The following is a 57,671-nucleotide window of genomic DNA, read 5'->3' as shown; positions in this document are numbered from 1 at the left end:
ATATCAGCAGGTTGATAACCGTCCATCAGCACAGTGCGATCCAGATATAGAAAACGGTCACTGTTTTAAAGCGTATTTACATTTAACCGCCAACTCGGCGATTAACGTTGACCAATGGAAAATTTACTTTAGTCAAATTACACCTATTCAAACCGCGGTTAGCGATGAATTTACTATTAAACGCGTTAATGGCGATATTCATGTCATTGAGCTTAAAGACGGGTTTACTGGCTTTAAAGCGGGTGAGACTAAAACGATTACTTTTTATGCGCACTTTTGGTCATTATCGCAAAGCGACGCAATTCCTAATTATATAGTTGTTAATAATAATGACACCGCTAAAGTGATTGAAAGCACAAAACCTAAAATTGACCCAGAGACAGGGTTAGAGGTGTTGCCACATGTTATGCCTTACACCGATTATGAACGTCAGTTTAAACGTACCGCGAATGATAAAACGAAGTGGCTTAGCGCTGAACGCTTGTTTGAGCGCAATGAAAAATATGACTTTTCTGCTTATTTAACGTCGCAAAATCAAGTGAGCAATGTGATTGCTCAACAAATTATTCCGACCCCACGTTTTAGCGAATTTAGCCAAATTCAAACGCTAGATATAAGCCAAGGGCTTAATATTAACTACTCAGGAATAGATAAAACACACTTATCTGCCGCAACACAAAGGTTAGCACTACTAGGTATTAATATAAGCGATGATGCAGCGGCCATTAAGGTCACACTTAATACAGTAACTAAAAATGATGAATTTGAAGGCAGCTATAAGTTAGCGATTAAAGCTGATGAAATTGTGATTAATGCCGCTGATGAAGCGGGCATTTTTTATGCTTTGCAAAGCTTAGCGAGTTTATATCAGGTTAACAGTAATATGTTACCAGTGGGAGAAGTAATTGATGCACCGCATTATCAGTTTAGAGGTGTGTTGGTGGATGTTGCGCGTAACTTTCGCGACAAAGGCTTTATTTTAAAGCTGCTTGATCAAATGGCGGCTTATAAACTTAATAAGCTGCATTTACATTTAGGTGATGATGAAGGTTGGCGTATAGAAATCCCATCACTTCCTGAACTTACAGATATAGGTGCAAAGCGCTGTTTTGATCAAAGCGAGCAACAATGTTTAATGCCACAGTTGGGTGCAGGGCTTGATACTTCTAGTGCAGCAAACGGCTATTATTCGGTGGCTGATTATCAAGAAATACTTAAAGCGGCGAGTGCGCGTCATATTCAAGTGATCCCATCACTTGATATGCCAGGGCATTCTCGCGCTGCAATTAAAGCCATGCAAGCGCGTTATAATAAATACATAAAACAAGGCGATAAACAAAAAGCCGAGCAGTTTTTACTCTATGATCCGCTTGATACAACCGTGTATTCGTCGGTACAGCACTATAACGACAATACAATTAATGTGTGTTTAGACTCATCGTATGCGTTTATTCGTGAAATAATGGAACAGGTAAAAGGCATACACAGTGATGCACAGCATCCGTTAACCCGTTATCACATAGGCGCCGATGAAACCGCCGGAGCGTGGGTTGACTCACCAGCTTGTGCTGATTTTATTAAACAAAATAAGTTAGAAATTACTGAAGCGAGTCAGCTGGGCAGCTATTTTATTGAACGTATTGCGAATATGTTGGCTGATATGAATATTGAAACCGCTGCATGGAGCGATGGTTTATCGCATACTAACCCAGAGAATATGCCAGAGGTTGTACAAGGTAATAGCTGGGATTTATTAATGTGGAACGGCCATCAACGTGCCCATGAATTTGCTAATAGAAATTGGCAAGTGGTACTCTCGTCGCCAGATGTGCTGTATTTTGACTTTCCTTATGAAGCAGACCCACAAGAGCATGGTTATTACTGGGCTTCAAGGCACATAAATACCGAAAAAATATTTCAGTTTATGCCAGACAATTTACCTATTCATGCTGAATTTTGGCTCGATAGAGAAGATAATCCCTATGTCGCTGATGACACGTTACAGCGTGATGAGCAAGGCAAGGTAGTATCAGCGCCTTTGGCAAAAGATAAACGCTTTATTGGTATTCAAGGGCAGTTATGGAGTGAAAATACGCGCACCAATAATATGGCCGAATATAAGCTCTTCCCACGGTTATTATCGTTGGCACAAAGAGCATGGCATAAGGCAGATTGGGCGGTTCCGTATGATCACAATGGCTTTGTTTATAGCCAACAAACAAATCGCTTTAGCTCAGCATTAAAACAGCAGCGCGATCAGCAATGGCAGACTTTTGCAGCCACAATGGGATTAAAAGAATTTCCTAAGCTAGAAATGGCTGATGTGCATTATCGTCTTGCAAATGCGGGCGCAAAAATTGAGAACGGCATGTTGTACGCCAATATTGCCTACCCTGGTTTGGTAATTGAATACAAACAAGGAAGCGGCCAATGGCAAACCTATAAACAACCCGTCAAAGTAACACAAGATGTATGGATTCGCTCTAAGACTCCATCAGCAAGTCGTGTAAGCAGAAAGCTCAAAGTAACGCACCGATAAGGTGCGTTTTCCTTTAAATTATTGAAGATGAAAGAAGTTATTTATTTGTAAATAAAAATAATGACAACGCTGTCATTTGTGCTAGTATAAGATTCATACAGTATGACAGTCCGGTTTTATTTTCAGTGTTTTGCAAAACGGTCGAACAAATTAAGAGGCAAAAATGATCACCAACAATATTAATAACAATGAACTCTTTGTGGGGATCGATGGCGGTGGCACTAAATGTAAAGCAATTATCGTCAATAGCTGTAATGAAATAGTAGGCACCGGTGTGGCAGGCCCTGGTAACCCGTTACATGGATTTAGCCAAGCAACGCATTCCATTGAGCAATCAGCGCGTTTAGCCTTGCAAGATGCAGGACTCAAAGAGACGCCTTTATCTGCATTAATCGCAGGGGTTGGCCTGGCGGGAGTTAACTTACCAAGTTTGCATAATCAAATGACCCAGTGGCAACACCCATTTAAAACTATGCATTTAACGACTGATTTACTCATTGCTTGTATGGGCGCTCATCAAGGTAGTGATGGCGCAGTGATGATTGCAGGTACTGGCTCGTGTGGATTTTCATACGTTAATGGTCAATCGTTTATGATTGGTGGTCATGGTTTCCCACACGGTGATAAAGGCAGCGGTGCATGGATAGGCTTTACTGCTTGTCAGCAGGTGTTGTTAAGCCTAGACAAGTTAATCCCAAGTGGTGCGCTTACTAATTTGATTATGAAGTATTTAGAAGTGCGTGATGCAATGCAACTAGTTGAAGTGATTGCGAATAAACCAGCCGCCTTTTTTGCGCAACTTGCAGGTTGTGTTTTTCAATCAGCACAAGCAAACGATGCCATTGCGATTGCCATTTTAAAAGAAGGTGGCGCGTACTTAAGCGATATTGCACGTCAACTATTAGATAAAAACCCACCAAGGCTTTCGTTTATTGGTGGCTTATCAGCCGTGATGACAACATGGTTAGATCCAGACATTCAAGCTATTTTATCAGCCCCATTATCGTCACCAGAAATGGGGTCTGTACTTTACGCTAAACAACAGCACGTTAATTACAGCAGCCAGGAGTTATGATGTTTAACACCCTAATGGAAAAAGAAGCGGCGCAAACGCCAAATGTTATTGAAAAGCAAATTATTGCCAACCAACCTTTAGTGGAAAAAATTGGTCATAAGCTTCGCGATATGGCCCCTAAGGTGGTGATGATGATTGGTCGCGGTTCATCAGATCATGCTGGCGTTTTTGGTAAGTACTTAATTGAAATTGAAGCCGGTGTACCGGTCAGTTCAGCAGCGCCATCAGTGGCGAGTGTATATGGTAAAACATTAAAGCTTGAAGGCGCTGTGGTGATTGTAATTTCTCAATCAGGACGCAGCCCAGATATTCTCGCTCAAGCAAAAATGGCGAAAGAAGCGGGCGCTTATTGTATTGCACTGGTTAACGATGAAGCGTCACCATTGCAAGACATAGTGGATGATTTTGTACCCCTTAAAGCCGGTGATGAAATTTCGGTGGCGGCAACAAAAAGTTACCTAGCAACGTTATCAGCCCTGGTGCATATTGTTGCTAATTGGACGCAAAATGAGTCATTATTACAAGGACTTAAAGAGCTGCCTAGCGCGCTTGATGCAATGATAGACTCGCCAACTCAGTTACAACCTACTGAGTTTGCAAACATTAAGAATATGGTGGTATTAGCCCGTGGTTTAGGGTTTTCTATCTCAAAAGAAATGGCACTTAAGCTTAAAGAAGTGTGTGCTATTCATGCTGAGTCATTCAGTAGTGCAGAATTTTTACATGGTCCGGTAACCTTAGTTGAGCAAGGGTTAGTGATTTTAGATTGCTCGGTTGATGATGAAACTAAAGAGTCACATCAGCAGCAAATTGTTGAGGTTAAAAAACGCGGTGCACACGTGATTAGCCTTAATCAAAACGGTATTAACGTACACCCTCGATTAGCGCCATTTTTAGTATTGCAGCGTTTTTATCTTGATGTGGCAAAAGTAGCGTTAAGTCGTGGTTTTAATCCTGATGAGCCTAAGGGGCTTAAAAAAGTAACAAGGACATTATAAATGTCAGTAAAACGTATTCATGTAGCAGAGTTTTTTGATGGCGAGCAATTTGTTAACGACAAAGTGTTAAGCATTGATGCGGGTATTATTACGGCAATAGATGATAACGTGCAACAGGCAGATGAGCATCTAACGGGGTTAGTTGCGCCAGGCTTTATTGACGTGCAAGTAAATGGTGGCGGTGGTGTATTGTTTAATCGTACTAGCAGTGTTGCTGGGGTTAAACAAATGCTGCTGGCACATGCCAAGTATGGCACAACTGCCATGTTGCCGACTTTAATTACTGACACGGTTGAAGTGATGCACCAAGCAGCCGATGTCATCGCTGACGCTATTGCTTTGCAGACTCCCGGTATTATTGGCATTCACTTTGAAGGCCCGCACTTATCTGTTGCAAAAAAAGGCGCTCATAGCGCTGATTATATTCGCCCTATTTCTGAACAAGAATGGCAGGTATTATCTCGCCAAGATTTAGGTAAAGTGGTGGTAACGGTTGCACCTGAAAATGTTCTGCCAAGTGATATCGCTAAAATGCGTGAGGTAGGCATACACGTTTGTTTAGGTCATACCAATGCAAGCTTTGCTCAAGCTCAGCGCGCAGTAGATGCCGGCGCAACCGGGTTTACGCATTTATATAATGCTATGTCGCCATTACAGGGGCGTGAGCCAGGTGTTGTAGGCTGTGCATTATTAAACGATGACACCTATTGCGGCCTAATTGTTGATGGGCATCATGTTGATTACGCTGCATGTCAGCTTGCGTTAAAAGCAAAGCCAATGGGTCGTGTTTTTTTAGTCACTGATGCGATGCCACCAGTGGGTACGAATGACACCGAATTTGCTTTTTTTGACCGTACCGTCACCTTAGATAATGGTAAGCTCACCTCTACCACGGGTGAACTGGCAGGATCTGCGCTTGATATGGCAACCGCAGTAAGAAATACAGTAACCCATTTAAAGCAGCCATTAGCGCAAGCGCTTAATATGGCAAGTTTATATCCTGCTCAGTATTTACAGTTGCCCGCCACACACGGGCGATTAATACCGGGCAGTCCAGCAGATTTTGTACAATTAAACACACAACAACAAGTCATTAGCACGTGGATTGGCGGCGCTCAGGTTTGTTAACAACATAATAAATATAAATAAAGGAAAATAACATGACAACCAATGTTATGGATACGTCCAAAAATAGTAGCGTGGTTCCAATGGCCATTGTTGCGGTATTATTTTTTATACTGGGCTTTGCTACTTGGCTAAATGGCTCATTAATGCCGTATTTAAGTCAAATTTTACAGTTAACTCCGTTTCAAGGGTCGTTAATTTTATTTTCCTTTTATATTGCCGTCACCTTTACTGCGCTTCCCTCGGCCGTGTTAATTAAAAAAGTTGGCTATAAGAACGGGATGGCGCTTGGCATGGGGTGTATGATGTTAGCGGGTTTACTGTTTATTCCTGCTGCTATGTCACAGTTTTTTCCTCTGTTTTTATTAGCCCAGTTGGTGATGGGGGCAGGTCAAACTCTATTACAAACTGCGGTTAACCCGTACGTAGTGCGTTTAGGGCCAGAAGAGTCGGCTGCTGTGCGTATTAGTATTATGGGTATTTTAAATAAAGGCGCAGGGGTTATTTCTCCGATGGTATTTACGGCCTTAATTTTAAGCAACTTTACCGGTACGGTAGGCACAGAGCTTAGCCAAGAGCAAGTTGATGATATGGCCAACGGCCTTATTTTACCTTACTTAGGCATGGCCATATTTATTGGTTTATTAGCTTTTGCGGTTAAAAAGTCGCCGCTACCTGAACTTATTAATGATGAAGTTGAAGCAATAAACGATAAGGGTGAAATTCGTGAAACACTATCTCATCCAAACTTAGTGTTAGGCGCTATTGCGATATTTTTGTACGTGGCGGTTGAGGTTATTGCAGGCGATACCATAGGTACTTTTGCACTATCGCTGGGAGTCGAAAAATATGGGGTAATGACCTCATACACTATGATGTTTATGGTGTTTGGTTATATTTTAGGTATTTTACTTATCCCTAAATTTATTTCTCAGCAGAGCGCTTTAACCGCATCGGCTGTATTAGGGATTGTTATTACATTATGTATTTTACTGCTTGATGCACAGTCGTTTGTTATCGCCAATGCGCTATTGGTGCCTTTAGGCGGCGCTAATTTGCCTGATGTTTTACTGCTGATTGCCTTTTTAGGCTTAGCAAACGCGATTGTTTGGCCTGCGGTGTTCCCACTAGCATTATCAGGATTGGGTAAACTTACTAGTACTGGTTCTGCGCTTTTAATCATGGGGATTGCCGGAGGTGCATTTGGTCCCGTTTTATGGGGGCTACTGAGTGGCTTTACCTCGTTACAAACAGGCTACTCGGTGTTGTTACCTTGTTATCTATTCATATTATTTTATGCCGTGAAAGGCCATAAAATGAAAAAGCAATAACCTCCACCAGCTATCCCTAGCTCAGTGCACTTTGCAGTATAAAGTGCACTGATTATCAGCTTAATCGCGTTACTTTAAGTTTTATCCTACCGGCATTCGCACCATAAAAACGACTTAAATCATTAGCGAATGGGCAAAATTCTCCTGATTTTTTAATGGTTATTTCAACGCCTTCGGCAATTTCAAAGGCATGTTCATCGCTTTGACCAATCGTGCCGATTAAACTAAACCACTGCGCTGTAGCTAAACGTCTAAATGGCTCAAGTAATGCCATGGGGATTTCTTTAACGCCGAGTTGCACGTTATCGCGATGCCACCCAGAAGGAGAGCACTTTATACCATCGTCATACCAATATTGATTAGGATAAGGTGTAAAACGGTAGGTCGCACCTTGGGCAAGCATTAAGCCGGTGGCGTTGTAGGCTTCACTGGCATATACCATCACATCTTGGCTTTGGTTTATGCTAAGTAAACTCATATTTTGGTTGGCTAGCATTATATGGGCACTGAGTCCCATAAAGTTTAACGTGCTGTCGTCGCTGTAAATCATTTTATAATGTAAGTTTTTTAACGATTCGGGGCGATAGCTGGTTAGTTTATTAATTCGCTGTGCAACACTGTGATGTATTAATGGGGCGACGTGGCTGATTTCATCGTCAATTAATACACAGCACTGCCTATCAACAAGTTTAAAAAATGGGTTTAGCCAAAAGTAATTTTGCTGATGACTTAACGCCAGTGGATCGGGAATAACAGTCACATCGTCTTGGGCAACCAAGTTACTCTCAGGTAAAAGGTTTTCGTAATCGATGTCATGACTGGTTAGCAATGAAACTGACAGCGGCTGAGCAATAAGCCACTCAAGTGCATAACGCAAGCAAATATCGGCAAGTCCATCGCGATAGTAGCCGCCTCCCACATCGGAATGGGCTCCTGCAAACCACAGCTCGGTAATGTTAGCTTGCTGGTTCATTAACGTCGGTTCAAAGGCGCGACGTTTTTCATCAAGCGCTACACAATGCAGCGCCTCAGAGACATTACTGGCAATGGTGTGATTTTCAAAAATAACATGCTCTGCACCCCAAGTGGCTTTACTCACCTTTGACATGCCAATCGAGGCCACTGTATCAAACACACATAAATACACCTTTTCATGTATGAGAGGCTCTAAGCACTTTGCAAATCGCCGCGCTAATGCAGCGCCTCTGCTAAAGCCGGTAAGTAGTAGGGTATCGCCGCTTTGGTAATGCTGTTTAAAATCATTAATAGCTTGATTTAAAATGCTGGCTACATCGTCTGAACGTGGGGCGAGTGCTTGATTTAAAATTCGTTTTAAACGACTGCCTTTAGTGCCTATGCCTTGGTAATAAAAACTTAACTGTTTGGAAAATGGGGTGGTGGGAGAATCATCAAGTTTACCACCGAGCAATAAGTGTAGTTTTAAAATATTAGAAATACTGGCGTCTTCTTTAAAATGCTCTGTACTAAATTGATCTGCGTCTCGGGGTTCACTGCCGGTACCATCAAAATTAAAAATAAGCGTTTTATCCGACATAGCCTGTTTCCTTAAAATTTTTGTGTACTTTATATAGCTAATATTAAAAATTAAAGACAGTGGTAATTTAAATTACCACTGTCTTTAATTTTGGCTAGTGCAGCTTCATTTTAGGACGCACAACACGCAGCACTTTTTCGCTGATCCACAAAGCAAAGGTTTTGGCACTGCCATGAATAGCGCGCTGATGCATTCTATATAATGAAATATACATAAAGCGGGCAATTTTACCTTCAATAAAAAAGCTATTACTGGTTAGGTTACCCATTAAGCTGCCTACTGTGCTGTAGCGCGATAAATTAACCAGTGAGCCATGGTCATTATACTCGAATTTTTTAAGGGGCTGCTCACGTAATGTGGCGATTAAGTTTTTTTCAACGCATTGTGCCATTTGATGTGCCGATTGTGCGCGTGGCGGCACTTGCGTACCATCATCTTGCGTAAACGCGCAGCAATCACCGAGCACATATATTTGTGGGACAAGGTTGCTTTGTAAGTACTCGTTTACTTTTATTTGGTTATTACGAGTCAGCTCAAAAATACCCAGCTCTTTAATAAAGTCAGGTGCTTTTACGCCCGCCGCCCACACCATAATATCCGCATTTATTTGCTCATCATCATTGGTGATAAAGCCATGTTCGGTTGCTTGTTTAACTTGGGTATTTTCCCGAACGGTGACGCCTAATCTTAATAACTCACGCTTGGCTGAACTGGCAATTCGCTCAGACAGCGCCGGAAGAATCCTGGGGCCCGCTTCAATCAGATGAATATGTAAACGCTTAGCCGACATATTGGTTAAACCGTATATTTTTAGTAAATCAGAAACATGATACAGCTCAGCCGAGAGCTCAACCCCAGTTGCTCCACCGCCAACAATGGCGATGTTTAATGAGTGTAATGGGTCATCGTCTTGATGAAGGCGAGTAAAGTTATCCAGCAGCGCGTGTTGAAAGCGCTCTGCTTGTTGATTTGAATCTAGGTAAAAACAATGCTCTTTAATGCCTGGCGTATTAAAGTCGTTACTCACACTGCCAATAGCAATAACTAAATGATCATAGTGAACGGTGCGTTTAGGTAAAATTTGATGCCCTAACTCGTCATATAGAGGGCTTAAGGTGATGGTTTTATTGTTGTTATCGAGGTTGCAAAAGGTACCAAGTTGAAAGTTATAGTGATGTTTGGCAGCATGCGCGGAGTAAACAACCCCATCTAAATCGGCATCAATAGAGCCAGTTGCAACCTCGTGCAATAACGGTTTCCATATATGAGTGCGATTTTTATCGATGAGTAATATATTTGCGTGTTGTTTCTTTCCTAGTTTGTGACCTAACTGAGTTGCTAGCTCCAGCCCACCAGCGCCACCGCCGATGATGACGATTTTTGGTATGGTTATATCCATGACTATGCCCTTAAAAATAATATACCGAAGCAATTTCTGTACGTTGATTTTTAAAATGACTTGGGTATCAAAAAATTATTTTGGCAAAGCACGTTTTTATGGGGCTATAGTGTGCGCCTAATTAAAGGATATGTCAGCAATAAATCACGTCATTTGATGTATACTGATATGCAAATATTTCATCTACTGCGCATTTACAGCATTTATGGGCACCGACATAAAAAGGACGCTTTTATGAGTACCTCGCTAGTTCAGTCTCTTGAGCAACATTTTGGTTTTAATCAGTTTAGAGCAGGGCAACAACAAACCATAGAGCAGCTGCTAAATGGCCAATCATCACTGGCAATATTTCCTACAGGATCGGGTAAGTCGTTGTGCTATCAACTCACCGCGTTACATTTACCGCATTTAACGCTGGTGGTATCGCCGTTATTGGCCTTGATGAAAGATCAAATTAGCTTTTTAAATAGCAAAGGCATCTATGCCGCCAGCCTCGACTCAAGCCAAGACCAAATGCAAAGTAGCACTGTAATGAACGACGTACGAAGTGGTAAAGTTAAAGTGTTAATGGTGTCGGTTGAGCGCTTTAAAAACGAACGCTTTAGGGAGTTTATAAGCCAAGTGGCGCTTTCTATGTTGGTTGTTGACGAAGCGCATTGTATATCTGAATGGGGGCATAACTTTAGACCCGATTACTTAAAACTACCTCGTTACCGTGAAGAGCTAAATATTCCGTTAGTGCTACTATTAACCGCTACCGCCACTAAAAAAGTAAAACGCGATATGGCCGAGCGCTTTGCTATTGAGCCACAATGTATTGTGCAAACGGGGTTTTATCGCGCTAATTTAGATTTAAATGTGCTGAGTGTTAAAACGGCGGATAAAAACAATGAGCTTACTAAAATTGTCCGTGCGCAAACCGGCCCCGGTATTGTGTATGTCACGCTGCAGCAAAGTGCTGAGCAAGTGGCCAATATGTTAAGCGCGCAGGGCCTGCACGCGGTGGCGTATCATGCAGGGCTTGAAGACACCCTACGCGGGCAAATTCAAGACGATTTTATGGCAGGCAAAATAAATGTAGTGGTTGCTACCATTGCCTTTGGTATGGGGGTTGATAAATCAGACATACGCTTTGTAATTCACTACGATTTACCTAAATCAATAGAAAACTACAGCCAAGAAATTGGCCGCGCAGGGCGTGACGGCAACCCATCAAATTGTAATACCCTGGCTAATTTAGATGGCTTAAATACAGTAGAAAACTTTATTTACGGCGATACTCCAGAGCTCAGCGGTATTGAATATGTTATTAACGATATTCGCCAAGCTCAACAGCAATGGGAAATGCAAGAATATAGCCTTTCAAGCGAGAGTAATATTCGCCAACTTGCCCTTAAAACCTTGCTGGTACAGCTTGAAATGCAAGGCGCAATAACCCCGCAGTATGCTTATTATGCCGATTTTAAGTATAAATTTTTGGTTGATAAAAATGAGTTACTTAGCCAGTTTGATGAGCAGCGCCAAGCTTTTTTAACACAAATATTTAGTCATACCGACTTTAAAAAAATATGGGGCACACTTAATTTTGACTCCCTAACGCAAGCCGCGCAGGTTGACCGTAAACGTGTGGTAGCCGCGCTTGACTATTTGGCTGAAAAAAACCTTATCACCCTTGAAACCAAACGTATTACTCACGTGTACAAAGTGCATAGCGAGGTGATTAATAATCCTGCACTTGCCCAGCAGTTAAACGATTATTTTACCGATAAAGAGCAAGCGGAAATAAAACGGATTGCTGCTTTAGTGCGCTTTTTTGAGCTGCAATCTTGCTTAAGCTATAACTTAGCCCGTTACTTTGATGATGCGAATGCGCCACAGCAGTGTGGACATTGCTCGGTGTGTCGTGGGCATTCAGTTAAGCTTGAATATTCAATTCCCCCTGCAACGATTGATACAGCGCTTATTTATCAAAAGGTCGATGAGTTTTTAGCGCACATGGCAACTAAAGGTGTGCACAATGTGGGTATTGAAACCCAATGCCGGTTTTTAGCGGGAATGAGCGTGCCACTGTTTGCGCGTAATAAAGTACGTCAACTAAGTGGTTTTGCACTGTGCGAGCAACAGCGCTACAGCGAAATTAAAGGGACATTGCTATCAAGGTCGATGGCTAAATAATATTAGAAATCAGTATAAAAATAAAAGAGTGTTAATTTTTTGTTTCTTTTTATTGCTTTACTATACTCAATTTGGCTATGACAGCCATTATAATAATGAGGTGATCAATGAAACTGCAAAAAATTATACTATTGGGAGCATTTATATCAGCAAGTAGTTATGCTGAAATTAATATTTCGGGTTTTGCAAGTATTAATGCAGGTAAGGTACTGAGCGGTACAGGTGTCCCGCAATATGGCGTTGAACCAACATTTCTTGCGGACTATCCAAATGTTAGTGCATACACTGAAGATTTATCCTTTTCGCCAGAGTCTTTGATTGGATTACAGGTATCAGGCGATTTGGGTGAAGGTCTTTCTGTCACAGGTCAGCTAGTTGCCAGAGGAGTCAACGACTTTGAGGCAAATTTTGAATGGGCTTATATTTCTTACGATATTAATGATAATTGGACTATTCAAGCAGGTAAGAAGCGTTTACCACTATTTTACTACTCAGACTTTTTCGATGTAGGTTATGCATATGTATGGATGCGAGCCCCTGCAGATAACTATACATGGCAAGTATTTAACTACGAGGGCGTTAATTTACTCTACTCAGGTTCTATAGGTGACTGGGGAGTGTCTGCGAATATTTATACCGGTAAAGAGGACGATGACGATAACAAGCTATTATCAGACTTCTTCTTTCAAGAGCCAACAAGAGAAATTTGGGAAGATATGTTAGGCGGCGTACTGTTACTAAATCGTGACTGGCTCGAACTAAGAGTGACCCACATGCAATACACCAACAAGCGTTTTCGTGCGGGTGAACCGGTTTTGTGGGACGGCAAAGATAGCAGAGATGGTAAATTTTATGGTTTAGCTGCAAATCTTGATTTTGGTGATTTTTTCGTTTTAAGTGAGCTTAACCGCTTAGACTTAGATGGTAATCTCGACACTTATATGATCAGTGCGGGCTATCGTTTTGACTCTATTACACCTTATGTCATGTTTTCAGACTTCGAACAAGAAGGTGAAGGTGATACAGAGCAGCATAATACATTTGCTGTTGGTGTGAGGTGGGACTTTCATCCGTCAGCTGCATTTAAAGTGCAATACGATAGAGTCAAAGATGACTCGTTTGATTTAGCTGTGGCCGGTGATAGTAAAGCTATCACGCTTGGTGTCGATGTTGTATTTTAAGGAGAGGTAAAATGAAAAAATTAATATTAAGTGTAATATTCCTGTTTACGAACTTCGCCTATGCAGATTTTGCTATTATCGTGCATCCTTCAAATGAAAGTAGCTTTGATGAGTCTGTTATCAGCCGAATTTATACAGGAAAAGAAAAGTCATTTAGCAATGGCAATAAGATCATTCCAATATCTCAAGAACCAAGTAGTGCTGCAACCGAGCAATTTAATAGTAAATTACTTAATAAAACGTCTTCTCAGTTAAAAGCATATTGGTCAAAACTAATTTTTACAGGAAAGGGCACACCACCTAAAGAGTTAGAAAATGACAGTGAAGTAATCAAAATGGTCGCAGCTAACCCTGACACCATTGGCTTTGTCTCTTCATCAGCTGTATCGGATAACGTTAAAGTGGTTTTCAATTTTTAATCTTAAATAAGCGTGCTGGTTAATCAGCACGCTTTTTTAGTGATTAGTTAATTACAATATAACGATGTTTAATATCTGACGTTATTTTACTGTCACCCTTGCCTCGCTCGTGTATCCTATAGCTTGTATATCATTTATCAAAAGTCTGTATGCCAAACTCAATCATTGCTGTTGAAAATATCAATACCCAACCAGTCACTTGCGCTAACTGCCAAGCGTGTTGCTGCCAATTAGAAGTGCGTATTGTCACTGATACCGGTGTTCCTTTTCGATATATTGATTACGACAAATGGGGCAGTGAGGTCATGAAGCGCGGCGACGATGGCTGGTGCGAAGCACTTGATAGAAATACCCTCATGTGTACTATTTACGAAAATCGCCCATTAACGTGTCGAGAATTTGAAATGGCATCGGGTGAGTGTATTACTGAGCGGGAGCTAGCGGGTATTTAAAACGCGGGCTGATTAACCCGCGTGAATGTTTGTTAGCCAATAGAGAGTTGCGCGCTTGGGTATCTTAGCTTTTTAGTGCGTGGACTTGCTAAAAAATAGGCGATAGTGAGCGGACCTATTCTGCCCATGAACATTAAAAACATAATAATAAACTCTCCCAGTGGTGATAGCGAGGATGTTAAACCACGTGAAAGCCCTACCGTCCCCAGTGCAGATACCGCTTCAAAAGCAACATCTAAAAAAGGCGCATCTTCGACGACCAGTAAGGTAAAAATAGCTAACCAAGTGACTCCTGCTGAAATAATGGTTAAAGCTAATGCTTTATACACAGATTCTTTGTCTATTTCTCGGCGTAACACAGTGACGCCTTTGTCACGTCTTAGGTAGCTATAGGTTGCTAAAATTAAAACGATAAACGTAACGACTTTAATGCCACTTGCGGTACTTAAAGAGCCGCCACCAATAAACATAAGCATCATAGTTAAAGCGGTGCTGGCATTTTTTAATTCTTCAATAGCAATGGTATTGAATCCCGCAGTACGGGGAGTGACAGCTTGAAACCAAGCAGCTAACCATTTACCTACTTCAGACAGTGGTTGCAGTGTTTTTGGATTATCGTATTCAATCGCGTAAATAAGCAATAATGCAATAACGTTAATAATAACTGTGCTGATCAACATTAATTTACTGTAGGGACTGAGCTTTGCCCAACGCTTTGATTTATATAAATCCATTAATACGGTAAAGCCAAGCCCACCAATAATAAACAAACCGGTAATAGTTAAATTCACAACGGGGTCTTCAACATACTGCATTAAGCTGTTAGGACTCAATGCAAACCCTGCATTGTTGAAAGCGCTAATGGTATAAAAAAGAGCATGAAAAAAGCTTTTCTGTAAACCCATTTCAGGTAGCCAATACAGCGTTAAAATAACAACGCCTATAGATTCTACGATTAGTGCAAACAGTAAAACAGACTTAGCGGTATTGACCAACGTAGATGTATCTGTTTGATTAAAAGCAGCTTTGGTGACTGTTTTTTGAATAAAGCCAACTTTATTACCCAGTGCCATTAAAGTTACAACCGCAAAGGTCATTAACCCCAGACCACCCAGTTGAATTAATAACGCAATAACGCCTTGTCCAAAAGGGGTAAACACTGAACCGGTATCCACTACAACCAGTCCAGTTACAGTCACCGCAGAGGTTGCCGTAAACGCACTTTGTATCCATGAAATAGGCTCATAGGTTGCAAAAGGCAGTTTTAATGCTAATGCTCCTAGCGTTATTAATATTAAAAAACTGCAACATAAAATAAGAGGCGGAGCCGCATTGATTTTTTTATGCCCACTGACTTTGCGCTCAATAGGCGTTTTGAGAGGGTGCCATAAAACCATGATTATAAGAGCCTTGGAGCTAGATAGTTTAATTCGACTCGGCTACCTGATAGCAGTAAGGTGTCGTGGGTATGTAACTCAAAGTCGTCATCAAGTTTGACAAACGTTTGCTTGGCGCGCTTTACCAATAGAGGGTCTACAGTGCCTTTTATTTCTCTGAGTAGGTGCCCTAGTTTTGTTTTATGTAGGTGAGCTTTTATACTTACTTCAACAACGTATAAGCCATTGCCTAATGAAATATAGTCGTTCACTATCGGGTAATTAAGCGCTTGTGCAACGCGCACCCCCATTTCTTCCTCAGGGTGAATAATGCGTGTTACACCTAATTTAGAGATAATAGTGTGATGGGCTTTAGTACTCGCTTTTACCCATATTTGCTCAACAGCTAAGTTTTTTAATGCAAGCGTGCACAGAATGCTCGATTGCATATCTTCCCCAATCGCCACTAAAACAGCCTGACTACTCGCTAAATCAAGCTCTTTAAGTGCGGCTTCATCGGTGGAGTCGCAAACGACGGTTTCAGATAAATGCTCAACATACTTTTCGGCGAGTTTTGGGTTACTATCTACGCCAGTCACTGTGTGTCCTAAATGAATTAACTCAAGACTTGCTGCAATGCCGAAGCGACCTAAACCAATCACTGTAAAATGTGCCATATTATTCCTCGTTATTTTTTCCAAAAGCTATGAGTAAAAAGTGCAAAAACAGTAAAATATTCTAACCGGCCCACGATCATAGCGACCGAGAGTATCCAAATACCGGTATCTGAAACGGGTTGAAAGTTAGCGCCAACTTCACCAAACCCAGGGCCAAGTACATTGACGCAAGCAGCTACCGCAGTAAATGCACTCCAAAAATCAAGACCCGTTGCCATAAGTAACATTGTAAACAGTAAGCTTGTACCAACAGCAAAGGTCATAAATGCCATAATTGCATGGCGTACATCTTCTTTAACGGGCGAACCTTGATATTTAAGTGTAAATATCGCTCTTGGATGAAGTAGCTGTTTAATATTGTTATTAATCATTCTGCCAACAATAATGTTACGAATTATTTTATTTCCGCCAGCGGTTGAACCTGCGCAACCACCAAGATAGCCAGCAATTACCAGTAAAAACCCAGCCTCAGCTGGCCAGTCAGTAAAGCCTGCTGCGCCATAACCGGTGCTGGTAATAAAAGAAATAATATGGAATGTGGAGAAACTAAATGCTTCAAGTACATTTGAGTAGCTGTCTTTAAGCAGCAACATAGTGGTTAAAAGAACTGATAAAAACACGACGATATAAATAAAATAACGTGTTTCTTCATCGTGATAATAACTAGTAATGGCTCTTTTGTGCGCCACTTTGAAGTGCAAGGCAAAGTTAATCGCACCTGCAAGCATAAAGACATTAGCTATCCACAGCAGTAAATGGCTGCGGTAATACCACATACTGGCATCATGCGTTGAAAACCCCCCAGTTGAAACTGTGGTAAAGGCATGTGCAATCGCATCGTATAAACTCATTCCACCAGCATAATAGGCTAAAATACAAAGTACCGTGATTGCAAAATAAACACCCCATAAATAATGCGCGGTACTGGCAACGCGCGGAGTTAATTTTTCGTCTTTAATGGGGCCTGGGGTTTCTGCTTTTAATAATTTCATGCCACCAATATTCAGCATAGGTAAAATAGCCACTACAAAAATTACTATGCCTAAACCGCCCATCCATTGTAAAAATTGTCGATACAATAAAAAGCTAGCAGGCATGTTATCGAGCCCTGATAGCACGGTTGCACCAGTGGTAGTTAAGGCGCTAATTGACTCAAATACTGCATCGCTAAAGTTAACGCCAGTGACAACCAAAATGGGAATAGCGCCTAACACACCGGCTATAATCCACGTTACTGTGGCGTAAATGAGTGCATCTCTGAATGTTGCGCCGGTATAATCTGTTTTACGTAAATTGATAAGTAGCACTAAAGCGACTGAGATCATCGTTGCGCCAGAAATAAGAAACGCACTAATAACGCGATCTTTAAAAATAAATAATGAAAGCGCTGCGAATACTAGTTGCACCACTCCCATCCAAATAATAGGAAAGGCGAGTAGTCTTAAGGTGATTTTCCAATTTATCATCAATACGCCTTATCAAATACCTATTGCAGGTAACACGCAATCACTAAAGTTGAGTTGAATATACGGGATCAAATACTAAAGTCAGCGCTGCACTGCAAAGCTTTATAAAGATTTAACGAACGAGATAAAAAACTTTATAAAAACTTTATAGAGGCAATATCGAAAAGGCAGTAACCTAAGTGCTCAAATGTTAGAGGAATAATTAATGAATCAGGTCGAGGCCAAATCAAGGTGGTATAAAGCATTTTTTTTGGCGGTAATAATGCCATTAATTGTGGTTATGGCCATTTTCCCTGTACGTAACTGGTTTACTACAACCGATATTGTAATGCTTCAGTTATTGTGGGTGACTTGGGTTGCTGTACGTAGTAACCGTCGCCTTGCGATACTGACCACCTTAGTAAGTGTCGCATGTACAGATTGGTTTTTTGTTGCCCCTAATTTTACTTTTCATATTGAAAACATAGAATATTTAGTAACTTTTATTGTTATGCTAATTGTTGGTTTTGTGATCAGTCAATTGGCGGGGGAGCTCAGTACTAAAGTCAGAGATGTGCAATTACACGCAAGTAATAGCCGCACTTTGTATGAACTGGCCAAAGACCTAAATAGCCTAGATACGCTGGACGAACAAAAAAAGTACTTTGTACAGCGGATCGGTAAGCATTTAAATGCATCTTGCACATTTATGCCTGCAGCACCGCGAGGCAACAGTGAATTTATATTACTTAGTGAGGCTAACCCGAGCTGGGGCGGGTTTAATTTTACTAAACGGTTAACGCAAGGGCAAAAAGCCTTTGCTGATACCGCTATTTCGCTACTTTATCAAGTACATGAAAAAACGTTATTACGCCAGCAGTCGGCTGCTATTTCGGTGCAAGCGGAATTAGAACGCGCTAAAAATGCACTTTTACGTAGTTTGTCACATGATTTACGCACACCATTGGCAACTATTATGGGCGCATCCAGCATGCTTGCAGATGATGAAATTACCCTCAGCGACAGCGTGATAAAAGAGCAAGCGAGTAATATTTATGAGCAAAGTAAAATACTTAATCAGCACTTTGATAAAGTCATGGAGTTAAGCCGAGTTAATAAAATGGGTGAAAACCTATGTTGGCAAACAATAAACTTACAAGCATTACTCAGTGAAGCCAAAGCTCGCAGACAGCAGCAACTCACTCATTTTGTTATAGATACCAATATAGACGCTCAGTCAAAATGCGCAGGGGATGTGACTTTATTAGAAATTGCGCTAGCTAATATGCTCGAAAATGCATGGCGTTATGGTGATGGGAAGGTGAGCGTTGAATTTACTCAAAGTAGCAATCAGCAAAAGGTATGTTATCAGTTACTTCTCACTAATAACGTGATCACTAAAGCGCAAACAAGTAGCGATGAAGGCGTTGGGCTGGGCAGTATTATTTGTGATGTGGTGGCTAAATTTCACCAAGGTACATTTACATTAACAATTAACAACGAGACACAGATGGCGTACGCAAAATTGATCTGGGAAAAAGACAATGACTAAAATCTTAATATTGGAAGACTCTCCCCCTTTACAAAGCTTTTTAAAAACCTTGTTGCAAGCCAGTGGTTACGAGCTAAGTATTTGTGATAAAGGCTTAGATGGTTTTGCACGTTTAAGTGAGCAAAGTTATGATCTTGTGTTATTAGACTTAGGCTTGTTAGATATGGACGGTCAAGACTGGCTGATTGAGTTTCGACAATGGAGTGCCTTACCTGTTTTAGTGCTGTCAGCGCGAGATGGCGAAGTTGAAAAGGTAACCGCGCTTGATAATGGAGCAAATGACTATATTACCAAACCGTTTAGCGCGAATGAGTTACTCGCCAGAATTCGGGTGTTATTGCGCACCCAAAGTCAGCCGAGTGTGGCGTTTACCTGTGGGAATATAAAAATAGATCCACAAAAGCACATAGTAACCACCTCGGGGAATGAGATAAAACTGACTAAAAAAGAGTACGCAATATTATTATTGCTGTTTCAAAATAAAGATAAAGTACTCACTCATAATGCAATTTTAAGCCATATTTGGGGAGCGCAGTACATAGACCGTCCTGAATATGTGCGGGTACATGTAGCGCAGCTCAGACAAAAACTAGAAGCTAACCCTGCTAGTCCAAAATACATATTAACTGAACCCGCTGTGGGTTATCGGTTGGTCGATTAAACAATAAGAACTTTACAGTCTGCTCTACAACTCAGCGAGTCTGATAAATTATATAAATAACGCTTTTGTTTCCAAGCGATACTCTATTTAACAACCTTGTCCGTTATATAGCGGGTATTTTAATACCCCGCTTCTGCATTAATTTCTACACAATTGATTTGCCTAGAAAGTTTTTATAGTCTAATTTTTAAGCTTAATACTTCAGATCTCAGGATGTTGGCTTGCTTGTTTAAGCCTAAAATTATGCGACTACCACTTATACACTCTTTGCAAGGAAAGATGCTGCTGTATTTGGCATTGCCCGTCATGCTCATTATTGCCAGTATCTTGAGTTATTGGTATTCAACTAGCCTTAATCAGGCTGTTATACAAGCAAAACTAAATTTAAGCCAGACGGCAGATACGATTGCCGCGAAGGTAAATGAAGAAACGCAATTAGCGGTACGCACTACAGAGATTATGGCCTTAGCACAGCAAAATGGGTTGTTTGGTGATAGAGAGGCAAGTATTAATTTTGTTCGTACAGTGCTTAAAATGAACCCTTCATTTGTGGGGGCTTCGTTTGGTTATGAGCCTAATGCCGATAATCAAGATCAAGCCTATATTAATGCTCCACCGTTAAAAGAGGGCGTTTATGTAGACCAAACTGGCCGTTTTTTACCTTATTGGCATCGTGATTTTAATGACTCTGAACGTTTGTTACTTGAGCCCTTGGTCGATATGGAATCAAGTCTTTATTATGAGGGAGTACGTCAACAGTTTTTACGTGATGGTAATACCGAGACGATGATCACTGAGCCCTATGTTTACGAGGGAAGAATGCTGGTTGAACAAAGTTCGCCAATTATTATTAATGGCGAATTTGTCGGTATGGCAAGTGTAGATAGAGCACTTGCTGATATAACGGAATTCTTACAAACCATAAAGCAGCAACTAAAAATTGATGTTTTGTTACTCAGCCAACGTGACAACGTGATTGCCACGACATTAAATCATTCAGGACTAAAAACGAAAGCCATTTTAGACACAGATTATGCAAGTATAGCCAAACAGCTAAAATCACAGGGGCAAGCAAGAGAAATATTATCTGCTAACGATCCTTTTGATTCTGGAATATTCTATTTTGATAAAGCCAAGGTTGCCACTGGGCATTGGACAGTGATAGTGCGTCGCTCTGAAACCGATATTATTGGGCCTATTCAAGCGCAATTTAGCCCATTATTGGCAGCGGCTTTTGCAAGTGTATTACTGGTGTTTTTACTCTTTTGGTATTTTATTAACCGAACAACCAAGCGTATTAATATTGCGATTAAATCTGTTGAACAGCTAGCTAATGGAGATTTATCTATTCATGTTCAAAAGTATATGACTCAAAAGGATGAGCTTGGCACCATGTTTAGAAGCTTTGAGCGTTTAATTAAAGCCAGTAAAGATATTGATCAGGTTTGCTCTGCGATTGCGGCTGGGGATTTTTCTCAAACAGTTTCTAAGCGCAGCCCTTATGACAGTTTAAGTGATTCTATTAATTTAATGTCGAGTAAACGCCATGAGGCAGAGCAGGCTCTACTTGAGCAAACCATAGAGCTTCGTCGCACTCAGCAGGAACTTGTTGAAGCAGAGAAAATGTCTTCACTTGGAAGTTTAGTCAGTGGTGTGGCACATGAGGTGAATACACCGTTAGGTGTTTGTGTGACAGCGACATCTCATTTGCGAGAAATGTTAATCGAAACTAAAAACAAAGTGGCTTCTGGCACCTTAAGTAAAACAGAGTTTAGTGAGTTTATTAGTGAAGTTGATTTAAGCTGTGACATTTTGCTAAAAAACATGCAACGTGCCGCTGATTTAATAAGCAGTTTTAAACGTGTAGCGGTTGATCAAACAACCGAAGAATTACGTAATTTGTATGTAAGTAGTTATTTTAATGAGGTGCTAAAAAGCCTCTATCATACCCTTAAAGCAACACCGGTTGATATTACCATTAGTGCAACGGAGCCTGAGCCAGAAGTGTATTCTGATCCTGGTGCCTTAGCGCAAATTTTCACTAATTTAGTAATGAATTCAATTATTCACGGTTTTCAAAATGGTAGAAAAAAAGGGCAGATAAGTGTTCATATTGAGTACTCAGACTCTGTCTGTATTCATTATCAAGACAGTGGTCAAGGCATGACAGATGAAGTTCAGAAAAAAGTGTTTGACCCGTTTTACACTACAAATAGAGCGGGTGGCGGCAGTGGCTTGGGGATGAATATTGTTTATAACCTCGTAGTTCACCGCCTGAAAGGGCAAATTGCAGTAAAGCAAAAAGAATCCACAGGCGTTTATTTTTTCATTCAATTTCCGGTAACGCCACCGAATTAATTAATAGCAGGGTGTGTTTATGGAGTGGTTACAAGATGATGTAGTGTCAGATAAAGCGGTTGCCAACAGCAATGCTAAGCCATGGAAAATCTTAATTGTTGATGACGATGACTCGGTGCATCAGGTAACTCAGCTTGCAATGAAGCGCTTTGAATTTGAGCAACGCCCTGTTGAACTACACAGTGTTTACAGTGCATCTGAGGCGAAAGAGAAACTACAAAGCTCAGAACGTTACGCATTAATTTTACTAGATGTCGTAATGGAAACAGAACATGCAGGATTAGATCTTGCGCGATTTATTCGCCAAGACTTACAAAATGGTTATAGTCGAATTATTTTGCGAACAGGCCAGCCTGGGGTTGCGCCTGAGCGCAGTGTTATTCGCGATTATGATATTGATGGCTATAAAGCGAAGAGCCAACTGCAAAGCCAAGATCTTGAATTGATTTTTTATACCTCTTTACGAGCCTACCGCGATATTTGTATGCTACAAACTCACCGCTATAATTTAAAAAGACTAATAAAAGCTATCTCTACCATTACCCAAATTGGTGACTTGGTAGAGTTTACCTCTGTTGTCATGGAAGAGTTAAAACTTGTACTGAATATGAGCTCGGCCAATTTATATATTGATGCGCCTAAAGTATTTGGTATTTGTCAGTTAGATGAAAAGTTGCAAATGATTGAAGGGGAAGTCTCAGGTATACATCTGTTCACGGGAAGTGGTATTGATAGTATTCCGAAAAAGCATCAAGAGTACTTTTTAAGGGCGAAACAAACCAAGCAGAATTTTATTGCAGAAGATCATTATGTTTATTTTCATCATTCACAAAAAGGTCTAGATTCAATACTCGCATTTCAATCATTGCAACCGGTTAAAAAAGAAGCGCAACAGCTTGTTGACTTGTTTTTGGGCAATGTTGTTCTCACATTTGAAAGTTTATTATTAGCTAATTCAATTGAAGAAACCCAGCAGCTGGCTATTTCACTGATGGGAGGTGCCATGGAGTCGCGCTCCAAGGAAACGGGATCTCACGTAATTAGGGTTGGCTTATATGCAAAATTACTCGCGCAGCTGCATAATCAAAATCAAGCGTACTGCGATAAAATTAGCCTAGCTGCGCAATTACATGATGTAGGAAAGGTAGGTGTACCAGATCTCATTTTAAACAAGCCGGCAAAATTAGATGCTGACGAGTGGGAAATTATGAAACAGCATACCACTAAGGGCTGGGAAATTCTCAAAGGGACAGCTAATCCTGTTATTGATATGGCTGCAAACATTGCGATTGATCATCACGAGCGTTGGGATGGAGCCGGTTATCCGCACGCAAAAAAACAGCAAGAAATCAGTTTAGAGGGACGAATTACTGCGATTGCTGATGTGTTTGATGCGTTATGTTGTCGCCGTTGTTATAAAGAGCCTTGGAGTATGGATGACGCAAAAGCGGAAATAATTAAAGGTGCAGGTAATCATTTTGATCCAAACTTAGTTGCACTTTTTGAAGCACATTTTAATGATTTTAAACAAATTTATCTTGATAGACCTGAGTAGAAAAGCGGGTATCGCTTTGACTGTGAAACCACAATCAAAGCGAAAGGTAAGTTAGTCGTACTTGGCTTCTAACTCGTTAGCGGTATGAAATTTTTCATGAGATTGTAATTGCTCATCGTATTTAACCAGGTTTTTAAAGTGCTCTAACTGGCCTGCATTTTTAACGATTTCAACAATAAACGACATCATAAAATCGGCACCGGTTAGGGTCTCGCCCACTAAATAACGCTTGCCTTCAAGACGGCTGTTAAAATAGCTAATCACTTTAGCGGTTTCTGCATCAGCATAGCCCTCTAAAAACTGGGTTTTAGCACCATCTTTTTGCACAAACATTTTGAGTAAAAGCGGTAAAATTGCTGAGCTTTCTGCAAAATGTAGCCATTGCTGGTAGTCAACGTAATCAGGGGTGCCTGCTTTTGGGGCAAATTTACCTTTGCCATATTTAGTGATCAGGTAATCTGTGATAGCGCCAGACTCGGCAATCACTAAGCCATCATCTTCTATAACTGGCGATTTACCCAGCGGATGCACATTTTTAAGCTCATCAGGGGCTAAAAAAGTCTCAGTGTTACGCTGGTAAGCAACAATTTCGTAATCGACCTCAAGCTCTTCTAGTAACCAAATAATACGTTTAGAGCGAGATTTATTTAAATGGTGTAGTTTAATCATTTTCTTCCTTATTGAGCTGTGTTGAATTACAACACAGCCTGAATGTTATTATAGTGGGCTGTTAATCTTTACTACGGTTTTACCAAAGTTCTTCCCACTGATCATATCGTTAAATGCACTGATGGTGTTTTCAATGCCTTCTACTAGATGTTCGCGGTATTGAATTTTTCCGTCTTGTAGCCATTTTTGCATGTCGTTTGCAAATTCGTCATAGCGGTGGCCATAATCATCAAAAATAATAAAGCCTTGCATTTTGATGCGCTTAGTTAGTAATTGCCCCATTAGCATGCCCATGCGGTCTGGGCCCTCAGGCAAGCTGGTCGCATTATATTGCGATACCAAACCACAGATAGGCACGCGCGCTGAGGTATTAAGCAAAGGTAATACGGCGTCAAACACTTTTCCGCCCACATTTTCATAATAAACATCAATACCTTGGTCACATGCTTTTTCTAATTGTTCGGCAAAGTCATCGGCTTTGTGATCAATACAGGCATCAAAGCCTAGCTTTTCAACGGCATGAGCACATTTTTCGCTGCCACCGGCAACTCCAACCACTTTACAGCCTTTAATTTTAGCAATTTGGCCAACCGTTGCACCGACAGGCCCCGTTGCAGCAGCAACGACTACGGTTTCACCTGCTTTAGGGGCGCCAATATCGAGTAAACCCATGTAGGCGGTAAAGCCAGGCATACCCATAATACCCAATGCGTATGAAGGGTTTGTTGGTTCTTTACCTAATGACATTAAGCCTTCGCCATTTGAGATGGCGTAAGTTTGCCAACCTGTGTACGCTAATACCCATTCGCCTTCGCTAAATTTATCGTTTTTAGATGTTTCTACTTGGCACACCGTTGCACCAACCATTACATCACCAATTTCGACAGGATCGGCGTACGATTTAGCATCGCTCATACGGCCACGCATGTAGGGGTCTAGTGATAAGTAAATTGTACGCAGCAGTACTTCGCCCTCTTTTAACGATGGAAGCTCTTTGCTTTTAAATTCAAAGTTGTCATTGGTAGGGGCGCCATGTGGGCGCGAGGCTAAAGTAAATTGACGGCTAGTTGTAGACATAAAAATCTCCAAAATAAAGTGAAAAAACCACCTATTACCGAATGTTTAAGCTTTAAAACAATACACGGCTCAACAATAATGCGCGGATAGGCAGATAAAATTTGTACCTTGATACACGAGCTTTGGGCGAGAGGGGGTTAATTCAACCTTTGCAAACATTTAATTAGAATAATTACTCTGTTTTTAGCATGCTAAATATATGGCTATCAAAATAGTGACCATTTTTATAAATTGCTTGTTTTAAAATAGCCTCGGTATTAAAGCCACTTTTAAGCAGCGCCTTTATTGAGCCCGCATTACCAGCAAATACAGCCGCATAAATACGGTTTAAATTAGTACTTTTAAACACTTCTTTAGGGTCTGTTGACCTTTGCGGATTACAATTTGTTCAAACTAGGGGCGGTTTAATCGCGGCGCGAGGTTTGTAACCTAGTGGGCTAAGTCAAAACCGAGCAACAAAGAGTAAATAGCCCCTAGGCAGAACCCGAAGGGCAGCGCCTGTTTAGCATTAATGCTGCGTTATCGCCTATTTATGTGGAATAACCACACCTCATAGGCTCTGCCTTGCCTAAATACCAAACAGACTGTTGCAAATTTAACCTTGAAAGGTCAACAGACCCTAATAATCAACCCAATGGCTTGGGTGATAATACCTTGCCCCCAATATTGCTGACTAAGCCAATAGCCTATTTCGCCACTGCGGCTATACTCAAATTCACCAGGAGTAATACCAATACACCCAACGCACAGGCCATCAACTTCGATGGCTTTAATGATGCCACATTTTGCTCCCTCGTTTACCCACCAATTCGCATCTGCCTGCGTATACGGAAATGGAATTTTAGAGGATAAATAGCGTGCTACTTGCTTATCGTTCAAAATGGTTACTATTTGAAAGGTATCGTGTTGCTTGAACTCACGTAAAATCATCATATGGTAAATAAGTTTATTATTATCAACCAATAACCTAGCAAGCTTTAGGCGTTTAAACAATGAAACTATCTTTTTAAAATTAAAGTGTATACAGCTATAACTTTGCTTTAAACTCTTTTAAAATATAATAAAAAGTACCTACACAGAGTCACTATGCACCCACACATTGCCGCCCTTTATAATAGCGCTAAAAAGCCCAGTCGTTTAATTATTGGCCTAATGAGTGGCACCTCTTTAGATGGTTTAGATGTGGCGCTATGTAAAATAACCGGAGCGGGTTTGCATACCCAAATAGAGGTATTAAAATTCACCACGGTTGAGTACAACGACGAGTATAAAACTAAAATAAAACAGGTGTTTGCTAAGCGCGAATGCGATTTAGAAGTGCTGACTTTGTTACATCCGTGGGTAGGTAAACTCCATGGTGCTATGGTTAATCAGTGTTTAGCACTGTGGCAAGTAAATCCAGCCGATATTGATGTAATAGCCAGTCACGGGCAAACTATTTATCACTGCCCGCAATCCCAACATAACCACCACGATTTTAAAAATGGCACGCTACAAATTGGCGACAGCGATCAAATAGCGGTTACTACAGGCATTACCACGATAGGTGACTTTAGGCAAAAGCATATTGCTGCTGGTGGTGAAGGCGCACCATTAGCTGTGTATGGAGATTATTTGTTTTTTGCCAGCCCAAATGAAAATCGTATTTTACTCAACATGGGGGGCATTGCTAATTTAACATTTTTACCTAAAAACGGCGATACTGGAGCGGTCTTTAGCTCTGACATTGGCCCTGGCAATACTATTATGGATGCTTATGTACAGCATTATTTTAAAGGGCTCCATTATGATGAGGGAGCTAAACTTGCCAAAGCTGGTAAAGTGAATACAAAGCTTCTTGCTGCGCTTACAGATAACGCGTTTTTTAAATTACCTCTGCCTAAAACAACCGGACCTGAGGTGTTTAATTTAGCTTATTTACGGGCGGCACAAATGCATTCAACGACACAAAGACTAAACCACGAAGATGTTTTAGCGACTTTAAATGCCCTTTCTGCCACTACGATTGCCAAGGCGTTAAATGACTGTGCTCAACATACTCAAGACTGTGTAGTATATGCCAGTGGTGGAGGTATTCATAATCCATTATTAATGGAGCAATTACTGATGCACTGCCCAAACATTAAGGCGTTTAAAAACACCGAGAATTTAGGCGTAAATCCTGATGCCAAAGAGGCCGTGCTGTTTGCTATTTTGGCAAATGAATGTTTGGCAGGGCAACGTCAAGGCTTAAATAATAACAACCAAGGTATTTTAGATATCACTATGGGTAAAGTGAGCTTTGCTGATTGAGTAATAAAAAACCAGTGGAAAAGTGTGCGCCAATAACTAAAAAAGCGAAAGTAAAGCTGTTCCCATATTAGCGAAATACTGACGTACCCGATGCGGCCTAGGCGGCGCTATATAAGTTGCAGGTGGAGTATAACCACTACCAAATTGGTTAATATGCATATCAAACTGCAAACTATTTTTTAACGTGCCGTGCTTACCATGCAAAATCATTTGCATCACAAAATCATGACTATGTGCTATTTGACTCAAAGTCAGGTTGACTCGCCCTTGTTCTAAATCAGATAAATTGAGTGTTTTTTCTGTGTAGTATTGAGCCGCTCGTGCATTTGGCTCAGTTGCGCTGAGTGAAATAATATCACTTTCATGAGCAGCCTCAGGTAAAACGCATTGCAGTGTGATTTGATGCTGACTGTTAGCATCCTGCGATAGCGTTTCAAATTCCATGCTGTGGCTCATTGCCGCAGACATAGGATCTTCAAATGACGGAAGTGCAAAAGTAAGTTGCACTATAGATTCGCTCATGAGGGGCTTCAAATGCTATTTTTGATTAATAATACAGCTATTATTACCGATCATTATTGCAAAATTATGACTAAACAAAGCGACTTCATACATGGGCTGGTTTAAATTACATTTTACAACTAAAGCTATTGTTTTAAATCAATATTATATTTAATAAATAAACTACAATGGTCGCTTAATAATATCGTTTATTAAATGCAAGGATACAACGAGGCCTTAGCTTAGCAATAACAATAATGCTTTTATCGAGCTTGCCGGTTGTTAATTAATGTTACTTTTATTGTTAATTAAAGGTGTTTATTTGTGTGTGTTTTCTTAATTTTGCAATAAAATTGCTTGAAAAAAAACCAAGCTAGCCATAAAGTGCATTTAAGAGCCCAAATACATAACACACTACCAAACAGGTTGTGGCGGGGTTGTGAGAATTAGATGGCACTAATAAAAAATAATTTATGGAAACTCTTCTGTTTTTTGCTGTTGGGTGGCTTAATTTTATTAAGCGTGCTTTTGGTTTACGAGTGGAAAAACATCAAAAAAGATTACCGCACGAGCTCCCAAAATCGTGTGGAATTTTCTGCGCAAGCACTTAAAAGCACCCTTAGAAATAAAGAGCTGATGCTAGATTTAATTGGTAGAGATATTCTCTCTAATAATAATTTACATGAAAAAACGTCGACAATTAAACTTCTTGATAATATTTTGCTAGAAAATCCCGTGTTATTAGGCTTTGGACTGTTTAATCCGCAAGGCGAGATTATTTATTACAGCTCAAACTTAAACGCTTCAACCATGATCAACCTGAAAGAAAATAAAAATACACGCCAAAGCTTTGCGCAAACCCTCGTATCAGACAAAATGGTATTAGGACAGACTTACTTTAATGAATCTTTACAAGAGTGGGTGATCCCAATAAGAAAAGCATTACGCGATAAGAGCGGCACAGTAATCGCGGTTATGACGGCAGGTATGGCGGTGTCGAGAGGGACTAAGTACTTAAATATTTTGCAAAGTAATCGTGATGATTACATCATGCTAGCAAGAGAAATAGATGGCTTTATTCAATACAGCTCGGTTAGAGATGCAGATATAGCAAGTTATATAAAAACCCAGACTAAAGAGGCATTGGGGTTATCGGGTAATGCTTTGATAGAGCAAACAGGTAAAACAAAGCAAACACTTAAATCTTCCGAGGAAGTGTTTAGCATAGAAACGACGGTAAAAGGCAAACCGTATATCACCTCAGCAAAATTTGATAACCGTTATCAGTTGTGGACTCTGTCACAAATGGCGATGCAACCAATAAAAAATCTGTATTATTGGAAAGTTGGCTTGTATGTCCTAGTTTATGTGTTTATTTGTATGGTGCTATTTTTTGGTTTTAGGCTTATTGCACGTGCTGAAAAAAAGCGTATTGATGAGCTATTCCATCTTTCAAGACATGATGATTTGACCAAACTCCCAAATCGAAAAGCGTTACGAGATAGCTTTGAAGAGAAAAAAGAAACATCGTTTAGCTTAGCAATCATTAACATTACCAACTTGCGTTCTATGAATAATCGCTTTGGCATGGAGTTTGGCGATAAAGCGATAAAAACCTTTGCTGGCTTTTTAAAAACAACATTTTTATCACCCTATTTAGTATTTAGAAATAGTGGGAATGAATTTTGTATTATTGCACCTCACACTTTTGATGAGCAAAACAGACGTGCATTCGAGCATATTTTAGAGTCAGCAATCCAGCAATATGAAACCAACAATAGTGAACGATTACTTAATATAAGTGTGGGCATAGCCTGTTATCCAGAGCATGGTATAACAAAGAGCAAGCTCGTACGAAGTGCGCATTTAGCGAATCAATGGGCAAAAGATACCGGCCAATGGCTGTGTCATTATCATGCTGATATTAAACAAGCTTACTTACGTCGTTTAAAAGTAGAAGAGCGGCTTAATATGGCGTTAAACGAGCAGTCATTGTCTATGGCGTATCAGTGCCAAGTAAATGAACAGGGTAAAATCCATGCTATGGAGGCACTCATTCGTTGGCAAGATGGTGAGCTTGGTATGGTATCACCCGCTGAGTTTATTGCTATTGCAGAGCAAAGTGATTTAATTTTTAAAATTGGTGACTTTGTTTTAGCGCGATCTATTGGTGAGTTTGCAAAAATGCAGCAACACAGCGATACCCCTCTTGAATTGGCAATAAACATTTCAGTAATGCAATTTCAAAGTAGTGTATTTATTCCTACATTATTACACAGTTTAGAGACGCACAATGTTACTGCGCAAAGTATCATTTTAGAAATAACAGAATCCCTCTTTATGGATAATCTTGAACATGTGATTGATACGATTAAGAGCTTAAAGTCACGTGGAATACGCTTTTCAATGGATGATTTTGGCACAGGCTATTCATCACTGAGTCTTTTGAGACGCTTACCGATAGATGAACTGAAAATAGATAAGAGCTTTGTTGATGATATTTTGGTGGACTCTAAATCAAATAGTATGGTGCAAAGTATTATTGCCATTGCCAACAGCCATAACTTAAGTGTTATAGCTGAGGGCGTGGAAGAACAGGCACAGTTTGATATGTTAGTTGATATTGGCTGTAAACGTTTTCAGGGGTATTACTTTTATAAACCAGTGGCAGCAGCAACGGTTATTGAATACCTAACGGTTAATTAACTTATCCTGCAAATACTGTGGTGGCACGGCTAAGGCGGTCATTCACAGCCCCCCACTTACTGCTTACTGGCGGCTTTTCGATATAAATATTCATCGGTGTTGTCTCATCGATATGATGCAGCGTTTTATACATGTTTTTAGCATACTCAACAGGGCAAGCACTAAGCTTAGTAATATACTGAGGCGAAATGTGATTAGCTAATAACTGTTGCTCTGCCTTGGTTGAATAGATTAAATAATGTGTTTGCAAATGGGGAGTGTTACCCAAAACACTTGGAAAGTCTGCGCTATTAATAAGTGTTGCAGGAGCATGTGGCTGATAATGCGCCTTTACATTACCAGGCACTGCCTCATTGTGTGAAAGCGGTGTAGTGACATTCAGTCCGGTTTTTTGCAAAATATCTGCAGCGGATATAGGTCCTGGGCGTAAAATGCGAAGCTGCTCAGTGGTGGCATCAACAATCGTTGATTCAATACCCACATCACATTGACCGCCCTCTAATACTGCGCTAATTCGGCCATTTAAATCGCGCATAACATGGGCTGTGTTTATTGGGCTTAGTTGTTTGTAGCGATTAGCTGAGGGAGCTGCAAGCCCAGTATTTAATTGTTTTAAAACGGCTAAAAATTGCGGATGTGCTGGTACGCGTAAACCAATGCTATTCAAGCCACCTGTTACAGGGCTATTTAAATTATCTTTTGCATTTAAAATAAGTGTGAGCGGGCCTGGCCAAAAGGCTTCAGCAAGTGTAATCGCTGCCTTATTTACATTTTTTGCCCAGTAGTGCACATGTGATAGTTCAGGAATATGCACAATTAATGGGTGGTTTGTTGGGCGCCCTTTAGCGGCAAATATTTTTGCTACAGCATCACTATTGCTCGCATCGGCAGCAAGGCCATATACAGTTTCTGTGGGTAAGGCAACGCATTCGCCCGCTTTTAATAGTGCCACGGCTTGGTTAATACGCTCTTCAGTATTCAATAATTGAGTAGGTTGTAATGATGTCATAATAACTCTTAAGGATTACAAAACTGGCAATATGTTGCATCAGCAACGCGTTTTTTATTCGTTTCAATGTGGCTAAAGCCGCAACTATCACACACTGAAGTAGTTGATTTCATTTGTTCTGTTGGCATATTACATAGCTCACAGGGCAAGCCTTTTGTGACCTGTTTAGCAACAAAGTTAGGATTTTGGCACTGTGGGCATGTTGATGATAATCGCCTTGCAAGATCTTCTGCAGCTCGGCTAATAATTACTTGGCGTTGCGGGCTATACATGGCCCTCAGATCAGGCGTGATTGTACCTGTGCTTGGCGTTTTTTCTGTATACAAAGCAATAAGCGCTTCTATGCTAAGCCCTTTATGAAGCGTTTGGGTGTCGTCAAGTATCCAATGCTGGTTTTCATAGCGCTGACATGCAGTAGCGATTGATTCAGCACTGGTTCCACTGCTAATGCTTAAGCTGCTGGGCGAAAATGGCCCGCCAGCATATCCATAAATAGCATTGTTATTGTGTTTATCGTAAAAACAAATAACTTCTTCGTCCCAGTTCATTAAACCCGGGTATGGCCCACCCCCAAAACTGCCTTCACTGCCAAGCCCAAATTGCTCGCCTGTGAGTTCACATGCGCGCTGAGCTTTTGTCAGTGCCGCTGTGTTGGCACTACCATGACGTTGTACTTCGTGACTAAACATCCCAAGTGTATCGGTATCAAATAAATCAGTAGTGAATACCTCAAAACCAAGTGGCTCTAGAGCAGGGGCCACTAAAGGTGCCTTTTTATGTTTAGTAGCAATGACTATCTTTGGCATAGCTTATATTGGCTCATTAGAGGCTGAAATAGTTGAGAAATGTCCATTTTCGAACTGCTCTAGGGTATTATCATCGCCCCAGCGAATGAGAGTGAGCCAATGGTTATCAATCAGCTCCTTCACCATGACATGTTTGTTATAAATTGCCGCGATTGCCGATTGCGGCGCAGCAATATATACATTAAGGCGAATTGGTTCGTGCATCCATTTTTCCCCATTGTGCAGTGACTGCATGGCTAAGCCAATACGAAGGTCACCGCCATTTCCTTCAAATAATCCAATATTACCGCCGACTGCATTGTGGAGTATTTTATTACCACTGCCGTATTTATGGTTGTCGGTAACCGAGGCATTATATTGACTATTGATCCAATGGGTTACTATCATGGGGGCGGTCATAATCAGTTCTAATACCGCAAATTCGTTATCGTTTTCCCATTCATAATCATGTAAAAAACAGCGTCCTTGTAAGTTAACACTGCGAGTCCATGCTCGTGGTGCAACAATAAAGGCGGCGTTATTAGCAAGCCCCCATTCTGGGCGTACTTGCGACCAATCGCGGGCACGCTGATGATAAGCATGGTTAATTTCATCCGCGGTTTTATTAACTAACTGTGGGTCGATATTTACTAAGCGTTCTTGCTGAGCGGTTTGCGTGGCAACGGTTAGCCATTTTTTTAGATTGTCATTAAGCTCGGTATCGTAAGCGGTGATGACATCCGTGGTTGTGTTATGAATAGCGGCAATAAATTGCGTGCTCTGTGCCAGTGTTAGCCCTCGCTCTTTAAGCGCTTGGCGCACTTGGGTATCGTTTAGTAAGTTAGCCAGCACGCGTACATTAACTTCGCCACTTTGCCCGCCACAGGCTCCACATTCTAGGCCAGCGCTGTGCAAGTTATTAGTTGTATGACTGGCGTGACCTACCAACATAACATGCGGCGCAAACTCTTTTATTCCTAAGGTGTTAAGCACTTTTTGAGCTAAGTCGGTTTTGTCTTTTAGGGTCAGTTGTTGCTGGTTTTGTGTTAATTGCCAGTCGGTGGTTGCGCACTTTTTAGCTTTACCTTTAGATAAAAAGGTATTTTTTATTAATTTAAATGCATACAGCCAGCCTGCTGATTCAACCATAGAAAACGATGAGGGGGCTGATTTTGACCAACTTTGCCATGTAGCACTATTTTGACGAGATGCTTCAAGCGCCGCGTCTTTGTGTGTTTGTGTGGCATGTATGGCTGGTTTGAGTAGCCCTGGTAGTTGAGGACGAGTAATTGCACTACCATTTTCTTGATATTCTAGTGGCAAGCCAAAAAAACCGGCAAAGCCGAAGGTTTCTATATTTTTACTTTGCGATTCAAGCGCGCGGCGAATAACCTCTGAGCGTACATCAATACAAAACACTGCTTGTAATTGAGCGTTGTTCACTGGCGTTTTAGTGGCGTTTTGTAGCGCATGATTAAGCGGGTATTGATAGCTCAGCTCCAGTGCTTTTGCCCACACCCATAATGGCTTTTGTGCCAATTTGTGTGCATGCAGGCGCTCAATTACGAGTGACTTTTCTTGCTGCCACTGACTTTGTAGTTGTTTAAATGAAGCACTATCATGATCTGCCAGATACTGCCAAATAACCAAGTCCCATGCCATTCGCATGGCCAGTAGCTGTTTCATATCATCTTTGGGTTTAGCGTAAAGTTGGCCTTGGAATCGTAAATACGCCAACCACGATGCCCAACCATTAATATCTAAAAGCAGCGAATGAGCATATAACTCTAACGAGTCGTTATCTATATTAAGGGTTGAGAGTGTTAGTGCAATCAGTTCATCAGCGCAAGTGGGCAGTCGCTTAAAGTAGCCATTTAAATGCTTTTCATCCATTACAATACTAATGCCTTTATCCGCTTGAATAACGGTTAACCAATGGCGATATAAAGGTGATTGTGATGATGTGTCATCACCATGAAGCATAGGGCCAAGCTGCTGATAATGCGCGGCACAAAACTGGCTCAATTGATGGGTGATTTCATCATGCCAAGCCATTTTATGTTTATTGCGCTGCTGGTCGAGTAAATCTGCAATGTTGTGCCAATCCACTAAAGGAACATCAATGTGAAGGGTTTTTATGAGTTGCTCATGCGTAAAGTCACTGTTAAGTAACTTGGCTGCATCGGCTAAGTGGTTATCAGTAATAATGCCGTTGTCGTACTTGTGCTGATAAAAGTCTTTAGGCATGAGCATATTGGCATTACATAAGGTATCAATGCGTGCGCTTACATCTTCAATAGGAAGGTGGCGCATTTCCCAAAATGGGTTAACGGCAATCATCTGATCTAAAGGCCAGTTTGGTGCTATGTAACCGCATACTTTATTAAGTATGTTGTTTTCAGTGTCACTTAACGATAATGCCGTGTGATTTGAATGCGTTTGATTGCTCATTTTGATTCCTCAACGGTGATTCCAGCTGCATGATTTTTTAAATCGGTGTGGCCATTATTAGGTAAATTTATCGGCCATATTTTTAGGGTTAACCGCGTAAACCACTCATCTAAATACAAACCTGCAAATAATAGGGTGGAAAGTGATTTAACCTGTGGTCGCCAAGACTGGTAGCGTAAAAAGTAGCTGGCAATCATTAACGTTAAAATAAGGGCTATTACCCAGCTATCGGCGAGGCTAAATGCAGCTTCGCGCCACTGCTCAAGCTCTAGTGCTAAAGTAAATATATTTTTAGCAACCACATAACTAATAACAACTAATAGTGCGACTAGCAGTTTTTTACTGTGAGTTTGCACGCTAGAAGCGCCATGTTGGTTGGCCAGTAAAATAGTTAAAGCCGATGCTAAAAGTAGCCACACACTGACCGCGCCTTGATAGCCACTAATGGTCCATGCAGCGCTAACTAGGGTAATCGACACCAATGCCCCCGTTAACCAAGCAAAGCACGTGGGTGATTGTTTTGGAATGTGGCGGCGAATCAGATCTTCGTTTACACCGTTGCCTGAGTTTAAAAATGCAAAGGCTTTATAGGTTGAATGAGTAACAAGGTGAAGCAGAGCCAGTTCAAATAATCCCAGCGCACATTCTATGAGCATTAATCCCATTTGCGCACTGGTAGACCAAGCAAGCCTTACTTTAACGCTTATTCGGGTAGTCATTATCAAAGCGCTGATCACCGTAGTTAAACCAGCAATAATTAAAATTAACCACTGTGCAGCCGCAGCTTGAATAAACAAAGGCGCAAATAAAATTAATAAAAAGCCACCTAAATTTATCACCCCAGCATGCAATAAGGCACTGACGGGTGTAGGCACCTCAACCACTTTGATTAGCCAGCCATGCATAGGCAACTGAGCACATTTGATTAAAGCTGCAAAAGCGATTAAAAAGGCCGCGAGTTGTTCAGCCAAAGATAGCGGTAGTGTGGTGATGTGATAAAAAGTAGTGATATCGCTAATGTATAGGCTATTGTGAGTAACCGATAATATAATAAATGCGACGAGTAATAAGGATTCAGCTACGCGTGCCACAATAAACTTTTTATGAGCGGCGAGTACCGCACGAGGGCGCTCAGGATAAAACATTAATAGTTTATGCAGTGCTAAACTAATTGCCACCCAGCCTAGCCAAAATAGCGCTAAGTGATTGCTCATAACTACAATCATCACTGCGGTTACGGTTAATAGCAGCCAGCGCCAAAAGTAGTTTACACGTGGCTCACCTTGCATATAGTGTTTGCAAAACCGAATTAATATTAGCGTTATGAACAGGATTAGTCCTAGCATAATAGCGCGGGTCACTGAGAGCGATAAGAAACTCAGTAAATCAAAGGCATAAATACGATAAAGTGCAACGGCACTGATAAATGCAACACTATTAAATAGCATCACTTTAAACAGTACATTGCCATTTGAGGCACAAGGTTGTCGGCCAATTAGCCACGCCGCTAAAAATGTGCTTAATGGCATCATTAGTAATAATAACGAAATAATATACTCGCTCATTCAGTGCTCCTTATTTAGTTATTGGAGTATGACAAACTAGATAACTAAATAAAAATAGATATAATGCATATAAACGTTCTATAAAAGAGAACTATAATGAGCCGTTTGAACTACCATCACTTGTATTATTTTTGGTCTGTTGCCCGAATTGGTAACTTGACCCAAGCCGCTAAAGAGCTGCATTTATCGCAGTCAGCACTCTCCACTCAAATTAAACAGCTAGAGCACACCATTAATATTGAGTTATTTGAACGCAAAGGACGTACTTTGGCGTTAACCGATATGGGAAAGCGGGTGCAAATGTACGCCAACGATATATTCACTAAGGGCGAAGAACTGTCGTCTTTTATTCATAAAGGGGTGATTTCCCAAACTCAGCATTTATCAATAGGGGTGCTTAATACGCTCTCTCGTAACTTTATCGAGGAATTTATTAACCCTTTAATGAGTAACGACGAAGTACGCTTTTCGCTTACTGCAGGGCGTATGGATGGGCTGTTAAATGGCTTGGCAGAACACGAACTGGATTTAGTTTTAACTAATAAACCCATCGGGCTTGAGCATTACGATCAGCTTTGGCAGAGTCAGTTGGTATCTCGCCAGCCATTAGCCATAGTGGGTCCAGCTGATAAAAAAATACGTGGCCAATTTCCTACCGGTTACACAGTTGCACAATGGGTGCTACCCAGTAAAACCTCCGCGATTAGAGACTCATTTAATGCTTTGTGTGCCCGCTGGCAGTATCAGCCAAAAATAAAAGCAGAGGCTGATGATATGGCTATGCTGCGATTACTTGCCCGTGATAGTGGTGCACTATCGGTATTGCCCTCAGTCGTCGTAAAAGATGAAATAGAACAAGGCCTATTAGTTGAATACCAACGTTTACCTGATGCATTTGAGCACTTTTATGCCATTACCGCACAGCGCAAATTTGTACCTGATATATTAAAGTCGTTGCTTGCCAAAACCTGTTAATTACTTTTAAACTAACGTTTTTATTAAAATATTTTATGCTTGAATAATAAAAAAAAGAATTAAAGGTTTTAATTAGATGGCCGACAAAGTACTTAATTGTACTGAAGATTAAGGATAATCATGGTTAATAAACTACAAGGAAATTATGCTAACCTAAATGCGTTGCTTGCCCAATCAGTCAATAATTCAAACCACAGCAATGTGTCCACAGGCTTACAATCGCGTGCTCACTTAGCGCCAAGCACGGCAACAATCACTGATGAAATGCTCAGTCAGTTTAGTGACGAACAAGTCGATGAAATACTTAATCAGCAATTATCCTCGTTACTCACGATTTCCAGCGCACCCAGTGGCTCAAATTATAAACTCTCCAGTGAAGAGGTTGCGCTGCGAACGGTTATCAGCTCTCAGCAAGAGGGCTTATTAAAAAACGAACGTAGTGATCAGTTAATTGAGCGTTTAAACAGCTCGGTAAAAAATATTCAAGGCGCTTATGCTAACACTAGCGATATTTTATCAAACTTGGGGCAACTGGGATTTAATCAAAAAACATTTTTAGCATCTAGCCAACAGCGTGTTGAACGCTCACTTAACCCTTTCATGGAAAGTTTTAACCGCGAGCGATATGAGGATGATGATAACTATGGATTTGAGCTGTCGGTAAAAACCAAAGAAGGTGATGTTATTAAAATCACTTTTCATTCTGCGCAAGGTTACGATGAAGAAACCGGCGAAACCACTGACGAATTTAGCGTAAGTTATGAAGTAGATGGCGACTTATCTGAGGCTGAACATCAAGCATTAACGCAAGTACTTTCTGGTGTTGGTGAAATGGCGGATGAATTTTTTAAGGCCAAACAAAGCGCTTACAGTCGTTACGTACCCGCAAACCAAGCTGATTTAGATTTAAGCTTTCTAAGCAATTTTGATAACAAAGAACTTTCGGGTTTTGATTTGTATTTTTCAACGTCAGAGGGAAATACTGTCGATGCTGATGGAGCGATGCTCGGAACAGATAATGAGCTTAATTTAAGCTATACCCTTGATGAAGATTCTGAGCAGCAAATACTGGAGTTCGAATCGGTAAACGGACAAAACAATATTGATTTTTCGCTCGATATGTCAACCATTGGCGCTCAAGATAAAAGCCAAATGCAGCAATACATAAAAGCGCTTGATAAAAGTTTAGAAGATAGCCAGCTCAATAGCTCAGAGAAAAGTACGCGTTCGGCGTTTGGTCACAAAAGTGATGAAGTGATGAAACAAGGGCTCGCTGTTTTTAAAAGTGCGTTTAGTAGTATGTCATCAGCCGCTGAGCGCTATAGTCAAATAGAGTCAGTTGCTACACAGCAGTTTACTAACGGACGCGAGCTGGTAGCTGATTTAGTTGACAATATGATCACCCGTGATCCACGCTATCAAGGACTAGGAAGTAGTGATAAAAACTCCCTAGGCGACGGGATTTCTAAGTTAGCTGATTTTGATGCAAAATTCTCTTTTGCAATGGATCAAGGTGATTACATAGCAACAAGCACCACAAAGCTGAGTCAAAATACAGAACACCAAAAATCAGCAGGGTTAACTGGAGTTACTCAAGATAAAACGGCGAGCACGCGTTTTAATTATGAAGAAGGTAACCGCTCTGATATCCCCCCTGATTATTATGACAAACAAGAAAATTACACTATTGGTACCGCTGTAAAAAATAACGAATTGGTTGCCCTTGATCAGGCTCATGAGGTGGATGTAGATAAAAAAGTGTATCAGTTTAATCCCGAAATATCTCAATACGAGCTAAAAAAAGAATTGAAAGAAACCACCACCAGTGAGAGTAATATTCGTCTTATTAATGATATTTGGCTCGAGAAAAATGAAGATAGTCATCGTATGGATGAAAGAAAACGACTCAGTGGTGTGGGGGCGTCGAACGAGTTTAGAACAACATCGAGTTATTCACATACGCAATTAGTAACGTTAATCGGTGACTTAGATAAATTAGAACAAAACAAAGAAGCCAAACGTGAGTACTTAGCCGTTTTATCACAAGTGGATGATTTTATGGATAAAAGCAAGTAACTGTTATTTACTTAAGCTCGATTGTGGGTATAGTAGCTAAAACACTATTTAAGTATAAGGTTATGTTTAAACAATTAATTTTACTCTTTATTTTGACTCTACCACTGGCAGCGAATGCAACGTTCAAACCACACTCGGACGCTATGACTGCTAAGCGTTTATTAAGCGAGCACGATAAATTTGCTAAGCAATACCAAACATTCTCGCCTACACCGCAAGACGTTGCATTGATGCAAAAATTAGCAGGTAAAGAGTTGTTAGTGCTTTTAGGTAGCTGGTGTCATGACAGTGCTCGCGAAGTACCTCGATTAATAAAGTTACTTGATGAGTCTAAGGTTGAACTTTCGAAAATAACCTTTGTTACTGTAGGTTATGACAAACGTGATGAGGCAGGTATTGCGCTAGCGCATGACTTACAATATACCCCCACTTTTATTATTAAGCATAACGGGGTTGAAGTTAACCGCGTAGTAGAAAAACCCAGCGGCACTCTCGCCCAAGATCTAACCTTGGGCTTATAACGAGAGTCAGCTAGCCAGTATTATGTTCGAGGTTTTATTTTTACACTGGCCAATCAGCGGCGTCTAAGTCATCTAATTGTGCATCGCAGTGCTCATTCCCTTGCCATTTGGCAATATATTCACCGTGTGGGTCGTATTGCTGGGTTTGTTTTGCCAAATTAAAGTGTCGCCCACCGCGCGGATCGACCCCAACCCCAGCAATATATTGCCAGTTGCCCCAATTAGCGGCTACATCGTAATCAATAAGTTGTTGTTCAAAGTAAGCAGCGCCATAGCGCCAGTCTAGTTGTAGTTCGTTGACCAAACAGCTGGCTGCAATTTGTCGTGAACGGTTAGTGATAAAGCCCGTTGCGTTAAGCTCTTTCATAATAGCGTTAACTAGCGGAAATGGGGTACTGCCTTGGCACCATTTTGCAAAACGGTTCGGGCTAAAAGTGGTAAGTGGCGAGCTTTGTTTTTTACCTTTAAAAGTAAATAACTGATGCTTCACATTAATTGCATGCCACTTAAAATACTCACGCCAGAGCAATTCAAACTTGATCCAGTATGTTGATTCATTTTCCCCATGCTGCGCTTCATAAGCATCTACTGCACAAAAAATTTGCTTGGCACTAATACAACCAAAAGCCAGCCAGCTACTAAATTTAGTCGAGTTATCAAAGCCATCCAGCTCATTACGGGTGATTTTATAGCTGCTTGGTAAAGCTGATGAAAAGTACTGTAGACAATGCGCAAGGCCGGCTTTGTGTCCACCTTGGAGTAAAGGGTTTCCTGTTGGCGGCTCTGATATAGGCTGTTTAGCACATAAAATAATAGGCGGTGGAAGTCTTTTTGCTGAGAATGGCACTGCGGATAAACTGATACCAGTGGCTTCGATTTTTTTTCTAAAAGGGGTAAAGCCGGTTGGTAAATCAGTAAGTTCAAAGGGCAGTTGTTGCTGTTGATATAAGGTATCTTGCATCACAGATTTAAATACCACAGTAGCGCATTTCGATTTAAGCGCGGTAATTTGGCGTTGCTCATAAACGCCTATTTGCTCGCTATAAACAACTTCATCAATGCCAAGCTCATTAATACGCTGTGTTAATACCCTTACCGGATCGCCTTCTAAAATATGCAAGGTTTGGCCAAGCCCTAAAACAGACTCCTGTAGCTCGTATAGGCTTTGCATTAGAAAGCGTTGTTTATGTACACCATAGGGTTTTTGTTGATAGTTATTGCTTTTAAACCAAGCAGGATTGATCACAAATACGAGATCAAGTTCACATTGTTGTTGTGATAAATCATTGAGTATGGGGTTGTCATCAATGCGCAAATCATTTTGCAGCCAATACAGAATACGTTTTTTCATACTTAAGCTCTGGTTTTTAAAATCATTAACTTTACGAAGCAAAAGCGGGTAGGGATTAGTTTTGAGGTGTTTAATAGGGCTTTAAAAAGAGGCGGTAACAATACCGCCTCTCAATTTGTTTCCGTTGTATTTTAGATAGCTGATTTTTGCTGTGCTATCCAGTCATTAATTACATCTTCTAGTACCGCCATAGGGAGTGAACCTTGACCAATAACGGTATCGTGGAAGCTGCGAATATCAAATTTTGCGCCTAGCTGTTTTTCTGCTTTGGCACGTAGTTCGCGTATTTTAATTTCGCCCATTTTGTATGAAAGCGCTTGGCCTGGCCAAGAAATATAGCGGTCTATTTGATCTTCCACTGCGCTTTGTGGCAAAGCGGTATGATCAGCCAAATAATCAATCGCCTTTTGGCGGCTCCAGCCAAAGGCATGAATACCGGTATCAACCACTAAGCGCACAGCGCGCCACATTTCGTAGCCTAAACGGCCAAAGTCACTGTATGGGCTTTGGTAAAAGCCCGCTTCTTTACCTAAACGCTCTGTATAAAGTGCCCAGCCTTCGCCAAAAGCAGAGTGGCTCAGTGTGCGTCTAAACTCAGGAACGTCTAACTCCATCGCAATGGCGTTTTGTAAATGATGCCCAGGTATGGCTTCGTGTAGGCTAAGTGCTTCTAAATTATATAAAGGCTGCAGTTTTGGAGTTGAGGCTAAAAAGTAAGTCCCCGGTGAACGATTATCTGGCGGTGGCATATAAAATGCGCCACGACTCGCTGAGCCTTTAATAGTAAAAGTATTGCGCGGTAAGTGGCCAAAGTAAGTAGGGAGTTTGCCATACATTTTTTGGGTTATAAAGGCGGTTTTTTCGAGCAAGTCTTGGGGATCGGTTGCGTAAAATTGCTCATCGGTTGCCAAAAGTTCTAAAAACTCGCTATAGCTGCCATCAAAGCCAACTTTATCAATAATACTTTGCATTTGCGCTTTGATGCGTGCCACTTCTTTAAGGCCAAGCTCATGGATTTGCTTGGGGGTCGCATTTGTTGTGGTGTAATAATTTACTGTATATTTGTAATAATCAAGGCCCCCTTTGATGCTTGCAATACCGGGCTGCGCTCTACAATGTGGCATATATTCGTTTTCAAAAAAGTCATAAAAGTGCTCGTAAGCAGGCACGACTTTTGAGGCAATTAACGCTTTAGCTTTATTTTGGTAAGTTTCTTTTTGCGCTGCGCTAAATGTATTAGGGATACGGGTAAATGGCTCATATAAGGCGCTATTCTCAGGTTGTATAACTATATGGGCGCTAATACTTTGGCCATAATTTTTAAACGTTTCGCAGTAGTGGGTAAAACCAGTTTGAATGCCTTGCTTCATTAAATTAATGTTTTGCTGATTAAAGCGCGGGTAATCACTAAGGCTGATTAAAAATGCATCGTAATCCTCGGTGGTTAAAAAGGCCATGTTAGCCGGCGCTTCTGCAAAGTAAGTATGCCAGCCACTTAAAAAATTAACCGGAAAGTATTTATCTTGGTAAAGGTAGCTTTGCTGCTCGGTTTCTCGCTCATATTTAAACAAGCGGTAGTTCATTAACTGCTCGCTGTTGAGCGTTTTAGGATCAATGCTGGCTAAGTTTTTTAGTACGCTGTTGTTGTAAGCTTGGCGCTTCGCAATGGCTTGCTCGCTCCAATCGGGTAGGGTGCCGTTGGGCTTCCAACCATCAGGATCGGTTCTAAAAAATATTTTCTCAGCTTTGGCATTTTGCCAATGGTTATCAATAATGGTTGTTAAGTCGCTGTTACTGTCGGCTAAGCTTGGCAGCGAGGTGGCTGCTAAGGTAATAGCTAAGATTGTTTTTTTTAGCATGTTGAATTTCACTTTTTAAAATTTTAATTATTACTTATGCGCGCTGATTTTATGATAATAACAAGTTCACTCAATTAATGCGTTGTTTTATAACATTAAGGCGTGTGTTTAATTGCTCTCCTTACTTATTTTATTTATATAAACAATGGAGAAATAATTTTTTAAGAATAATGATTTAAACAGTACATAGACAGCTTACCAAGGGTATGTGGGGCAACCATACGCTTTGCACTTTGACGTCAAATAACCCTTTTACGAGTACTATTACTTTATTTTAGATAAAAAAATAGCGTACTTTTATTGTACGCTATTTAATTTTGACCTAGCATCTAGCATCTAGCATCTAGCATCTAGCATCTAGCATCTAGCATCTAGCATCTAGCTTTTATTGCGGTTTTCTTTACTAAACGCGCGAATTTTACGTTTTTGCGACAAGGTTACTTTATTAGTACGCCCTGCAAATGGATTATCGCCCTCTCTAAATTCAATTTTGATTGGCGTTCCCATAATTTTAAGTGCTTTACGGTAGTAGTTCATTAGGTAGCGTTTGTAGCTATCAGGTAAATCATGAACTTGGTTACCATGAATGACGATACGCGGCGGATTATAACCCCCAGCATGCGCATATTTAAGCTTAACACGACGACCGCGAACAAGTGGCGGCTGGTGATCCGCTTGTGCCATATCCATAATACGACGTAACATAGCGGTGCTAATTCGTTTAGTTGCCGACTCATACGCTTCGTCAACTGATTCAAATAAATGACCAACACCCGTACCATGTAGCGCAGAGATAAAGTGCAAGCGGGCAAAATCAATAAAGCCCAAACGACGATCAAGCTCAGTTTTAATACGATCTTTAACGTAGTTGTCTAGGCCATCCCACTTGTTCACGGCAATTACCAATGAGCGCCCTGAGTTAAGGGCAAAGCCTAATAAGCTTAAATCTTGATCTGAAATACCATCGCGGGCATCAACCACTAATAGCACCACGTTACAATCTTCGATTGCTTGTAGTGTTTTAATGACTGAGAACTTCTCAACCACGTCACTTACTTTTTTGCGTTTACGCACACCGGCTGTATCGATAAGAATATATTCTTTATCATTACGGGTCATCGGAATATAGATAGAGTCGCGCGTTGTACCTGGCATATCGTATACAATAACGCGATCTTCACCCAGTATACGGTTAGTAAGGGTTGACTTACCAACGTTAGGACGACCAATAATAGCCAGCTTTACCGGCTTGTCGGCAAACGCTTGGTGATCTGTGTCATCTTCTTCACCTTCTTGATATAAGTCGATAAGTTCTTCATCGTCATCGGCTACATCTTCATCAAGTGCGGCAAGTTCAGCAATAACTGGCTGAAGTGTTTGCTCAAGCAGTAAAGTAATACCACGACCATGAGCGGCTGCAATATGATGAACTTCACCGAGTGAAAGTTGATAAAACTCAGCACAGTTCGAGTCAGCATCAATGCCGTCTGTTTTATTGGCTACCACAAAGCACTTTTTCTCTTGCTTACGTAAGTGGTTAGCAATAGCTTGGTCAGCCACTGTCATACCTACGCGAGCATCAACTAAAAATAAAACAATATCCGCTTCTTCAATGGCTAGTAATGACTGATCAGCCATTTCGGTTTCGATACCTTCTTCTGAGCCATCAATACCGCCCGTATCTACCACGATAAATTCAAAGCCATCGTAATTTGCTTGGCCATATTTTCTATCACGCGTTAAGCCAGGAAAGTCGGCAACGAGTGCATCACGAGTACGTGTTAAACGGTTAAATAATGTGGATTTGCCCACATTGGGTCGCCCTACAAGAGCGATCACGGGAAGCATAAACTACCTCTTTAAAAAACAACAAAAGGCTTCGCAGTGCGAAGCCTTACAAAAAATAATTAACTATTAGTGCCTTACACTAATAGTAGACAGTTAGTTCGGTATTTTTACCGCGCTAACTTCACCATCACGGGTGTATAAAATCAACTTATCGTCAGCAACAACAGGCTCAACAAAAAAACCTGAGCTGTCAAAGTCTTCACGAGATACTAGCTCGCCAGTGTCTTTATTTAACCAATGCAAATTGCCTTCTTGGTCACCTAACGCTAAATAATTACCGGCAACCGCTGGGCCTGTTAAGTACCAGCCACGAAGAGCGGGTTGGCTCCAACGCTCAATGCCTGAATCTTTATCAAGTGCATAAACAACGCCGTTACTATCAACAACGTAAATTGTTTGCAAATCCATGGCAATTTCACGGTAGCTGCTGTATTCACGTTTCCATACAACATTACCAGAACGAATATCAACTGCTGATAAGTTCCCATTGTATGCAATAGCATAAGCAAATGGGCCACTAATAAGTGGTTGTGTATCAACATCAACTAAACGCTCAAACTCTGATGCGCCTTTTGCTACTGCAATTTCTGCGCTCCACGCTGAGTAGCCGCTCTCAGAAATTAAAACACTGAGCTTACCTGTTTCAAGGCCAACCAACACACCACCATTAGCGACGGTTGGTGAACTTTGACCGCGTAAGGTAAGTGCTGGCACTTCTTGCTCAAAGCTCCAGCGCTCTTCACCCGTATCAGGATGCAGGGCCAGTAACTTACCTGATGCTAAATTAACAAACACTAAACCATCGCCTGCAGCAGGTTTAGACAGTGATTCGCCTGGCACTTTTTTACGCCATACCTCTTTACCTGTCTCACGATCAAGGGCAATGACATAGCCATGTTCTGAACCTAAATAGATTTTACCATAAGCTTGTAATATTCCGCCTGATAATTTTGCACTATCGTTATCGCTCCAAGGCCAAAACGATAAATCATGACGAACATCGGTTTCCCAAAGCGTATCACCATTGGCAAGTGATAACGCTTCTACTTGGCCTTCGCGACTCGCTACATAGACAGTATCTTTATAAACAGCTGGTGATAGGCGTGAGAAGTAATGCTCTACACCGCTACCTATTGATTCTTGCCAAACAACTTCTGTTTCAAACTGATTGGCTATTTCAGGAAGTACCAGTTCTTCTTCATCATCACTTGATGAACAGCCCATAAGTGTTGCCATACAAAGGGCGAGCGTTGCTGTTGTTATTTTTCTCATGCCTAAAACCTTATGCCGCTGGGCTAGTTACTGCTAGGTCATCTAACTTAATTTGTAATAGAGGATTGCTGGTTAATCCACCGGCATCAACCGCAGCTTGGTAGGCTACGCGTGCTTGTTCTTTATTGCCTTGCTGAGTGTAAATATCGCCTTTTAACTCAGCAACATTTGCATTAAATGCCTCTGGCAACGGCGAATTTAACGTAGTTAATGCATCATCGTATTGTTGTTGAGCAATTTGCACACGCGCTAAACGCGTAGTGGCAATGGCTTTTAACTGCGCGTTATCGACATTTGATACAATCCAGCTTAGCTTTTCATTAGCTACATCTAATTTTTGTGCATCTACCGCTTCTTTTGCAGCAACAAATGCCGCTAAAGTTGCGTATTGAGTGTCTTTATTTTCACTGATGAAGGCATCAGCAGAAGCTAATACGTCATCACTTTCAACAAGCTTAGTGTAGGCATCAGATGCTTGCTCTGCTGTTGTTATTTGGTTTTGATCATAGGCTTTCCAGCCATATAAACCACCTAAACCTACAGTTATAACTAGTGCAAGTGAAACGCCGTTTTCACGAAAAAAGCGTTTAATCGCTTCTGCTTGTTGTTCTTCAGTTGAATAAATTTCCATGCTTACCTCTATTAAAGCGCTTTACTCGCTGCGCTTTATGTAATTTTAACTATTAATTAGTTCTGCAAGTAGCTCTTTAGCTTGTTCTAGTTCTAATGTGACTTGTTCTTTACGCTCACGTAAATACTTTATGGTCACAACGCCTTGCTCTAATTCATCTTCACCGATAATAACCGCGACTAATGCATCGCTTTTATCAGCACGTTTTAATTGTTTTTTAAAGTTACCACCGCCAGCATGCACCATAACGCGTAATCCAGGTACGTCACGACGTAACGTAGATGCAATAATAGGCGCTTGAATGCTGGCTTTGTCGCCCATGGCTGATAAATATACATCAGTACTACGGCGTATGTCACCTACACATTCAAGTGCTTGAAGCAATAAAACTAGGCGCTCTAATCCCATCGCAAAACCAACTGCTGGGGTTGATTTACCGCCTAATTGCTCAACTAAGCCATCATAACGACCACCGGCACATACTGTACCCTGTGCACCTAAGCTATCGGTTACCCATTCAAATACAGTACGGTTGTAATAATCTAAGCCACGAACTAGCTTTTCATTAACCGTGTATTTGACGCCTGCGGCATCTAATCGTTCACATAAATTTTCAAAATGTTCTTTTGATTCAGTATCTAAATGTTCAGATAATTTTGGCGCATCCACTAATATTGCCTGTATATCTGGGTTTTTAGTATCCAAAACGCGCAGCGGGTTAGAGTACATACGACGCTTAGAGTCTTCATCTAGTACATCGGTATGTTGTTCTAAGAAGGCAATTAAGGCATCACGGTACTGCGCGCGAGCTTCATTTGAGCCTAATGAGTTAAGCTCTAAGCGTACATGATCGCTTATGCCAAATGCTTCCCAAAGTTGCGCCGTGAGTAATATAACTTCAGCGTCTATATCGGCGCTGGCAATACCAAAGGTTTCTAAACCAAATTGGTGAAATTGACGGTAACGACCTTTTTGTGGGCGTTCATGGCGAAACATAGGGCCCATGTACCAAAGGCGTTGTTCTTGATTGTATAACAGGCCATTTTCGTTACCTGCACGTACACACACCGCGGTACCCTCAGGGCGCAGAGTTAAATTATCACCGTTACGATCGGCAAAGGTGTACATTTCTTTTTCTACAATATCGGTTACTTCACCAATAGAGCGTTTAAATAGGTCGGTTGATTCTACAATTGGAAAACGAATTTCTTGATAACCAAACGATGATACGGTCTCGCGTAAAATGTGCTCTACTTTCTGCCAAACTTGCGTATCGCCTGGCAGGCAATCGTTCATACCGCGAACTGCCTGAATTTGTTTTGCCACTGATAAATCCTAAATCTGTTTATGTGCAGTCTTAGACTGCAACCACGTAAAACTAAAAAAATCGACCGCGCATTATAACCCTAACTACAAGGTAATTGCGAGTATAGCGGTGTGTATGTAATTTGTACTGCGCTGTGAATGCCGCTACTAAAAAAGTCAATTGAATGCATATTGCTGGCGTTTAAATCACTCTACGATTTTTATATCGATTGGTGTTTGTTGCTGCTTTTGCTCGATAAAATCGCGCACATAGCCTTCGAGCTGATCAACAATATTATTGTTATCAATACGGGCTTTTTGGCGTTCGCCATTTATGTATAAGCCTGAGCGACGGTTTGCACCGGCAAGGCCAATATCACTGACTAGCGCTTCGCCTGGGCCGTTGACAACACAGCCAATTACAGACACTGAAACCGGTTCAATAATGTCTTCTAAACGTTCTTCAAGTTGGTTCATGGTGCTCACAACATCAAACTCTTGGCGTGAACAGCTTGGGCAAGCAATAAAGTTAATCCCGCGCGAGCGAATACGCAGTGATTTTAATATATCAAAGCCAACTTTTATTTCTTGTACTGGGTCTGCAGCGAGAGATACGCGCAGCGTATCACCAATGCCTTCTGCTAATAACATCCCTAAACCAACGGCCGATTTAACAGAGCCAGAGCGCATGCCGCCAGCTTCAGTTATTCCTAAATGCAGTGGCTGGTCTATTTCTTTAGCGAGCAAGCGATACGCGCCTACCGCTAAAAATACGTCTGATGCTTTTACTGAAATTTTAAATTGATCAAAGTCTAAACGGCGTAATATATCTACGTGGCGCATAGCCGATTCTAATAGGGCTTCTGGAGTGGGTTCGCCGTATTTCTCTTGTAAATCGCGCTCAAGTGAGCCGCCATTTACCCCTATTCGAATAGGAATGTTATGCTCACGCGCTGAATCAACTACCGCTCTAATGCGCTCTTCACTGCCAATGTTACCTGGGTTGATACGCAAACAATCAACACCGTATTTTGCTACTTTTAATGCAATGCGATAGTCAAAGTGGATATCGGCGACAAGGGGTATCGACACTTGCTCTTTAATACTTTTAAATGCCTCAGCGGCATCCATGGTCGGTACTGACACGCGAACAATATCTGCACCGGCATCTTGAATAGCTTGAATTTGGGCTACAGTGGCATCAACGTCCATCGTATCTGTGTTGGTCATCGACTGCACGGCAATAGGTGCACCATCACCAATAGGAACATTACCCACATTTATGCGTGTGGATTTTCTGCGTTTTATAGGAGATTCTGAAAACATAGCGACTACTCTGCTAAGGGTAATTTAAATTTAGCTAAACGGTTTTTAGGAAAGGCCGAAATATCAACTGGCTCACCATTTAGGGTAATACGAACAACATCATGCTTGCCTAATACCACTGAAAAAGGCGCTACTCCGGTTAGGGTCATTTCGTAGCCTGCTTTTTTTACACCAAAAGCAATTTTTTCATCATTGGCATCGTGAATTTCTACCCAGCTCTCATCGTTAAACATCATAAAAATGGTGCTTAAATCACTGTTTTTTGGCTCACTGGTGCTCTGTGCATTATTAACTGGCGCAGCTTGAATTGTTTGTTGTTCATTTTGTAATGCAGAATCTACTTCTTCTGTAGATTCAATGTCATTTAATAGTGCCTCGTCGGCGGCTTCAGCTAACAGCTTGGTGTTTTCTTGTTGTTGAGTTATGAGCGAGTTATTAGCGTTAATAGTTTTAGTTTGTTCATCAATAGGCATTGCATTTTGCCACCACCACACTGCAGAAGAACCAATAACGATAGCTAAAATTAAGTAACTTACGGTCATAAGTCGGCTGTCATGGGCTTCTTTTTCTGTGCGCCTTGAAAAGCTTTGCATATCGACCGGTTTATCTGATGTGCTAAAAGCCGGCAGCATCGCTAAAATAGCTGTGCTATCAATGTTTAGTGTGCGGCAGTAGTTTTTTATATAGCCTTTAACGAACGTTTTTGCACCGAGTAAATGATACTCGTCGCTTTCAATATGCTCAACTTGTGATTCTGTTAGCTTTAATAGCGAGGCGATTTCAGCAATGCTGATATTTGCATTTTCTCTATGCGATTTTAGTATTTGTCCTACAGAGGGTTCGTCGCTCTGCGGTTGTGTATTATCTTCATTCATAATATGTATGAGTCTGGATCCACGAGTAAAAGTTAATGTTTTGGCTTAATAACCAGAGTAAGACTTTGTTTTTATTTTTTAGTGTTCGTTTATTCTTGCTACTAGAATGCACGCTTTTAAAGGGTATCATCAGCTGCGGTTTTATAAAAACGTTAGTATCGCCCTTTTAAAATTTTTGCTGTTTTTATTTTTAAAGCCCTTTAATGCACCTAACATATAGCAGTTTAGCATTGAATCACACTGAAATGCTAAATTGGTTTACAGTAAAACGAGCGATATCAACCGATACACTCGTTTTTACTCTTATTTATACTAATTTAAAAAGGTATTTGTGTCTCTGTTGTATTTTATGCAGCTTACTTTACTGAATCATCAGAGTTTACAGCAGATGTTGGGCTTTTTTTACGAATAATTTTTATTTTTGGCTCCACAATAATTTGATTGTTATTACTGCTTTCTTGCAATTCATCAAGTTGTGCTTGACGGTACTTTTCTCGCAGCACTTCAAACTCTGTTTGCCTTAATTGGTTGTCACGAATGGCGTTAGCTTGAACACTATTTGGGTACGTTTGCAAAATGGTAGCTGCAATTTTTTCAGCATCTTCTATTCTACCCATGCGTTGTTTAACCAAGTAGCTGAGTAACAATGCTCGCGAAGAAACCTGTGCAGTATCGTCATAACGTTTTATTAAAGTACTGGCTTTATATAAGTCACTTTTGGCGTAATACAAAGCCGCTAAGCTTATTAATGTAGAGGCGCGTTGCGAGCTGTGGTTTAGCGCTTGTTGAAAGTAGCTTTCTGCATTGGTAAAGTCATTAAATTCAATGGCGCATAAGGCTAAATTTTCATAGCTTTGTGCTACACGAATATAGCTAGGAATTTCAATCGCTTTTAAAAATTGATCGGTCGCGCGATCATACTCATCAATACTACATAAAAACGTACCGTAGTTATTTAGGGTGTTCGGATCGTCAGGCTTAATCGCCAACGCTTTTTGATAGGCTTTGTCGGCTAATGCATTTTCGCCAACTTGTTGGTAGTAATAGGCTAAAGAATAATGAACTTCGGGAAGATTTGGTGCATATTCGCTCGCACGCTCAAGGTTGTATTTTGCTTGGGAATTATTACCGGTGTTTAAATATTGTAATGCCAAAGCAATGCGGGTACGTGCTGCGCCTGCGTTGTTTATTTTATTTTCGACGACGGGTTTGTCACTGCCGTTGTAACTATTTTCAGTCACACAACCGCTTAAAAGTAGTGTTGATAGTGCTAAAGCAAGTAAAGATCGCATTACCTTGTCTCTTTATTTATTTCCATAGCCTCTATCTTACCTCAAAGCCTTTGTGTTGCATCATTTATTTAAAAATAAACAATTTATCACAAAGGCACAGAGTTACTTAGTTAGGCTTGGTGAATATTTACTGCAATTGCATTGTCATCACGCATTTTCTTTTTAGCCATACGTTTTGTTCTATCAACCACATCGCCAGCTAACTGACCACAGGCAGCGTCAATGTCGTCCCCTCGTGTACGACGAACAATACAGGTAATCCCCGCAGCTTGTAATACCTTTGAAAAACGGTCAATTCGGCTGTTGCTTGAACGCGTATACTCATTACCTGGGAACGGGTTAAACGGAATAAGGTTTACCTTAGATGGCGTACCTTTTAGCGTTTTAACCAGTTCATGTGCTTGGTCGGTACTGTCGTTTACGCCATTAAGCATAACGTATTCAATGGTGACATCTTTATTGGCTTTTGAGCCATCAATATAACGACGACAGGCCGCTAAAAATTCTTCAATTGGGTACTTTTTATTGATCGGTACTAAAATATCACGCAGTGCGTTATCAGGAGCGTGAAGTGAAATAGCCAGTGCTACGTCTATTTTTTCTTTTAATAAATCAAGGGCAGGTACTACACCCGAGGTACTTAATGTAACGCGGCGCTTAGATAAACCAAAGCCCCAGTCGTCCATCATCAGCTCCATCGCTGGTACGACGTTTTTAACATTCAGTAGCGGCTCGCCCATTCCCATCATAACGACGTTAGTGACAGGGCGTTTTTCACTGTTTCCATCAAGGCCAATGTCTTTGGCTACACGCCATACTTGGCCGATAATTTCAGATACTTTTAAGTTACGGTTAAAGCCTTGTTGTGCCGTTGAGCAAAAAGTACATTCCAGGGCACAGCCCACTTGAGATGATACACATAACGTGGCGCGATCTTTTTCTGGGATCCATACGGCTTCAACTTCTTGGCCGCCTTCTAGTACTAATGCATATTTAATAGTACCGTCGCTGGCTTGCTGGCGAACTGAAATTTCAGGTGCAACGATTTCACACTCATTTTTAAGCTTTTCTTTTAGCTTTTTGTTTACGTTGCTCATTTCGTCGAAATTATCTACGCCAAAATGATAAATCCATTTCATCACCTGATCGCCACGAAATGGCTTTTCACCGAATGATACAAACAACTCTCGCATTGCATCTCGGTTTAAATCTAATAAGTTAATCTTTTTTTGCTCGGTCATGTAACAACCTCAATCGGTGGCGGTGATGGTAAAAATTTACAAGGGCGAATTGTACACAATTCATCCACTATAATCATTAAGTAAAACATCATAAATAAACGGTTAATACTTTACGTAATGACTAAAAAAGGGCTCGAAAGCCCTTTTCATACTTTGCATCACAGGGTTAGCTGTGAACTCGAATTAACGAGTACGTGGGCAAAGTTCTTCGTCAGCGAAGAAGTACGCGATTTCGCGAGCAGCAGATTCAACAGCGTCAGAACCGTGAACCGCATTTTCGTCGATGCTATCAGCGTAGTCTGCACGTAAAGTACCCGCTAGTGCTTCAGCTGGGTTAGTAGCACCCATGATTTCACGGTTTTTAAGAACAGCGTTTTCGCCTTCAAGAACGGTAACCATTACTGGGCCAGAAGTCATGAAAGATACTAAAGCACCAAAGAAAGGACGCTCGCTGTGCTCAGCGTAGAAACCTTCAGCTTTCTCTTGTGAAAGGTGAACCATTTTAGCTGCAACGATTTTAAGACCTGCAGTTTCGAAACGGTTGTAGATTGCGCCGATGTGGTTTTTAGCAACTGCATCAGGTTTTACGATTGAAAAAGTACGCTCTAAAGCCATCTTTGTGCTCCAATAATTTAAATAAAAGGTTGAATATTAACGGGCGCGAATTATACGCGTTTTAGTCAAAAAAACCTAATTTATTCTACCTTGCTTGCTTTTTTTAATTTGCTAACCCCGATTTATGAACTAAAAACAATGTTTTTACGTTTACTATGTGTTTATAAACATGAGCTATACTTTTGTTTAAGTGGTGAGACTTTTTATTCATAGTACACTTTTTATAGACTCAATATGCATGCCGATACATTTAAACACTAAGGTAACAATATGTTTTTTAACCAATCTTTAAAAAATCAAATCGCTGATTTACAAAGTAAGCTTTCTGTAAGGGAGCAGGTTAAGCAAAGCTTAGACAGTGAAATGCTGGTGTTAGAGCTTGATAAGCAAGGTGCTATTTTAAGACAAAATAAAAATTTTGAGCGAGAGTTTAACTACTCAAATAACAAAATAATTAATAAAAACATTTTAGACTTCATACCTGAAAATGCTAGAAATAACGCGGACTTTCATGTCTTTAAAAAAGCGCTAAGTAAAGCAGAACATTTTGCCGGCGCTATCCAAGTATCCCACTCAAACGGACAACGAGATTGGTTACGCTGCATTTTACATCCTATAAAAAACGAGCAAGGTCAGTTAGAGTATTTAACCCTGCATTGCACTGTGCTTACACAAATAATTGAGAGTTCAAGAGAGAACGAAGATTTAATCAAAGCATTGCATCGTTCAACAGCGGTTATTGAGTTTGATACTCAGGGTATAGTTCTACGTGTTAATGACAACTTTTTAAAAAGTATGAGTTATTCAAGACAAGACGTGGTGGGCAAGCATCATGGTATGTTTTGTGACGAACAAGAAGCGAGTAGTAAAGAGTATCAGGCCTTCTGGCAACGTTTGCGTAATGGTGAGTTTATTGCGAGCAGATTTAAACGTATTGATAAACACGGCCATGTAGTTTGGTTAGAGGCTTCATATAATCCGATTTTTAATGAAGCAAATGAGCTCTATAAAGTAGTTAAATTTGCCACAGTGATCACTGACCAAGTAGAAAGAGAACTGGCTACAGAGCAAGCGGCGAGTATTGCGCATGGCACTTCTATCGAAACTGATAATAACGCTGATAAAGGTGCTGAAGTGGTACAAAAAACAGTTCAGGTTATGAACGAATTGTCGGTACAAATGGAGCAAGCAGCTCAAGAAATTTCAGCATTAGATAAACAGTCGCAACTCATTGCGAGCATAGTGCAGAGCATTAGCAGTATTGCTGATCAAACTAATTTATTGGCACTTAACGCGGCTATTGAGGCCGCGCGTGCCGGCGAGCAAGGCCGTGGATTCGCGGTGGTGGCTGATGAAGTGCGTTTACTTGCCTCCAGAACCAGTAAAGCTACCGAAGAAATAGTGGATGTTGTACAGCAAAACCAAAATTTAACTCAATCAACCGTTGCAGTAATTGAGCAAGGTAAAAATAAAGCGCAACAAGGCCTAGCGCTCTCCAAAGAATCTGGTGATGTAATGAGTGATATTAAAAAAGGCGCGCAACAAGTTGTTGATGCCGTTAGTCAATTCTCGAACCAATTAAGCAGTAAAAAATAACTTAAATTTACAGCTCTTCATTTATTAGAGCAGAAGAGAAATTTTGATGATCTTGATCAAGGTTTCTCTTTTGCCATCTCATTATACTTGCGCGCTTTATTTCCCTTAATTATTCATGCAACCGGCTTGAACCCGGTTCGATGTATGGAGCGCACATGTCAGCTGTTTCTTCTTCAACCTTATTTGTACCTGAATTACTTTGCCCCGCAGGCAGCTTAAAAAACATGCGTTATGCCTTTGCCTATGGTGCCGACGCGGTTTATGCCGGCCAACCGCGTTACAGTTTAAGAGTGCGCAATAACGAATTTGATTTAGATACATTACAAATAGGGATTAACGAAGCACATGCGCTGAATAAAAAGTTTTATGTAGTGTCGAATATTGCCCCGCATAACGCAAAAGTTAAGTCGTATTTACGTGATATAGAGCCGGTGATTGCTATGAAACCGGATGCATTGATCATGTCAGATCCTGGGTTAATTATGCTAGTACGTGAAAAATGGCCTGATATGCCTATTCACCTTTCAGTACAAGCCAATGCAGTGAACTACGCAAGCGTACAGTTTTGGGCAAAACAAGGTATTGAGCGGGTAATTTTGTCTCGCGAGCTATCGCTTGAAGAAATCAGCGAAATTCGTGCTCTGTGCCCAGAAACAGAATTAGAAGTATTTGTGCATGGCGCACTGTGTATGGCTTATTCAGGGCGTTGTTTACTCTCAGGCTATATTAATAAACGCGATCCCAACCAAGGCACCTGCACCAATGCATGTCGTTGGGAGTATGATGTTAAACCTGGTACAGAAAACGAAACCGGTGAAATGGTACATAAAATTGACCCTAAAACGGTTATACCTACGTTAGGTGAAGGCGCACCAAGTAACGATGTATTTATGCTAGAAGAGCAAGGTCGCCCGGGTGAATATATGCCTGCATTTGAAGACGAGCACGGCACTTATATCATGAACTCAAAAGACTTACGCGCCGTGCAATACGTAGAGCAGCTAACAAAAATGGGGGTGCATAGCCTAAAAATAGAAGGGCGTACTAAGTCATTTTATTATGTTGCCCGTACCGCACAAGTATACCGTAAAGCGATTGACGATGCGGTTGCAGGTAAACCATTCGATGCTGATTTATTTAAAACTCTTGAGAACCTTGCACACCGCGGTTATACCGAAGGTTTTTTAAAACGCCACGCTCATCAAGATTATCAAAATTACGAATACGGTCACTCTGTATCTACCAAGCAGCAATTTGTAGGTGAAGTATTAGAACGTAATGCTAATGGTTTGGTTGAAATAGATGTAAAAAATAAATTTTGCGTTGGCCATTCATTAGAATTAATGACGCCAAAGGGTAATATTAGCTTTGTGCTTGAATGTATGGAAAATAAAAAGGGCGAAAGCATTACTGATGCTAAAGGCTCAGGCCATATCGTAAAAATCCCACTGCCTGACAACATTGATTTAGAGCACGCGATACTTATGCGCAACTTGGATGAAAACCAAGACACCCGCAATCCTTTCAAACAAGCTGTTTCATAATAGAGAGTTTAATCATGGCTTTACTTATAAACAGCAAATGCATTAACTGTGATAGTTATAAGGTTTTCAATTAAAGTCTTTAAAAACAGGTTGTTACTTTGTCGTGCTATAGCTTGTGCTACGATTTTACGTAACTCGTTAGCACTTAGTTAGTATCTTAAAAACAGCCTTAAAAGGCAAATTGTATTAACTAAAAAATTAAAAACACAAACTACCATAATTTTTGAATCGATATTATTTAAATCTAATAACGCTTAAATAAGATTCCAAGTAAGTAAGAGTACTGGTAGATAACGTAACTCAATCTGATCAGCTAAATGAATTAAACGTAGTTTGAAGTCATGTTTGCTAGGGTCATTGAAATAGACATTAGAAATGTCAATTAGAAATGTCAATTAGAAATGTCAATTAGAAAT

Annotated in this window: 43 protein-coding genes and 2 pseudogenes (1 of these 45 only partly in view); 20 read left to right on the top strand and 25 right to left on the bottom strand. The window is 40.8% G+C overall.

The genetic code is table 11. The annotated features are described in order from the left end of the window. The 5 genes from BM380_RS06005 to nagP all read left to right on the top strand — a co-directional run. Positions 1-2,539, top strand: partial view of a family 20 glycosylhydrolase gene (locus BM380_RS06005; RefSeq protein WP_090493519.1) — the 3' portion only. The gene continues 152 nt to the left of window position 1, outside the view; the window shows 2,539 of its 2,691 coding nt (coding positions 153-2,691); the start codon falls outside the window, past its left edge; the stop codon is at positions 2,537-2,539. A 163-nt stretch (positions 2,540-2,702) separates the two neighbouring features. Beyond that, positions 2,703-3,614 (top strand): N-acetylglucosamine kinase, encoded by a 912-nt coding sequence (nagK, locus tag BM380_RS06000; RefSeq protein ID WP_016899125.1) that lies wholly within the window; start codon positions 2,703-2,705, stop codon positions 3,612-3,614. Then, positions 3,614-4,612, top strand: a complete 999-nt coding sequence (gene nagB-II / locus BM380_RS05995) for a glucosamine-6-phosphate deaminase NagB-II (RefSeq protein WP_090493516.1) — start codon at positions 3,614-3,616, stop codon at positions 4,610-4,612. The genes nagK and nagB-II overlap by 1 nt, the downstream gene beginning before the upstream one ends. Further along, positions 4,613-5,740 (top strand): N-acetylglucosamine-6-phosphate deacetylase, encoded by a 1,128-nt coding sequence (gene nagA / locus BM380_RS05990; RefSeq protein WP_090493514.1) that lies wholly within the window; start codon positions 4,613-4,615, stop codon positions 5,738-5,740. A 32-nt stretch (positions 5,741-5,772) separates the two neighbouring features. Beyond that, the gene (gene nagP / locus BM380_RS05985) at positions 5,773-7,068 is read left to right on the top strand and encodes an N-acetylglucosamine MFS transporter NagP (protein ID WP_024602609.1); all 1,296 of its coding nucleotides are present in this window, start codon (positions 5,773-5,775) and stop codon (positions 7,066-7,068) included. A 55-nt stretch (positions 7,069-7,123) separates the two neighbouring features. On the opposite strand, the gene BM380_RS05980 is transcribed toward nagP, so the two are convergent. Continuing rightward, positions 7,124-8,623 carry a phospholipase effector Tle1 domain-containing protein gene (locus tag BM380_RS05980; RefSeq protein ID WP_016899129.1) on the bottom strand — a complete coding sequence of 500 codons (1,500 nt, stop codon included), beginning with the start codon at positions 8,621-8,623 and terminating at the stop codon, positions 7,124-7,126. Between the two features lie 94 nt (positions 8,624-8,717). Next, a complete protein-coding gene (locus BM380_RS05975; protein ID WP_090493512.1) occupies positions 8,718-10,022 on the bottom strand; it encodes an NAD(P)/FAD-dependent oxidoreductase in 1,305 nt (434 codons plus the stop codon). A gap of 234 nt (positions 10,023-10,256) precedes the next feature. Between BM380_RS05975 and BM380_RS05970 the strand changes: the two genes are divergently transcribed. From BM380_RS05970 to BM380_RS05955, 4 genes are all read left to right on the top strand, one after another. Continuing rightward, complete coding sequence (locus BM380_RS05970) at positions 10,257-12,197, top strand: RecQ family ATP-dependent DNA helicase (protein ID WP_090493510.1); 1,941 nt, start codon at positions 10,257-10,259, stop codon at positions 12,195-12,197. A 107-nt stretch (positions 12,198-12,304) separates the two neighbouring features. Further along, positions 12,305-13,378 (top strand): porin, encoded by a 1,074-nt coding sequence (locus BM380_RS05965; protein ID WP_013462897.1) that lies wholly within the window; start codon positions 12,305-12,307, stop codon positions 13,376-13,378. 11 nt (positions 13,379-13,389) lie between these two features. Beyond that, entirely contained in the window at positions 13,390-13,797 is a 408-nt protein-coding gene (locus BM380_RS05960) for a substrate-binding domain-containing protein (RefSeq protein WP_013462898.1), read from the top strand. 149 nt (positions 13,798-13,946) lie between these two features. Beyond that, a complete protein-coding gene (locus BM380_RS05955; RefSeq protein ID WP_013462899.1) occupies positions 13,947-14,249 on the top strand; it encodes a YkgJ family cysteine cluster protein in 303 nt (100 codons plus the stop codon). Positions 14,250-14,281: 32 nt separating this feature from the next. Here BM380_RS05955 and BM380_RS05950 read toward each other — a convergent pair whose 3' ends face one another. Genes BM380_RS05950 through BM380_RS05940 form a run of 3 tightly spaced genes read right to left on the bottom strand, consistent with a single transcriptional unit; the run spans position 14,282 to position 17,768 of the window. Continuing rightward, positions 14,282-15,646 (bottom strand): TrkH family potassium uptake protein, encoded by a 1,365-nt coding sequence (locus tag BM380_RS05950; protein ID WP_013462900.1) that lies wholly within the window; start codon positions 15,644-15,646, stop codon positions 14,282-14,284. A gap of 2 nt (positions 15,647-15,648) precedes the next feature. After that, positions 15,649-16,302 carry a potassium channel family protein gene (locus BM380_RS05945; protein WP_016899132.1) on the bottom strand — a complete coding sequence of 218 codons (654 nt, stop codon included), beginning with the start codon at positions 16,300-16,302 and terminating at the stop codon, positions 15,649-15,651. Between the two features lie 11 nt (positions 16,303-16,313). After that, positions 16,314-17,768, bottom strand: a complete 1,455-nt coding sequence (locus BM380_RS05940) for a TrkH family potassium uptake protein (RefSeq protein WP_090493508.1) — start codon at positions 17,766-17,768, stop codon at positions 16,314-16,316. Between the two features lie 205 nt (positions 17,769-17,973). Between BM380_RS05940 and BM380_RS05935 the strand changes: the two genes are divergently transcribed. From BM380_RS05935 to BM380_RS05920, 4 genes are all read left to right on the top strand, one after another. After that, complete coding sequence (locus BM380_RS05935) at positions 17,974-19,299, top strand: DUF4118 domain-containing protein (protein ID WP_090493506.1); 1,326 nt, start codon at positions 17,974-17,976, stop codon at positions 19,297-19,299. Continuing rightward, positions 19,292-19,960 (top strand): response regulator, encoded by a 669-nt coding sequence (locus BM380_RS05930; protein WP_024602614.1) that lies wholly within the window; start codon positions 19,292-19,294, stop codon positions 19,958-19,960. The genes BM380_RS05935 and BM380_RS05930 overlap by 8 nt, the downstream gene beginning before the upstream one ends. Positions 19,961-20,203: 243 nt before the next feature. Then, on the top strand, positions 20,204-22,318 hold the full coding sequence (locus tag BM380_RS05925; protein WP_254772055.1) for an ATP-binding protein: 2,115 nt from the start codon (positions 20,204-20,206) through the stop codon (positions 22,316-22,318). A gap of 19 nt (positions 22,319-22,337) precedes the next feature. Further along, entirely contained in the window at positions 22,338-23,873 is a 1,536-nt protein-coding gene (locus BM380_RS05920) for an HD domain-containing phosphohydrolase (protein WP_033103016.1), read from the top strand. A 51-nt stretch (positions 23,874-23,924) separates the two neighbouring features. Here BM380_RS05920 and BM380_RS05915 read toward each other — a convergent pair whose 3' ends face one another. The 4 genes and pseudogenes from BM380_RS05915 to BM380_RS05900 all read right to left on the bottom strand — a co-directional run. Continuing rightward, entirely contained in the window at positions 23,925-24,542 is a 618-nt protein-coding gene (locus BM380_RS05915; RefSeq protein ID WP_016899137.1) for a glutathione S-transferase family protein, read from the bottom strand. 48 nt (positions 24,543-24,590) lie between these two features. Beyond that, positions 24,591-25,619 carry an NADP-dependent oxidoreductase gene (locus BM380_RS05910; RefSeq protein WP_090493503.1) on the bottom strand — a complete coding sequence of 343 codons (1,029 nt, stop codon included), beginning with the start codon at positions 25,617-25,619 and terminating at the stop codon, positions 24,591-24,593. A 172-nt stretch (positions 25,620-25,791) separates the two neighbouring features. Continuing rightward, on the bottom strand, positions 25,792-25,968 hold the full coding sequence (locus tag BM380_RS05905) for a GNAT family N-acetyltransferase (protein WP_013462910.1): 177 nt from the start codon (positions 25,966-25,968) through the stop codon (positions 25,792-25,794). Between the two features lie 275 nt (positions 25,969-26,243). Then, positions 26,244-26,552 (bottom strand): annotated as a pseudogene (locus BM380_RS05900) (GNAT family N-acetyltransferase); the annotation flags it as partial. Between the two features lie 153 nt (positions 26,553-26,705). On the opposite strand from BM380_RS05900, the gene BM380_RS05895 reads away from it, so the two are divergent. Further along, positions 26,706-27,911, top strand: coding sequence for an anhydro-N-acetylmuramic acid kinase (locus tag BM380_RS05895; protein ID WP_013462912.1), 1,206 nt, complete (start codon positions 26,706-26,708; stop codon positions 27,909-27,911). Positions 27,912-27,947: 36 nt separating this feature from the next. On the opposite strand, the gene BM380_RS05890 is transcribed toward BM380_RS05895, so the two are convergent. Continuing rightward, positions 27,948-28,433: a hypothetical protein gene (locus BM380_RS05890; RefSeq protein WP_090493501.1), complete on the bottom strand. Its 486-nt coding sequence runs from the start codon at positions 28,431-28,433 to the stop codon at positions 27,948-27,950. 429 nt (positions 28,434-28,862) lie between these two features. Between BM380_RS05890 and BM380_RS05885 the strand changes: the two genes are divergently transcribed. After that, positions 28,863-31,118: a bifunctional diguanylate cyclase/phosphodiesterase gene (locus tag BM380_RS05885; RefSeq protein ID WP_013462914.1), complete on the top strand. Its 2,256-nt coding sequence runs from the start codon at positions 28,863-28,865 to the stop codon at positions 31,116-31,118. Between the two features lies 1 nt (position 31,119). Here BM380_RS05885 and BM380_RS05880 read toward each other — a convergent pair whose 3' ends face one another. The 4 genes from BM380_RS05880 to BM380_RS05865 are packed head-to-tail and all read right to left on the bottom strand — an operon-like array spanning position 31,120 to position 36,928. Further along, positions 31,120-32,127, bottom strand: a complete 1,008-nt coding sequence (locus tag BM380_RS05880) for an L-threonylcarbamoyladenylate synthase (protein ID WP_090493499.1) — start codon at positions 32,125-32,127, stop codon at positions 31,120-31,122. 8 nt (positions 32,128-32,135) lie between these two features. Next, positions 32,136-32,888 carry a DUF6671 family protein gene (locus BM380_RS05875; protein WP_254772054.1) on the bottom strand — a complete coding sequence of 251 codons (753 nt, stop codon included), beginning with the start codon at positions 32,886-32,888 and terminating at the stop codon, positions 32,136-32,138. A 48-nt stretch (positions 32,889-32,936) separates the two neighbouring features. Then, positions 32,937-35,363 (bottom strand): DUF2309 domain-containing protein, encoded by a 2,427-nt coding sequence (locus BM380_RS05870; protein ID WP_090493495.1) that lies wholly within the window; start codon positions 35,361-35,363, stop codon positions 32,937-32,939. Beyond that, positions 35,360-36,928 carry an NADH-quinone oxidoreductase subunit L gene (locus tag BM380_RS05865; protein WP_090493493.1) on the bottom strand — a complete coding sequence of 523 codons (1,569 nt, stop codon included), beginning with the start codon at positions 36,926-36,928 and terminating at the stop codon, positions 35,360-35,362. The genes BM380_RS05870 and BM380_RS05865 overlap by 4 nt, the downstream gene beginning before the upstream one ends. A 96-nt stretch (positions 36,929-37,024) precedes the next feature. Between BM380_RS05865 and BM380_RS05860 the strand changes: the two genes are divergently transcribed. The 3 genes from BM380_RS05860 to BM380_RS05850 all read left to right on the top strand — a co-directional run bounded on the left by BM380_RS05860 (position 37,025) and on the right by BM380_RS05850 (position 40,500). Then, on the top strand, positions 37,025-37,903 hold the full coding sequence (locus BM380_RS05860) for a LysR family transcriptional regulator (RefSeq protein WP_090493491.1): 879 nt from the start codon (positions 37,025-37,027) through the stop codon (positions 37,901-37,903). 120 nt (positions 37,904-38,023) lie between these two features. Next, positions 38,024-39,979 carry a hypothetical protein gene (locus BM380_RS05855; protein ID WP_090493489.1) on the top strand — a complete coding sequence of 652 codons (1,956 nt, stop codon included), beginning with the start codon at positions 38,024-38,026 and terminating at the stop codon, positions 39,977-39,979. Positions 39,980-40,041: 62 nt separating this feature from the next. Further along, positions 40,042-40,500 carry a TlpA family protein disulfide reductase gene (locus BM380_RS05850; RefSeq protein ID WP_090493593.1) on the top strand — a complete coding sequence of 153 codons (459 nt, stop codon included), beginning with the start codon at positions 40,042-40,044 and terminating at the stop codon, positions 40,498-40,500. A 40-nt stretch (positions 40,501-40,540) separates the two neighbouring features. On the opposite strand, the gene BM380_RS05845 is transcribed toward BM380_RS05850, so the two are convergent. The 11 genes and pseudogenes from BM380_RS05845 to ndk all read right to left on the bottom strand — a co-directional run bounded on the left by BM380_RS05845 (position 40,541) and on the right by ndk (position 54,115). Then, entirely contained in the window at positions 40,541-41,851 is a 1,311-nt protein-coding gene (locus BM380_RS05845) for a DASH family cryptochrome (RefSeq protein WP_090493486.1), read from the bottom strand. Positions 41,852-41,982: 131 nt separating this feature from the next. Then, positions 41,983-43,710 carry a DUF885 domain-containing protein gene (locus BM380_RS05840; RefSeq protein WP_090493484.1) on the bottom strand — a complete coding sequence of 576 codons (1,728 nt, stop codon included), beginning with the start codon at positions 43,708-43,710 and terminating at the stop codon, positions 41,983-41,985. A gap of 378 nt (positions 43,711-44,088) precedes the next feature. After that, positions 44,089-45,558 (bottom strand): ribosome biogenesis GTPase Der, encoded by a 1,470-nt coding sequence (der, locus tag BM380_RS05835; RefSeq protein WP_010389444.1) that lies wholly within the window; start codon positions 45,556-45,558, stop codon positions 44,089-44,091. Between the two features lie 93 nt (positions 45,559-45,651). Further along, on the bottom strand, positions 45,652-46,830 hold the full coding sequence (gene bamB, locus BM380_RS05830) for an outer membrane protein assembly factor BamB (protein ID WP_028834271.1): 1,179 nt from the start codon (positions 46,828-46,830) through the stop codon (positions 45,652-45,654). Positions 46,831-46,840: 10 nt separating this feature from the next. After that, the gene (locus BM380_RS05825) at positions 46,841-47,461 is read right to left on the bottom strand and encodes a YfgM family protein (RefSeq protein ID WP_090493483.1); all 621 of its coding nucleotides are present in this window, start codon (positions 47,459-47,461) and stop codon (positions 46,841-46,843) included. Positions 47,462-47,506: 45 nt separating this feature from the next. Beyond that, complete coding sequence (gene hisS, locus BM380_RS05820) at positions 47,507-48,787, bottom strand: histidine--tRNA ligase (RefSeq protein ID WP_090493481.1); 1,281 nt, start codon at positions 48,785-48,787, stop codon at positions 47,507-47,509. Positions 48,788-48,973: 186 nt separating this feature from the next. Continuing rightward, positions 48,974-50,092, bottom strand: a complete 1,119-nt coding sequence (gene ispG / locus BM380_RS05815) for a flavodoxin-dependent (E)-4-hydroxy-3-methylbut-2-enyl-diphosphate synthase (RefSeq protein ID WP_013462930.1) — start codon at positions 50,090-50,092, stop codon at positions 48,974-48,976. 5 nt (positions 50,093-50,097) lie between these two features. After that, positions 50,098-50,967 carry a RodZ domain-containing protein gene (locus BM380_RS05810; protein WP_013462931.1) on the bottom strand — a complete coding sequence of 290 codons (870 nt, stop codon included), beginning with the start codon at positions 50,965-50,967 and terminating at the stop codon, positions 50,098-50,100. Positions 50,968-51,359: 392 nt separating this feature from the next. Beyond that, positions 51,360-52,259 (bottom strand): annotated as a pseudogene (gene pilW / locus BM380_RS05805) (type IV pilus biogenesis/stability protein PilW); the annotation flags it as partial. A gap of 110 nt (positions 52,260-52,369) precedes the next feature. Further along, positions 52,370-53,500: a dual-specificity RNA methyltransferase RlmN gene (locus BM380_RS05800; protein ID WP_010389431.1), complete on the bottom strand. Its 1,131-nt coding sequence runs from the start codon at positions 53,498-53,500 to the stop codon at positions 52,370-52,372. Between the two features lie 183 nt (positions 53,501-53,683). Continuing rightward, positions 53,684-54,115: a nucleoside-diphosphate kinase gene (gene ndk, locus BM380_RS05795; protein WP_008111339.1), complete on the bottom strand. Its 432-nt coding sequence runs from the start codon at positions 54,113-54,115 to the stop codon at positions 53,684-53,686. A gap of 270 nt (positions 54,116-54,385) precedes the next feature. On the opposite strand from ndk, the gene BM380_RS05790 reads away from it, so the two are divergent. After that, positions 54,386-55,711, top strand: coding sequence for a methyl-accepting chemotaxis protein (locus tag BM380_RS05790; protein ID WP_090493479.1), 1,326 nt, complete (start codon positions 54,386-54,388; stop codon positions 55,709-55,711). 155 nt (positions 55,712-55,866) lie between these two features. Further along, positions 55,867-57,255, top strand: a complete 1,389-nt coding sequence (gene yegQ / locus BM380_RS05785; protein ID WP_090493477.1) for a prephenate-dependent tRNA uridine(34) hydroxylase TrhP — start codon at positions 55,867-55,869, stop codon at positions 57,253-57,255. The last annotated feature ends 416 nt before the right edge of the window (positions 57,256-57,671 follow it).

Source organism: Pseudoalteromonas sp. DSM 26666 (genome assembly GCF_900116475.1).
Lineage (GTDB): Bacteria > Pseudomonadota > Gammaproteobacteria > Enterobacterales > Alteromonadaceae > Pseudoalteromonas > Pseudoalteromonas tetraodonis.
This window is presented reverse-complemented; position numbering and strand designations above follow the sequence as displayed.

Excerpts from the sequence above, each read along its gene's own strand:
- BM380_RS05935 (WP_090493506.1), top strand. The coding sequence starts at position 17,974 with ATGAATCAGGTCGAGGCCAAATCAAGGTGGTATAAAGCATTTTTTTTG.
- BM380_RS05840 (WP_090493484.1), bottom strand. The coding sequence starts at position 43,710 with ATGCTAAAAAAAACAATCTTAGCTATTACCTTAGCAGCCACCTCGCTG.
- BM380_RS05915 (WP_016899137.1), bottom strand. The coding sequence starts at position 24,542 with ATGATTAAACTACACCATTTAAATAAATCTCGCTCTAAACGTATTATT.
- BM380_RS05955 (WP_013462899.1), top strand. The coding sequence starts at position 13,947 with ATGCCAAACTCAATCATTGCTGTTGAAAATATCAATACCCAACCAGTC.
- nagA (WP_090493514.1), top strand. The coding sequence starts at position 4,613 with ATGTCAGTAAAACGTATTCATGTAGCAGAGTTTTTTGATGGCGAGCAA.
- yegQ (WP_090493477.1), top strand. The coding sequence starts at position 55,867 with ATGTCAGCTGTTTCTTCTTCAACCTTATTTGTACCTGAATTACTTTGC.
- BM380_RS05865 (WP_090493493.1), bottom strand. The coding sequence starts at position 36,928 with ATGAGCGAGTATATTATTTCGTTATTATTACTAATGATGCCATTAAGC.
- BM380_RS05855 (WP_090493489.1), top strand. The coding sequence starts at position 38,024 with ATGGTTAATAAACTACAAGGAAATTATGCTAACCTAAATGCGTTGCTT.
- BM380_RS05860 (WP_090493491.1), top strand. The coding sequence starts at position 37,025 with ATGAGCCGTTTGAACTACCATCACTTGTATTATTTTTGGTCTGTTGCC.
- BM380_RS05890 (WP_090493501.1), bottom strand. The coding sequence starts at position 28,433 with ATGAGCGAATCTATAGTGCAACTTACTTTTGCACTTCCGTCATTTGAA.
- BM380_RS05850 (WP_090493593.1), top strand. The coding sequence starts at position 40,042 with ATGTTTAAACAATTAATTTTACTCTTTATTTTGACTCTACCACTGGCA.
- BM380_RS05800 (WP_010389431.1), bottom strand. The coding sequence starts at position 53,500 with ATGACCGAGCAAAAAAAGATTAACTTATTAGATTTAAACCGAGATGCA.
- BM380_RS05960 (WP_013462898.1), top strand. The coding sequence starts at position 13,390 with ATGAAAAAATTAATATTAAGTGTAATATTCCTGTTTACGAACTTCGCC.
- ndk (WP_008111339.1), bottom strand. The coding sequence starts at position 54,115 with ATGGCTTTAGAGCGTACTTTTTCAATCGTAAAACCTGATGCAGTTGCT.
- BM380_RS05880 (WP_090493499.1), bottom strand. The coding sequence starts at position 32,127 with ATGACATCATTACAACCTACTCAATTATTGAATACTGAAGAGCGTATT.
- BM380_RS05895 (WP_013462912.1), top strand. The coding sequence starts at position 26,706 with ATGCACCCACACATTGCCGCCCTTTATAATAGCGCTAAAAAGCCCAGT.
- der (WP_010389444.1), bottom strand. The coding sequence starts at position 45,558 with ATGCTTCCCGTGATCGCTCTTGTAGGGCGACCCAATGTGGGCAAATCC.
- BM380_RS05885 (WP_013462914.1), top strand. The coding sequence starts at position 28,863 with ATGGCACTAATAAAAAATAATTTATGGAAACTCTTCTGTTTTTTGCTG.
- nagP (WP_024602609.1), top strand. The coding sequence starts at position 5,773 with ATGACAACCAATGTTATGGATACGTCCAAAAATAGTAGCGTGGTTCCA.
- BM380_RS05845 (WP_090493486.1), bottom strand. The coding sequence starts at position 41,851 with ATGAAAAAACGTATTCTGTATTGGCTGCAAAATGATTTGCGCATTGAT.
- BM380_RS05920 (WP_033103016.1), top strand. The coding sequence starts at position 22,338 with ATGGAGTGGTTACAAGATGATGTAGTGTCAGATAAAGCGGTTGCCAAC.
- BM380_RS05970 (WP_090493510.1), top strand. The coding sequence starts at position 10,257 with ATGAGTACCTCGCTAGTTCAGTCTCTTGAGCAACATTTTGGTTTTAAT.
- ispG (WP_013462930.1), bottom strand. The coding sequence starts at position 50,092 with ATGTTTTCAGAATCTCCTATAAAACGCAGAAAATCCACACGCATAAAT.
- BM380_RS05870 (WP_090493495.1), bottom strand. The coding sequence starts at position 35,363 with ATGAGCAATCAAACGCATTCAAATCACACGGCATTATCGTTAAGTGAC.
- BM380_RS05980 (WP_016899129.1), bottom strand. The coding sequence starts at position 8,623 with ATGTCGGATAAAACGCTTATTTTTAATTTTGATGGTACCGGCAGTGAA.
- bamB (WP_028834271.1), bottom strand. The coding sequence starts at position 46,830 with ATGAGAAAAATAACAACAGCAACGCTCGCCCTTTGTATGGCAACACTT.
- BM380_RS05930 (WP_024602614.1), top strand. The coding sequence starts at position 19,292 with ATGACTAAAATCTTAATATTGGAAGACTCTCCCCCTTTACAAAGCTTT.
- BM380_RS05945 (WP_016899132.1), bottom strand. The coding sequence starts at position 16,302 with ATGGCACATTTTACAGTGATTGGTTTAGGTCGCTTCGGCATTGCAGCA.
- BM380_RS05950 (WP_013462900.1), bottom strand. The coding sequence starts at position 15,646 with ATGGTTTTATGGCACCCTCTCAAAACGCCTATTGAGCGCAAAGTCAGT.
- BM380_RS05925 (WP_254772055.1), top strand. The coding sequence starts at position 20,204 with ATGCGACTACCACTTATACACTCTTTGCAAGGAAAGATGCTGCTGTAT.
- BM380_RS05810 (WP_013462931.1), bottom strand. The coding sequence starts at position 50,967 with ATGAATGAAGATAATACACAACCGCAGAGCGACGAACCCTCTGTAGGA.
- BM380_RS05825 (WP_090493483.1), bottom strand. The coding sequence starts at position 47,461 with ATGGAAATTTATTCAACTGAAGAACAACAAGCAGAAGCGATTAAACGC.
- BM380_RS05940 (WP_090493508.1), bottom strand. The coding sequence starts at position 17,768 with ATGATAAATTGGAAAATCACCTTAAGACTACTCGCCTTTCCTATTATT.
- nagK (WP_016899125.1), top strand. The coding sequence starts at position 2,703 with ATGATCACCAACAATATTAATAACAATGAACTCTTTGTGGGGATCGAT.
- BM380_RS05910 (WP_090493503.1), bottom strand. The coding sequence starts at position 25,619 with ATGTCTACAACTAGCCGTCAATTTACTTTAGCCTCGCGCCCACATGGC.
- BM380_RS05975 (WP_090493512.1), bottom strand. The coding sequence starts at position 10,022 with ATGGATATAACCATACCAAAAATCGTCATCATCGGCGGTGGCGCTGGT.
- nagB-II (WP_090493516.1), top strand. The coding sequence starts at position 3,614 with ATGTTTAACACCCTAATGGAAAAAGAAGCGGCGCAAACGCCAAATGTT.
- BM380_RS05965 (WP_013462897.1), top strand. The coding sequence starts at position 12,305 with ATGAAACTGCAAAAAATTATACTATTGGGAGCATTTATATCAGCAAGT.
- BM380_RS05790 (WP_090493479.1), top strand. The coding sequence starts at position 54,386 with ATGTTTTTTAACCAATCTTTAAAAAATCAAATCGCTGATTTACAAAGT.